38 protein-coding genes, 2 tRNA genes and 5 pseudogenes (1 of these 45 running past the window's edge) are annotated in these 57,671 nt (G+C 44.1%); 34 read left to right on the plus strand and 11 right to left on the minus strand.

Annotated features, from left to right (window positions below; all coding sequences use genetic code 11):
* The first annotated feature begins 53 nt into the window (after positions 1-53).
* Entirely contained in the window at positions 54-443 is a 390-nt protein-coding gene (locus L4D76_RS09495; RefSeq protein WP_428440772.1) for a transposase, read from the plus strand.
* 319 nt (positions 444-762) lie between these two features.
* On the opposite strand, the pseudogene L4D76_RS09500 reads toward L4D76_RS09495, so the two are convergent.
* Positions 763-1,270: pseudogene (locus L4D76_RS09500) on the minus strand (IS6 family transposase).
* A 463-nt stretch (positions 1,271-1,733) separates the two neighbouring features.
* Here L4D76_RS09500 and L4D76_RS09505 point away from each other — a divergent pair.
* The 3 genes and pseudogenes from L4D76_RS09505 to L4D76_RS09515 all read left to right on the plus strand — a co-directional run bounded on the left by L4D76_RS09505 (position 1,734) and on the right by L4D76_RS09515 (position 4,756).
* On the plus strand, positions 1,734-2,969 hold the full coding sequence (locus L4D76_RS09505) for a RidA family protein (RefSeq protein WP_428440671.1): 1,236 nt from the start codon (positions 1,734-1,736) through the stop codon (positions 2,967-2,969).
* A 165-nt stretch (positions 2,970-3,134) separates the two neighbouring features.
* Positions 3,135-3,501, plus strand: a pseudogene (locus L4D76_RS09510) (transposase domain-containing protein); the annotation flags it as partial.
* A gap of 403 nt (positions 3,502-3,904) precedes the next feature.
* Positions 3,905-4,756 (plus strand): hypothetical protein, encoded by an 852-nt coding sequence (locus L4D76_RS09515; RefSeq protein ID WP_428440672.1) that lies wholly within the window; start codon positions 3,905-3,907, stop codon positions 4,754-4,756.
* Between the two features lie 258 nt (positions 4,757-5,014).
* On the opposite strand, the gene L4D76_RS09520 is transcribed toward L4D76_RS09515, so the two are convergent.
* Complete coding sequence (locus tag L4D76_RS09520; RefSeq protein WP_428440673.1) at positions 5,015-5,944, minus strand: carbamate kinase; 930 nt, start codon at positions 5,942-5,944, stop codon at positions 5,015-5,017.
* 629 nt (positions 5,945-6,573) lie between these two features.
* Here L4D76_RS09520 and L4D76_RS09525 point away from each other — a divergent pair.
* A complete protein-coding gene (locus L4D76_RS09525; RefSeq protein WP_428440674.1) occupies positions 6,574-7,032 on the plus strand; it encodes a helix-turn-helix domain-containing protein in 459 nt (152 codons plus the stop codon).
* Between the two features lie 26 nt (positions 7,033-7,058).
* Positions 7,059-7,577: pseudogene (locus L4D76_RS09530) on the plus strand (IS630 family transposase); the annotation flags it as partial.
* A gap of 149 nt (positions 7,578-7,726) precedes the next feature.
* Here the strand turns inward: L4D76_RS09530 and L4D76_RS09535 are convergent.
* The 3 genes from L4D76_RS09535 to xylB form a co-directional block, all read right to left on the minus strand.
* Positions 7,727-8,506 carry a DeoR/GlpR family DNA-binding transcription regulator gene (locus tag L4D76_RS09535; RefSeq protein ID WP_428440675.1) on the minus strand — a complete coding sequence of 260 codons (780 nt, stop codon included), beginning with the start codon at positions 8,504-8,506 and terminating at the stop codon, positions 7,727-7,729.
* A gap of 290 nt (positions 8,507-8,796) precedes the next feature.
* Positions 8,797-10,074: a tagatose-bisphosphate aldolase subunit GatZ gene (gatZ, locus tag L4D76_RS09540; protein WP_428440676.1), complete on the minus strand. Its 1,278-nt coding sequence runs from the start codon at positions 10,072-10,074 to the stop codon at positions 8,797-8,799.
* A gap of 367 nt (positions 10,075-10,441) precedes the next feature.
* The gene (xylB, locus tag L4D76_RS09545) at positions 10,442-11,932 is read right to left on the minus strand and encodes a xylulokinase (protein WP_428440677.1); all 1,491 of its coding nucleotides are present in this window, start codon (positions 11,930-11,932) and stop codon (positions 10,442-10,444) included.
* A 187-nt stretch (positions 11,933-12,119) separates the two neighbouring features.
* On the opposite strand from xylB, the gene L4D76_RS09550 reads away from it, so the two are divergent.
* From L4D76_RS09550 to L4D76_RS09605, 12 genes and pseudogenes are all read left to right on the plus strand, one after another.
* The gene (locus tag L4D76_RS09550) at positions 12,120-13,175 is read left to right on the plus strand and encodes an alcohol dehydrogenase catalytic domain-containing protein (protein ID WP_428440678.1); all 1,056 of its coding nucleotides are present in this window, start codon (positions 12,120-12,122) and stop codon (positions 13,173-13,175) included.
* A gap of 2 nt (positions 13,176-13,177) precedes the next feature.
* A complete protein-coding gene (gatY, locus tag L4D76_RS09555; RefSeq protein WP_428440679.1) occupies positions 13,178-14,035 on the plus strand; it encodes a tagatose-bisphosphate aldolase subunit GatY in 858 nt (285 codons plus the stop codon).
* 66 nt (positions 14,036-14,101) lie between these two features.
* Positions 14,102-14,524 carry an L-fucose mutarotase gene (fucU, locus tag L4D76_RS09560; protein WP_428440680.1) on the plus strand — a complete coding sequence of 141 codons (423 nt, stop codon included), beginning with the start codon at positions 14,102-14,104 and terminating at the stop codon, positions 14,522-14,524.
* Positions 14,525-14,552: 28 nt separating this feature from the next.
* The gene (locus L4D76_RS09565; protein WP_428440681.1) at positions 14,553-16,076 is read left to right on the plus strand and encodes a sugar ABC transporter ATP-binding protein; all 1,524 of its coding nucleotides are present in this window, start codon (positions 14,553-14,555) and stop codon (positions 16,074-16,076) included.
* Positions 16,077-18,059 (plus strand): substrate-binding domain-containing protein, encoded by a 1,983-nt coding sequence (locus L4D76_RS09570; protein WP_428440682.1) that lies wholly within the window; start codon positions 16,077-16,079, stop codon positions 18,057-18,059.
* Between the two features lie 70 nt (positions 18,060-18,129).
* Complete coding sequence (locus L4D76_RS09575) at positions 18,130-19,155, plus strand: aldo/keto reductase (protein WP_428440683.1); 1,026 nt, start codon at positions 18,130-18,132, stop codon at positions 19,153-19,155.
* Positions 19,156-19,253: 98 nt separating this feature from the next.
* Positions 19,254-20,030, plus strand: a complete 777-nt coding sequence (locus tag L4D76_RS09580; protein WP_428440684.1) for a DeoR/GlpR family DNA-binding transcription regulator — start codon at positions 19,254-19,256, stop codon at positions 20,028-20,030.
* 89 nt (positions 20,031-20,119) lie between these two features.
* Complete coding sequence (locus tag L4D76_RS09585; protein ID WP_428440685.1) at positions 20,120-21,871, plus strand: methyl-accepting chemotaxis protein; 1,752 nt, start codon at positions 20,120-20,122, stop codon at positions 21,869-21,871.
* A gap of 200 nt (positions 21,872-22,071) precedes the next feature.
* Positions 22,072-22,305: pseudogene (locus L4D76_RS09590) on the plus strand (PadR family transcriptional regulator); the annotation flags it as partial.
* Positions 22,306-22,869: 564 nt separating this feature from the next.
* Positions 22,870-25,188, plus strand: a complete 2,319-nt coding sequence (locus L4D76_RS09595; protein ID WP_428440686.1) for a pyruvate formate lyase family protein — start codon at positions 22,870-22,872, stop codon at positions 25,186-25,188.
* Between the two features lie 85 nt (positions 25,189-25,273).
* Positions 25,274-26,251 (plus strand): glycyl-radical enzyme activating protein, encoded by a 978-nt coding sequence (locus tag L4D76_RS09600; RefSeq protein ID WP_428440687.1) that lies wholly within the window; start codon positions 25,274-25,276, stop codon positions 26,249-26,251.
* 63 nt (positions 26,252-26,314) lie between these two features.
* Complete coding sequence (locus L4D76_RS09605) at positions 26,315-27,745, plus strand: sugar porter family MFS transporter (protein ID WP_428440688.1); 1,431 nt, start codon at positions 26,315-26,317, stop codon at positions 27,743-27,745.
* A 115-nt stretch (positions 27,746-27,860) separates the two neighbouring features.
* Here the strand turns inward: L4D76_RS09605 and L4D76_RS09610 are convergent, their stop codons facing one another.
* Positions 27,861-28,667, minus strand: coding sequence for an AraC family transcriptional regulator (locus tag L4D76_RS09610; RefSeq protein ID WP_428440689.1), 807 nt, complete (start codon positions 28,665-28,667; stop codon positions 27,861-27,863).
* Between the two features lie 281 nt (positions 28,668-28,948).
* Between L4D76_RS09610 and L4D76_RS09615 the strand changes: the two genes are divergently transcribed.
* The 8 genes from L4D76_RS09615 (at position 28,949) to L4D76_RS09650 (ending at position 42,408) form a co-directional block, all read left to right on the plus strand.
* Positions 28,949-29,869 carry a DUF808 domain-containing protein gene (locus L4D76_RS09615; protein ID WP_428440690.1) on the plus strand — a complete coding sequence of 307 codons (921 nt, stop codon included), beginning with the start codon at positions 28,949-28,951 and terminating at the stop codon, positions 29,867-29,869.
* A 308-nt stretch (positions 29,870-30,177) separates the two neighbouring features.
* The gene (gene cscK / locus L4D76_RS09620; RefSeq protein ID WP_428440691.1) at positions 30,178-31,101 is read left to right on the plus strand and encodes a fructokinase; all 924 of its coding nucleotides are present in this window, start codon (positions 30,178-30,180) and stop codon (positions 31,099-31,101) included.
* A gap of 316 nt (positions 31,102-31,417) precedes the next feature.
* Positions 31,418-32,149 (plus strand): two-component system response regulator TorR, encoded by a 732-nt coding sequence (gene torR, locus L4D76_RS09625; protein WP_428440692.1) that lies wholly within the window; start codon positions 31,418-31,420, stop codon positions 32,147-32,149.
* A gap of 88 nt (positions 32,150-32,237) precedes the next feature.
* The gene (locus tag L4D76_RS09630) at positions 32,238-35,297 is read left to right on the plus strand and encodes a cache domain-containing protein (protein WP_428440693.1); all 3,060 of its coding nucleotides are present in this window, start codon (positions 32,238-32,240) and stop codon (positions 35,295-35,297) included.
* Between the two features lie 160 nt (positions 35,298-35,457).
* Positions 35,458-38,481, plus strand: coding sequence for a cache domain-containing protein (locus L4D76_RS09635; RefSeq protein ID WP_428440694.1), 3,024 nt, complete (start codon positions 35,458-35,460; stop codon positions 38,479-38,481).
* A 256-nt stretch (positions 38,482-38,737) separates the two neighbouring features.
* Positions 38,738-39,028: a hypothetical protein gene (locus L4D76_RS09640; RefSeq protein WP_428440695.1), complete on the plus strand. Its 291-nt coding sequence runs from the start codon at positions 38,738-38,740 to the stop codon at positions 39,026-39,028.
* 528 nt (positions 39,029-39,556) lie between these two features.
* Complete coding sequence (locus L4D76_RS09645) at positions 39,557-40,138, plus strand: PadR family transcriptional regulator (RefSeq protein WP_428440696.1); 582 nt, start codon at positions 39,557-39,559, stop codon at positions 40,136-40,138.
* Between the two features lie 194 nt (positions 40,139-40,332).
* The gene (locus L4D76_RS09650) at positions 40,333-42,408 is read left to right on the plus strand and encodes a methyl-accepting chemotaxis protein (protein WP_428440697.1); all 2,076 of its coding nucleotides are present in this window, start codon (positions 40,333-40,335) and stop codon (positions 42,406-42,408) included.
* Between the two features lie 164 nt (positions 42,409-42,572).
* Here L4D76_RS09650 and L4D76_RS09655 read toward each other — a convergent pair whose 3' ends face one another.
* Positions 42,573-43,901 carry a glycoside hydrolase family 32 protein gene (locus L4D76_RS09655; RefSeq protein ID WP_428440698.1) on the minus strand — a complete coding sequence of 443 codons (1,329 nt, stop codon included), beginning with the start codon at positions 43,899-43,901 and terminating at the stop codon, positions 42,573-42,575.
* A gap of 213 nt (positions 43,902-44,114) precedes the next feature.
* Here L4D76_RS09655 and L4D76_RS09660 point away from each other — a divergent pair, with 213 nt between their 5' ends.
* Together L4D76_RS09660 and L4D76_RS09665 are read left to right on the plus strand one after the other, a co-directional pair.
* The gene (locus L4D76_RS09660) at positions 44,115-45,164 is read left to right on the plus strand and encodes a LacI family DNA-binding transcriptional regulator (RefSeq protein WP_428440699.1); all 1,050 of its coding nucleotides are present in this window, start codon (positions 44,115-44,117) and stop codon (positions 45,162-45,164) included.
* Positions 45,165-45,227: 63 nt separating this feature from the next.
* Positions 45,228-46,625, plus strand: a pseudogene (locus L4D76_RS09665) (carbohydrate porin).
* Between the two features lie 57 nt (positions 46,626-46,682).
* Here the strand turns inward: L4D76_RS09665 and L4D76_RS09670 are convergent.
* Positions 46,683-47,405: a YebC/PmpR family DNA-binding transcriptional regulator gene (locus tag L4D76_RS09670; protein WP_428440700.1), complete on the minus strand. Its 723-nt coding sequence runs from the start codon at positions 47,403-47,405 to the stop codon at positions 46,683-46,685.
* 414 nt (positions 47,406-47,819) lie between these two features.
* On the opposite strand from L4D76_RS09670, the gene L4D76_RS09675 reads away from it, so the two are divergent.
* The 4 genes from L4D76_RS09675 to L4D76_RS09690 all read left to right on the plus strand — a co-directional run bounded on the left by L4D76_RS09675 (position 47,820) and on the right by L4D76_RS09690 (position 49,598).
* A tRNA-Ser gene (locus L4D76_RS09675) sits at positions 47,820-47,910 on the plus strand.
* Positions 47,911-47,958: 48 nt separating this feature from the next.
* A tRNA-Asp gene (locus tag L4D76_RS09680) sits at positions 47,959-48,035 on the plus strand.
* Positions 48,036-48,486: 451 nt separating this feature from the next.
* Positions 48,487-48,789, plus strand: a complete 303-nt coding sequence (locus L4D76_RS09685) for a PTS fructose transporter subunit IIB (RefSeq protein ID WP_075766716.1) — start codon at positions 48,487-48,489, stop codon at positions 48,787-48,789.
* A complete protein-coding gene (locus L4D76_RS09690) occupies positions 48,786-49,598 on the plus strand; it encodes a PTS sugar transporter subunit IIA (protein ID WP_428440701.1) in 813 nt (270 codons plus the stop codon). Before L4D76_RS09685 ends, L4D76_RS09690 begins: the two co-directional genes overlap by 4 nt.
* A gap of 30 nt (positions 49,599-49,628) precedes the next feature.
* Here the strand turns inward: L4D76_RS09690 and L4D76_RS09695 are convergent, their stop codons facing one another.
* Complete coding sequence (locus L4D76_RS09695) at positions 49,629-50,474, minus strand: helix-turn-helix domain-containing protein (protein ID WP_428440702.1); 846 nt, start codon at positions 50,472-50,474, stop codon at positions 49,629-49,631.
* Between the two features lie 440 nt (positions 50,475-50,914).
* Here L4D76_RS09695 and L4D76_RS09700 point away from each other — a divergent pair, with 440 nt between their 5' ends.
* Both L4D76_RS09700 and manA read left to right on the plus strand, forming a co-directional pair.
* Positions 50,915-52,816 (plus strand): PTS fructose transporter subunit IIABC, encoded by a 1,902-nt coding sequence (locus tag L4D76_RS09700; protein WP_428440703.1) that lies wholly within the window; start codon positions 50,915-50,917, stop codon positions 52,814-52,816.
* A 294-nt stretch (positions 52,817-53,110) separates the two neighbouring features.
* Complete coding sequence (manA, locus tag L4D76_RS09705) at positions 53,111-54,310, plus strand: mannose-6-phosphate isomerase, class I (protein WP_428440704.1); 1,200 nt, start codon at positions 53,111-53,113, stop codon at positions 54,308-54,310.
* Between the two features lie 121 nt (positions 54,311-54,431).
* Here the strand turns inward: manA and L4D76_RS09710 are convergent, their stop codons facing one another.
* On the minus strand, positions 54,432-57,578 hold the full coding sequence (locus L4D76_RS09710) for an efflux RND transporter permease subunit (RefSeq protein ID WP_428440705.1): 3,147 nt from the start codon (positions 57,576-57,578) through the stop codon (positions 54,432-54,434).
* Positions 57,578-57,671, minus strand: partial view of an efflux RND transporter periplasmic adaptor subunit gene (locus L4D76_RS09715; RefSeq protein WP_428440706.1) — the end only. It continues 1,220 nt past the right edge of the window; 94 of the gene's 1,314 nt are visible here — the last part of the coding sequence; its start codon lies beyond the right edge, outside the window; it ends in the stop codon at positions 57,578-57,580. Before L4D76_RS09715 ends, L4D76_RS09710 begins: the two co-directional genes overlap by 1 nt.

Below are 57,671 nucleotides of genomic sequence, written 5' to 3' on the forward strand. Positions count from 1 at the left end.
TAGGAAAAAAAGTACAACAGATCTGTAGGCAAAATGAAGACTGTCGCCGAATTATGAAAATACCCGGTGTTGGTGAATTAACAGCAACAGCAATGATCTCTGCGGTTCCAAATCCAGCAGTATTTAAGAATGGCAGGCACATGTCCGCATGGCTAGGCCTGGTACCAAGACAGCATTCTAGCGGAGACAAGCAGTTTTTGTTGGGTATCAGCAAACGAGGAGATAGATACTTGCGAACATTACTTATTCACGGTGCCAGAGCAGCCTTGTCGAAGTGTAAAAATCTGGACAACGAATATGGCCGCTGGTTAACACAGAAAAAATGTACGCTTAGCTTTAATAAAGCCGCTGTTGCACTGGCGAATAAGAATGCCAGGATCATATGGTCCATTCTGAGTACGGGAAATGAGTTTGACTTCAACAATCAAAAGGTGGCTGCCTAATACACAATATTGAGTAGCTTAACATCAACCTAACAGTAAGTATTTCAACAAGTTTGCGCGAATTAATTTTAGATGATGAAAGATAGGTCATACCTGCTCTTCTAAAACCTGTTTTGCGACACGGCCCTTAGAGGCCATGGTTCTGATGAGGTGGAAGAGTGCGGATTTACATCAGGGCACAAGTTTAACTTGGATGCCGAATATATGACTGCAACTTAGATCTATACCAACATCACTAAAAATTAACGTGCAAATAGGGATGGTTCATATATGTCGCAAAGTTATGTAGAAGTACAAGTGTACTAATTTTCAGATACAATTAGGCTGCAAGCGCGTAAAACTCATCCCAGACAGATAAACCATCAGGGTTGTCGAGCTGTCCATTTTTAATCATCGACCATAGTTCCACTCCTGCGAGGGTGGCTGTTGCGCCTTCATCAGATTTCCACCCCAGGCACTGATGCATTTTACCTTTCACTTTCCGGTGACTTTGCTCGACTATGTTGTTCAGATACTTAATTGAAAGGATCTCAATAAGGCTCAACATGCGTCCGTTATTCCAAAGCTCAACGTTGATATTGTGTAGCGCTAACGTGTTGGCCTATCGCCTTGTTGAAGAAGGCGCGAACTGCTTTCTCGTCACGATGCTTCTGTAAGGGAGCGTATTTGATGACCCACCGATTGATGGTTGAGTGATCAACATGGATACCTCGCTCAACCATGATCTCTTCGATTTCACGATAACTTAATTTGTAAGAGAGATAATACCGAACCAATTGAACGATGATGTCTGACGGAAAGTGACAGCCTGAAAAATTTATAGTCATTGTGCTAGAAGTTGTGAGTGGTGGTGGAGATCATAACTTACTGCTCCAGCTTGCGACAGAACCTACCTTTTCTGACGAAGAAGAGGAACTCCGTGAGACACTTCAGGGAATTTATGCATTTATAACGACATAAATGATGCATCAATGGAGCTTATGCTGGAATTTGAATGAGCTTATTGTGATCAACTTATCAGAATTGGATTAAATTAAGCTAATAGAGCATTTTAATTACTGAGATTATATTCATAATTAACGAATCATTCGTAAAAAAAATGACATAACAGCCAGATTACTCGCATACTCGCGGATAATTAATCGGATAATGACTATTCATTCTATCAATTAGCTATTTCTAGTGAAATGATATTTTGATACCTATCACATTTCCCCTAAATAATTTCACTTACCATGGCGCCACTTAGTTTATTCCTTCAAATAAAATTTATTAAAGAGAAGTATCTATATGTCTGGCGATATCATTAAGTTTTCAAGAAACACAGAAAATGCACCCCAAAGTTCTGTATCTACACAAACTGTAGCTTTTTCTCATTATAATAATATTTCAGCTCAATTACCTGTTGATCCTAAAACTGGTGAAATTGTTGTTGGTTGTGTAAAAGACCAGGCAACACAGTGCTTAAACAATATTAAAGCAATTGTAGAAAGTATCGGCCACGTAATGGACGATGTTGTTAAATTGAATATCTTCGTTAAGAATATCTCAGATATTGACGCTATCGACGAAGTTTATACAACTTTCTTCCAAAGTGCTCTTCCTACACGTACGACAGTTGCAGTTGCAGCTTTACCTATGAATGATGCTTTAGTACAAATTGATGCACTTATTTCAAATGGTGAAGGTACTACTCCACAAGCTCCTTGTGCTCTAATCAAAGTTTCTAGAGACACAGAAAACGCACCAAAAGGTCTATACTCACAAACTGTTGCATTTTCTCACTACAATAACCTTGCTTCTCAATTGCCGATTGACCCAAAAACAGGTGCGTTGGTAGCAGGTGGTGTTAAAGAGCAAACTGAACAGTGCTTAAATAACATTAAAGCAATCTTAGAAAGCATCGATCACGTAATGGACGATGTGGTTAAAACGACTATCTTCCTTAAAGATATCGCTGATGTTGAAGCGGTAAACGAAGTTTGTGCAAAATTTTACCCAAACTATGTCCCTGTACGCTCAATAGTTAACGCTTCAGCTTTACCTATGGGTGCTCTAGTTCAAATTGATACATCTGTATCACACGGTGATGGTACACCACCACAACTTCCTGAAGACACAAGCCTACTTGTAATCGAAGCAAGCAATACGGAAAATGCACCAAAAGCGACATACTCACACACTGTAGCTTTCTCTCACTACAACCATGTTTCTGGTCAATTACCTTTAGACCCGAAAACAAATGAATTAGTTGCTGGTGACGTAAAAGCGCAAGCAGAACAATGTCTAAACAATATTAAGGCAATTATTGAAAGTGTTGACCATGTGATGGACGATACAGTTAAAATCAATATCCAACTTAAAAATATTGAAGATATCGATGCTGTAAACGAAATTTACACGACTTTCTTCAAAGGCGATCTTCCTGCAAGAACAGTTGTGGGTGTTTCAGCTATCCCTATGGGTGCTTTAGTACAAATTGATGCTGTTGTTTCTAACTGTGAAGGTACACCTCCACAAGCATAACAGGCATTAAGTCGGGACATCCATAAAGTCGAGGTGCGCTTTGGTCTTTTGGATGTCCATTCCTGCTTATTAAAACAAATCGATTAACCATATGAATAACTCGGCTTTATCGCAAAGTCACTCAATGAGTTATGATCACGGCAGCTTTTCACTCATAGTAATCACATCACCATCCATTTTTCAGCCCGACACTTCCCTTCAGTGATCATTCTCCTGTCCGTTCGCTACTATCTTGCATATAAACTAAGTTATCGTGAAATCAAAGAGATCATGGTTGAGCGAGGTATCCATGTTGATCACTCAACCATCAATCGGTGGGTCATCAAATACGCTCCCTTACAGAAGCATCGTGACGAGAAAGCAGTTCGCGCCTTCTTCAACAAGGCGATAGGCCAACACGTTAGCGCTACACAATATCAACGTCCAACTCTGGTTGATGGGGAAGATGCTCAACCTGATTGAAGTGCTTCAAGTTAAGTATTTGAACAACATAGTCAAGCAAAGTCACCGGAAAGTGAAAGGTAAGGTGCATCAGTGTCTGGGATGGAAATCTGATGAAGGCGCAACAGCCACCCTCGCAGGAGTGGAACTGTGGCCGATGATTAAAAATGGACAGTTCGACAACCCTGATGGTTTATCTATCAGGGATGAATTTTACGCGCTTGCAGCCTAATTGCATCTAGAAATCAGTATGCTTGTACTTCGGCAAAACTTTGCGACAAAACCGTTAAATGTAACTATTTGAAAAAAATCATTTTAATTGTCATTTATTGCTTGAGGCGATAACTTTGGTGGCTTTCATCTCTACAACCCGTTTGATTTTTTAGCATAAAGCTGCTTTTCACTTCTTTTACGACGAAATTTCACCGGCCTTATATACTTAAAATTATTCTGCAGCGCCTTTATTCTGCAGAGATTTGGTAGGTAGGGGTTGCATGCATAATCACATCGCTTTTCGGTTTTCGTCAATGGTGTTTTTCATACTTCTTATCGCTAGCTGCAACTCAACACCTGATAACGTTAAAACGACCGAGTACCGCTTTTTCGACTCAACCAGAAGTTTTATAAAGCTGAACGATACCCGTCGCAATGGCGCGGTCATTGACAAAGGTTTCTTCTACCCCAAAAGTGCCTTCTCTTTCAGTTACCGTTACTGTGCTAAAAGCCCTTCCCATGCCAAGCAGGATATAATGGAGTTCCAGGCACTGGCCAAGCGTGTTTGTGATGCCAATACCGGCCAACTCATTCATCAGGAATCAGGAACATGGTGCGTTTCTAACGCGAATACCGTCGCGGAATACCCATTTTTTTCTGCCCGTATTTCCAGTACTGAACTCTGGGCCGATCTCTGTCTTGACGGTCCATTTGTCACGCTAAAGGTGATAGAAAACACCAATGCCCCCTACGGTAAATGGTATGACGCAGCACAAGTCCTGGGCTATCAGCCTTATACCCAATACCGAAAATTGATTTCTGTGAATACCGACCAAGGTGAATTATATCTAGTGACAAAAGAGCCCGTTTCTGCCGACTTGTGGAATGAAGAAAGTCGATATATCTATACCAATATCGGCCAGATTGTTTGCCTGTTCAATCAACCTGATGGTTCAGGCCTTGGCTACACTTTTCGGGGAACAGTCGAGAGTGTCAGTAATGGCAGAGTAAAAGTACTGGCTACAACGAAATTGAAAGGAGATATTCGTACTGCTCCTGCATTAGAACAGCTTGAGTGGCACCGGGAAGCCTATATTAACGCGGTGGCTAACGCTTGGTTTGTATGCGGATAAACCAGGAACAGGCATCACAATAAAGCTGGACGGTAGAATCGCATAGAAAAGCCAGCAACAAAATGCTGCTGGCTAGGGTCTGTTTTAGGATGACACTCCGCTTTCTAAGAAAGCGGATTTAAAGTTATAAGTTCAAAGCAAAATGTATTATTAATAACGACAACATCTTTAAACTTAAAATAATGCAATCACTGCTTGCCCTTCAATGAAAAGCAAACAGTAATCATTAATAATCATGCAGTAACAAGCTGACAGTGATTAATAGTAAACAATGCCTTCACCTTGGGTCACCAATGTACCGGCTTCGTTGGTAATAATTCTATCTAGGTCAAATAATGAACCAATTGCAGAGTTACCACGACCTGTCTCGACAAATTTACAAACCGCATCAATCTTCGGCCCCATTGAACCTGCAGGGAAATTAAATTCAGCTAAACCTGATGGTGTCGCTTGTTTCATTTCAGCCTGGTCTTCTTTGCCGTAATTACGATAAATAGAGCCGTCTGTCAGGATAATAAATAAATCAGCACCAATCTTCTCAGCCAGAAGCTCTGCCGTCAGATCTTTATCAATGACACATTCAACACCAGTACTTTGGTTATCCTCAAAACAAACTGGCACACCGCCGCCGCCACATGCAATAACCAAGTTACCTGCTTTCAACAATGTTTCTATTTGTGGCAGCTCCACAATATCTTTCGGCATTGGAGATGGCACAACACGACGATAATAATCACCATCAGCTTTAAACTTCAATGATGATTCGGCCATGATCTCTTCGGCACGTTCCGCTGTATACACCGGGCCAACAAACTTCGTTGGATTAGCAAAAGCGGGATCCTCTCTGCTGACTTCGGTTTGGGTAACTAACGTTGCAATAGCAAGAGACTGATCGATATTGCGCAGTTCCTGCTGCAGCATGTAACCCACCATACCGCAAGTTTGAGACCCTAAAACATCCATTGGATAAGGTGTCGTTTCTGGCGAATATTCTTGATAGGCTGCATTTTGTTCCATTAATAAACCAACTTGCGGTCCATTTCCATGTACAACCACTATCTCATGCTCTTTCGCAATTGCCGCAATGCTTGCTGCTGATTTTTTAATATTTTCGCGTTGGTTTTCAGCAGTTAAAGCCTGACCTCGAGCTAAAAGTGCATTACCACCTAATGCTAATACTATGCGCATATGATCGTATCTCCTATATTTATTAATGGAGTTATTATTTTATTTTTATAGGTTATCCCTATTAAAGTAACGGAAGTCGTTTAATAAAAGATGACCGAAGAAATTGTTTGTCTTTAATAAATCTTGTTTGAAAGAATGATTAAAGTGGCGCTATGGTAAGTGAAAAAATTTAGGGGAAATGTGATAAGTATCAAAATATCATTTCACTAGGAATCGCGAATTAATAGAATGAATAGTCATTATACGATTAATTATCCGCGATTATGCGAGTAATCTGGCTGTAATGTCATTTTTTTTGCGAATGATTCGTCAATAGTGAATATAATCTCAGCAATTAAAATGCTCTATCTATCGATTTTAATCCAATTATGCAAACTTGATCACAATATGTTCTATTAAATTCAAGCATAAGGTTCATTAGTGCATCATTTATGTCGTTATTAATGCATAAATTCCCTGAGGCGTCTCTCAGGGTTCCTCTTCTTCGTCAGAAAAGGTTTTCGATAGAGAAAAGTATGACTTTCAAATCAATGCACAAAGCTTATTAACTAAGTTAAGTGCCTAAGGAAAACCAAATTCATTAAGCTACACTTTTATTATCACCTGACACACGCCGATTGAACCGCACGATGCAATGTACTGTACAGCTAACTGAGTTTGAACGTCATACCCTACAGCAACTGTCGTTGAACCATATACACCGAGATATCCGCACTCGAGCCGCAGGAATATTATTATTAGCTCGTATGCTTACGCCTAAAGAGATCGGCGCTGAACTTTGTGTCACTCCTAGAGTGGTATATAACTGGTACCACGCATGGTATGAACTCGGCCTTTGTGGACTATTGAAGGGGCATACCGGAGGGCGACCTCGCGCTTTGTCACCAGAAATGGTGGCTACGGCTGTACAAGTTGCCTGTGCTGAGTCTTTGACAGTAGCCGAGATTGCTCAACGTGTGGAAGCTAAACACGGTACCATGCCCTGCACGCTCGAAACATTAGCTAGCGCTCTTAAAGAACAGGGATTATCCTACAAACGCTCTCGCTTTTCGCTTAAAAAAAACGCAACGAAGAAGAGTTTGCCGTAAAATCAGCAACTTTAGCCAAGCTAAAAGCTTACGCCCGTGCAGGCAAGTACCGACTGGTTTACTTTGATGAAGCTGGTTTTGCTGCATCGCCACCAGTTCAATATGGCTGGAGCCCCCGAGGGGAGCCACATCAGGTTGAACCAAAGCCACATTGCAGGCGATCCGTTCTTGGTGCTCTTGATTATGCGGCAAACACTTTCCAATATGAAATCACAGACAAGAGTGTAACCCGGACTACCGTGGTGAAATTTCTAGAGCAAGTTGCCGAACAAGGCGATGATCGTTTGACCTTTATTGTTCTTGATAATGCCCGCATGCACCATGGGATCGATCAGAAAACCCTAGAACACTGGCTGATGCAACATTACATGATATTGGTCTATCTTCCGGTATACAGTCCGGAATTGAATCTGATCGAAATCCTTTGGAAACAGGCCAAGTATTACAGACGCCGCTTTATTACTTGGAGTAAAGAAACACTGGAAGCAGAAATCGCTGCCTTGTTAGATGGCTATGGCAACTTATTTGAAATAAGTTTTTCTTAGTTACTTACCCTGTACCGGAAACTGAAAAAGTTGGGGTTCATATGACCCTTTGCCGGCTTTTAAAAGATCACCACCGGCTCCGGCAATCATGATTAGATGAGAGTAAATAGCCGGTGAAAAAACTTGAGCGGTCACATGCCCACTTCAAACTATGCAACGATCACTTCAACGCCTTTAGCCTTAAAGGCTTTTTCGTATTCTTTTGAAATGCCATTATCAGTGATTAATATATCAATTACGGAAGTGTCGAGTACCTTATTAAAACCAATGCGGCCAAATTTGGTTGAGTCAATAACTGCGATAATGGTTTTGGCACATTGTGCCATCACGCCACTAATTGCGTAACCGTCATTAAATGTTGTGATGCCTTTATCTGGCTCTATCCCGTCAGCCCCAATAAAGAGAATATCAGCAGAGACACCTTCCATGCACTGTTCAGCTTTACTGCCATGCAGTGACTTCGTTTTGCTTCGATATGTTCCTCCGCAGATCACCAGGGTGACGTCTTCAGCGTCAGCCAGAGCATCAGCGACCGGCAGGTTGTTGGTTATTGCAATGATATTACCTTGCCCGGCAATATGTTTTGCAACGAGATGAGTCGTGCTGCCGCTGTCAAAGATCACTGAAGAGCCTTCTTTGATAAATTGCACCGCTCGGGTGGCAATCCGCTCTTTAGCACTTGCATTAATGTCGTAGCGGTTTTCGAGTTTAGTCTCTTCTTCCGATTTCTTGATCATATTTGGCAAGGATTCTAACGATTGTGCTCCACCGTGAAACCGTTTCAGTTTATGCTCTTGTTCCAACGTTCTTAAATCAGCTCGAATGGTAACCTCTGAAGTACTAAAGGTCTCGAACAGTTGCTTAACTTCGACCCGTCCTTGATTGTGAAGGATCTCCAGGATTTTCTCTCTTCGTTCTAGTGCATTCATTATATTCCTCAAATACTGCTCGTTATCTTTTTGTTGTCTTTTATTTGCTTTCGATAGTGGAGATTATGCTGCTTCAAAGGGTGTTGTGTAAAGTATAATCTGTGACTACGGTCAAGGTAGGTGTCGTTTTGGAAGCAAAAAAAAGGCTATTCAAATTAATGGATAGCCTTTAATCGGTTACAGGTATGGAGGCAACTAAAATATGCGGCAAACGGTGATGCTAAATATACGCTAATAAAATCCTATCTCTCCCGAGGATGTAGCGTTTGCCTGCCTTGTTGCCATATTAATTATTGGTGTTTGCCACAGCCATATGAGTAGTCGGCCAGTACTTCCTGGATCTTGCTGATAACTAACTGCTTAGGCAGGCAAGGGATCTGGCTTGATACGACTTGCTTTAATTGCGTAGGCATATATTGGCTTAGCAGCCCTAATGGAATTTCAGTTAACTCCAGATTGGTGAAGAGCGTATCGATAGCACTGGTAATTCGGTTGTTTGGCCAGTAATAACGAATTCGGTCTGAAAGACTGTAATGCAGATCAACCATGGCCTTGGTGTGTTGAGGGTTGTAGTACTTTTTCCAGAACTGCTGATCATCAAGCATAACGTTATCAATCACTTCCTTCAGGTGACTTTGGTGTTCTGGTTTGACAACTTGTGTTTCGATGTCAGCTAACGCAAACAGGGCTTCCCGCAGTGCAAATGTTACCGCCGGGCCAACCTTCAGAATGGCGAAATGATCTTCTACCAGGGCTTTGAAAGACTCTTTGGTTTGGTAATCCGTTGAGTGGGCTTCAAAAACATAATTCGTGTTTTCAATGAAATGTGATAATTCTGTTGCTTGCTCCCGGTCATAGTGAATGACACTGGAGTGGTCAAATTCGACACCAGGTTGAACTACAACGCCAACAACTCTATCTAATGCACCTTCAATTCCATAATGTTTGAATGCTTCAGCATGAGTATCAATCGTTTGTTTTGCAGCTTGACATGTCGTGACGTGAATGGCTGAAATTGCTTCTGCTTCACCGCCCGGAACCGGCACTTCTGTGCCGATGACATAACAAAGCTGGTTTTTAATTTCTTCAGGGGCATTGTTTTCTGCGACCAGACATAATCTTGCAGCTCGATCTGCGACAACTTGGGGATCGAGTGGTACAGGATCATCTGCGCATGACATTGAAGCGTCTAAATGAATTTTAGTGAAACCGGCTTTTACATACTCTGCGATTAAAACTTCAGATTTTACCATGGCTTCTTCGGCACTTTCATTTTGCCAACAATTTGGGCCGAGATGATCACCGCCTAGAATGATACGGTCATGGGGAAAGCCGACAAGATCCGCAATTGAAAGAACAAATTCTTTGAACTCTTTCGGTTTCATCCCAGTGTAACCGCCAAATTGATTACACTGATTAGATGTTGCTTCGATAAGAACTTTGTTTTTAGTAAACAATTCGAAAGAAAGTGTCGATTCGATAACGAGCGGGTGAGCAGAGCATACAGAGTATATACCGACAGGCTTCTCTGCCTTGTGTTGTGAGATAATGTCTTTCATGTGATGCATTCCTATTTTGTTTCGTATGCTTGCGATCATAGCCAATCGAACGGAAATGTAAATAGTAAACTTATTATTTATTACATTTTCTTCCGTTTTCTTTTGTTTTGTTCGATTGGTTGATTAGCTCCGATAGACATCGTGATAGGGGACATGTCATGACAACAATACTGGAGGAGGGCTGTACCAGTATCATTACAGGAGAGTTTGAGATGGATTTCTGGATGGTTTTTGTGCGGCATGAATTGGCTGGCAAAGAAGGGTTTTCAGCCATGGGTGAATCTTATATATTGAATTTAAAGCGAAAAAAATTCAACAGTGGCACCTGCAAGGCGCCACTGTTGGGGTTTTTTATGGTTAGGCATCTGTTGCGAAATCAGCGGTACATTTTTATATAGTCGTTAACTTCACCATGGTATTCGGAAAAAAGTTGTTGATATGTTGCTACCGAAGCTGGGTTTGGTTCAGTACGCTTATCTTCATCAAGCACGATACTTCGTTGGCAGATATCTTCGATGCTTTCTCCTTTGTTGTAGTAAACGCTCTCGCACCACATTGCTTGCATGGCTGCACCCAGCGCACCGGCTTCTGCGGCTTGTGGGGCTTTTACCTCTAATCCGGTGACATCGGCGATAATTTGTCGCCAGGTTCGACTGTTCGATCCTCCTCCAATCACCAGTACATGTTCAAAACTGAGGCCAGAGTCTTTTAAAATCTCAACGCCTTTAGCGAGGTTATAGGTCACCCCTTCAACGGCACTTCTTAACAGATTTTGTTGGTTCATATTGTTGCCGGACAGGCCAAAAATTGCTGCCCTGGCCCTTGGTACATTTGGTAGTCTTGCTCCGTTTAAATACGGCATGATGCGTATCCCGTCGGCACCCACTGGCGAGCTTGCGATGTGCTCTTCAAAACAGTTTAAATCGAGTTCGAAAAGCTCTCGAAAAGCAGTTGTGGCGCTTGTTACATTCATGGTGCTGGCAAGGGGTAAGTAGCCGTTTGTTGATGAGCAAAACGCATTGATATCCGGATGGTTTTTACTGTCCACTTGTACTGAGCTATGGCTATATACGGTTCCTGATGTACCGAGACTCATGGTTAATAAGCCATCAGTTACATTACCGGTACCAATCGCTGCCATCATATTATCGCCGCCACCGCTTGAAACAATGACATTAGCGTCAAAGCCGAATAGCTTAGCGATTTCTGGTCTGACAAAACCGTGGGGCTCATGTGATTCAATCAGCTCGGGTAAAACAAAAGAACGCTGCTTATCAAATACATCTAAAATAGCATCGCTCCAACACCGTGTATGGGTATCTAAAAACCCCGATCCCGACGCATCACCACATTCAGTTTTGAATTCTCCGGTAAACCAATAATTCAGATAATCATGAGGCAACATCACTTTGTGAATCTTGCTATAGAGTTCAGGCTCATAGGTTTTTATCCAAAGTAATTTAGCAATCGTGAAGGCAACCGGAGTATGGATGCCCAGCTGATCTACTAATTGTGTTTGAGAAAAATGCTGCTCTTCGAACTGTTGAAATAACTCTGTCGGCTCGGTATCGCACCACAGCTTAACGTTTCGGAGCACCCTGTCGGTTTCATCTAACAAAACAAGGCCATGCTGCTGGCCTGAAATTCCGAGGCCTTTTATCTCTTTTGGATTTATTGCTGCTTGACTGAACGCCTGCTTGATGGCTTTGACCATGGCATCAATCCACCAGTTGGTCTTTTGTTCCTTTTTTCCGTAATCGTTGCTTATTAGATCATGTTGATAATAGCCGGTTCCGATAACTTTTGAATCGCTGTCACAAATAATCGCTTTTGTTCCCTGAGTACCGCAATCAATGCCTATATACACTTTCGTCCCCTTACGTTTTCTTCCCTTTAACCATAAAAAAGGTGACCTCCGTTGCAAAACCGAAACCCTGCATTGGTTGTCGTTTGCTTTCGTGTGTAAGCTTTATACCAGTTAAGCAATTCAAATGAAATGATGTGATAAGAAATAGTTGCTAATCATTCTGTTTTACATGTTTTGGGAGAGAAAAATGAAAAAAAGAATGCTGGGAGTTGTTGTCGAAAGCAACAATAACTTATCGGTAATCGAAACCGATTTGCCCACCGTCGGTGAAGATAGCGTTCTGGTGCAAGTGTGTTACTCGGGGCTATGCGGCTCAGACATTCCACGCATTTTCCACAATGGCGCACATTACTACCCTATAACACTGGGGCATGAGTTCTCCGGTCAGGTTATTGCCGTTGGTGACTCTGTTACCGATGTCAAGGTTGGCGATAAGGTTGCCTGTGCACCTCTTGCACCATGTTTCAAATGTGATGCCTGTGCCGATGGCCACTATTCATTATGTAAACACTATACCTTTGTCGGCTCACGTATTCCGGGTGGCAATGCACAGTATGTTTCGGTGCCGGTAAGAAGCTGTTTTGTTTTACCTGCAGGGGTTTCAACGAAACAAGGCGCATTTTTCGAACCCGTAACCGTAGGTATTCACCCAATTTTGCTGGCTGGTGGCTGCGAAGGTAAAAATGTTGTGATTGTCGGAGTCGGCACTATCGGTTTGCTCGCCGTCCAAACAGCAAAAGCAATGGGTGCGAAATCGGTTACAGCTATCGATATTGATAGCAATAAGCTTGAGAAAGCGAAAATGCTGGGCGCTGATTTTAGTTTTAATTCTGCGGATCAGGATTTTATACAGCAGTTCTCGGCAACACCTGATATTCATAATGACCAGCTCATTCTGGAAACGGCAGGCTCACCCATTACGGTTAAGCTAGCGATCCAGATGGCCGGACCGAAAGCGAGCATCGGTTTAGTGGGCACATTACACCAAGACTTAAACATGACGTTTAAAGAGTTCGAACAAATTTTACGAAAAGAACTCAATTTGTTCGGAAGCTGGATGAATTATTCAAAACCTTTCCCTGGTCGTGAATGGACAATTACGGCAGAGCTATTCAAAAACAATCAAATTGATGTTGATTCACTGACTGAAGGTTATTTCGGCCCGAATGACTACATCACAGCGGTCACTGCACTTGATGGCAAACCATCGAATGGAAAAATTTTGCTTAAGTGGGAGCAGTAAAAATGAATAACTTAATCAATAGTAATTATTTGCTTTTAGATGCACAAAAGAAAGGCTATGCGATCCCTGCATTTAATGTCCATAACCTTGAGACCGTCCATGTCGTATTAGATACAGCACGAGAGCTTGAATCTCCGGTCATTTTGGCAGGAACACCGGGAACATATTCTTACGCTGGTATCCAGGAAATGATCCAACTGGTGAATGCGGCGGCGAAAGAGCGTCATCAGCAAGTTGTCCTTCATTTAGATCACCATCACGACCTCAAAGATATCCAATATAAAGTGGAGTCGGGAATACGCTCTGCGATGATTGATGGAAGTGCATTGGCGCTGGACGAAAATATCGCTCTGACGCAAAAGGCAGTGAAGCTCTGCCATGCCTACGGCTGTAGTGTTGAAGCAGAAATCGGGCAACTGATCGGCCAGGAAGATGATCTGATCATCGAAGAGGTCAACGATCCTTACACTGTCCCTGAAGACGCAAAAAAATTGGTCGAGATGACCAATGTCGATTCACTTGCGATCGCGATTGGCACAGCCCATGGCATGTATAAAGAAACGCCTAAGCTCGACTTTGCTCGCTTGGAAAAAATTGCCTCTTTAATCGATATCCCATTGGTTTTACACGGCGCTTCTGGTGTTCCCCATGATGATGTTAAGCGCTGTATTTCGATGGGTATTTGTAAGGTCAATGTGGCGACAGAACTCAAAATTGCTTATGCAGACGCATTAAAAAGTCTGTTTGCAACTAACCCGTCAGTGAATGATCCCCGAGAATATAACGTTGCTGCGAAAGCAGCCATGGCCGAAGTTATCAAGCAGAAGATCACGGTTTGCAATAGCCAGGGTCGATTGTAATTCATATATTCAATAATTTAAGCGTATTCTATGCGCTAAGCGAATCCAAAGCGAAGGTATTTCTCTATGTTGAAGAATATTAGTCCAATAATTTCACCAGAACTGCTTAGCATGCTTCACAAGATGGGGCATGGGGATGAAATTGTGTTCAGCGATGCACATTTTCCCGCTTATTCGGTGAATGCAACTATTTACCGTGCTGATGGCAGCGACGTTACTGACCTGTTGAAAGCGGTCTTACCACTTTTCGAACTAGATCAGTATGTTGATGACAAAGTAGTGATGATGGCACCGGTTGCCGGGGACAGTCATCCCGAAGGGTTAGTGAGTGAATATCAATCGACATTGCCAGTTGAAACCTCAATTACTTTTATTGACCGTTTTGCATTCTATGATCGCGCCCAAAACGCCAGCTGCGTTGTTGTGACCGGAAGTACACGGAAATACGGCAACATCATTCTGAAAAAAGGCGTTACTCCGGTTAATTAGTGCGAGTCGTGAATACAAGGAGGCAAGTATGAACGAGACTATATTATCAATGCGTAACATTTCGAAAGCATTTCCTGGGGTGCAAGCGCTCAGTAATGTTCGATTAAATTTACGTAAAGGTGAGGTTCATGCCCTGATGGGTGAGAACGGGGCGGGCAAGTCGACATTAATGAAAGTCTTAATCGGTATTCATGAAGCGGATACTGGCGATATTACTTATAAAGGGAAACCCACTAAGTTTGAGTCTGTGCTTGAAGCACAGCATCACGGGATCAGTATGATCTTTCAGGAATTAAACCTGATCCCCCATCTTTCTGTTGCTGAAAATATCTTTTTTGCCAGAGAGCCCGTTGTCAATGGCATCATTAATCATAATAAAATGCACCATGATGCCGCAAAATTACTGGATATCTTCGATATCGATGTTCAGCCATCTGACCTTGTAAATACCTTATCGGTCGCTAAACAGCAGATGGTTGAAATTGCGAAGGCGCTGTCATTTGACGTTGAAGTGTTAATTATGGATGAACCAACATCCGCATTGACTGAACGTGAAATTGAAAAGCTTTTCAATTTAGTTGAAAAACTAAAATCGCAGGGGGTCTGTATTGTTTATATCTCCCACCGTATGGATGAGCTCAAGCGCATCTGCGATCACATCACTATTTTCCGTGATGGCACTTATGTCTCGGATCATCCGTTCAAGAGTCTGACCATGGATGACATCATTTCTAAAATGGTGGGTCGTTCACTTGATAATCATTTCCCCCATAAAACAGCGGTTGTCAGTGATGATTTAATTTTATCGGTGATAAATGCTGAGCGATATGGCGTCTTTGAGCCGCTGAACTTTGATTTGAGAAAAGGTGAAATTCTCGGAATTACAGGCTTGGTGGGTGCAAAGCGTACCGAGCTTGCGCGGGCAATATTTGGCGCGGATCCCTTGGATGATGGTGAAATTTTCATTCACGGCAAACAAGTTTTTATAAAAAATCCAGCAGACTCAATTAAAGCTGGTATCGCTTACCTGTCAGAAGACAGAAAACTGAATGGTGTCGCCGTAAAAATGTCGATTCGTGAAAATATCACGATGCCTTCGATGGACAAAGTCTCGAATCAAATGGGCTTTATATCGTCACAGGCTGAAAGCGACGCATCTAATAAATTTATCAAAAAGATGGAAATCAAAACCCCGAGCATCGAGCAGTTGGTTAATAACCTCAGCGGCGGTAACCAGCAGAAGGTGGTTATCGGCAAATGGTTATTCCGTGATGCCAAGGTGATGATCTTTGATGAACCAACTCGAGGGATAGATGTTGGCGCTAAATATGCCATTTACCAATTACTAGATGAACTTGCGAGCCAGGGAGTCGGCGTCATTATGATTTCATCTGAGCTACCTGAAGTATTGGGTATGTCAGACAGAGTCATCGTGATGAAAGAAGGAGTGATGACCGGCATGTTGGAAACGGAAAAAACAGACCAGGAAGAAATCATGCAGTATGCGACCGGTGTGAAAAATATGTTTGTTGCAAAATTGGAGGAAGCGTAAATGACTGATAAACAGAAATTGATGCTGCAAAAACTAGCAGCATTGGGAGGCTTGATTTGCTTGCTAATCGCCTTCACAGTGACCAATGAATACTTTTTCACATTAAACAATCTGATGACCATTGGCCTCCAAACATCAACGATTGCGTTTATTGGTATTGGTGTGACCTGCGTTATTTTGACTGGCGGTATTGACTTGAGTATCGGCTCGGTAGTCGCGCTAGCTGGTGTTGCCGCAGGTATGGCGGTGAAAGCGGGCGTCCCAATTCCATTAGCTTTTTTGTTGGGCATCATTGTGGGTGGGTGTTGTGGTTGTGTGAACGGATTGTTTGTTACCCGCCTTCGTATACCTCCGTTTATTGCGACACTTGGCATGATGATGATTGCACGAGGTATCGCATTGTATGTCACCAATGCAGCCCCTGTTTCGGGTATGCCTGAATCATTTGCTAGCTTAGGTAACGGTGCGTTATTCCGAATTGTCGATGTGGGTGCTAACGGCTTACCGGTTGTGAAGTTTCCAGGTATCCCTTACCCCGTCATTCTTATGGTGATACTGGCAATTATCTTCACTTTTGCACTTACTAAGCTGCGCGTTGGACGTTACCTCTATGCCATTGGGTCGAATGAAGAAGCCGCGCGCTTATCTGGTATTAATACTGACCGTATAAAACTTTATGCATACATCGTTAGCGGGATGCTGGCGGGTTTAACTGGCATCGTATTGGCTTCAAGACTTGTAACTGCTCAACCTAATGGTGGAGTGATGTATGAACTCGATGCTATTGCCAGTGCAGTAATTGGTGGTACGTCGTTGATGGGAGGAGTGGGAACAATCTCCGGCACAATGATTGGTGCATTTATTATGGGCGTACTCCGTAATGGCCTGAACATGAATGGTGTCTCCTTCTTCGTCCAGCAAATAATTATCGGCAGCGTAATTGTAATGACCGTTGCTTTTGACCAGTACCGACAGCATCAAGTTAAGAATAAAAAATCTGTACCCAAAAAAATGCCTACTAAAAAGGAGGGCGATATAATGAAAAAACTAGCCATGGTAGCAATGATTGGTCTGACAACGGTGCTCAGCACACCTGAAGTACTTGCAAAAAATAATGAGATTGCCGTGATTGTAAAAACGTCAAACTCGAATTTTTGGCAGAACGTTCGTGGTGGTGCCGAGGCTGCTAAATCAGAGCTTCCAAATTATACAGTGACGTTCCAGGGACCGGAAGCAGAAACACAAGTAGCAGAGCAGGTTAATATGGTTGATAACGCCATTAACCGCGGTGTTGCAGGTATTGTTCTGGCACCTTCAGATCCCGATGCTTTAGTACCCACAGTGAAAAAAGCCTGGGAGCACGGAATTCCGGTGGTATTGATTGACTCGAACTTAAACAGCGATGGCCAATACTACCAGTCATTCCTTGCAACAGACAACCGTTCTGCTGGCGCGTTAGCCGCACAAAAACTCCTTGATAAATTAGGTGGCAAGCCTGGTAAAATTTCCATGATGTCATATACGCCAGGTGCCGGAAGTGCAATCGAGCGTGATGGCGGCTTCATGGATGTTGTCAAGAAAAGTGGTGCTGAAATCAAGGGGCCATTTTATTCACAGGCAGATATGGTAACGGCACTGAATCAAACGATTGATGTGCTGGCTTCAACTCCAGATTTAACTGCAATCTTTGGCTCAAATGAACCAACAGCGGTAGGCATGGCTCGTGCGCTTAAGCAACAAGGTTATTCAGGCAAAGTAGTTGCGGTTGGCTTTGATGGTAACGAAGATCTGCAAGGCTTTGTTCGTGACGGCACCTTAGATGGCATTGTTGTGCAGTCTTCTTACCAGATGGGCTTTAAAGGTGTGAAATCGATTGATGACATCCTACAGGGTAAGAAAATTGAGAAGTTTATCGATACCGGTGTGGTTTATGTGACCAAACAAAATATTGATACAGCAGAAGCTAAAGCAGTGCTTTACTAAGTTTTGCATTAAGTAAGTAATGGATACCCTCCCTGCAAAGGGAGGGATAAAGACAGTCAAGGATACTATGATGAAGACATTTAAAATCGCTGAAAATGCAATTGACCAATCGATCATTCCAATGAAGACATTGGCCAATGGTTACAAAATGCCAGGTATTGGCATGGGGACTTTCGGTTCTGATCGCTTTGGCCCTGAAGAGGTATCAGATGCTGTGCTAGGTGCTGCATCAATTGGCTTTCGTTTCTTTGACTGTGCATCAGTTTACGGTAATGAAAAACTCATTGGCGATGTTTTTCAGACCATGATGAAGGGCGGTATTCCTCGTGAAGAACTCTATATCGACTCTAAAGTTTGGAACGATCAGCATGATGATGTGATTGGGGCATGCAAACAGACATTAAAAGATTTACAGCTCGATTATTTGGATCTTTATCTCGTTCACTGGCCTTTCCCTAATTTCCACCCGCCTGGTTGTACTGTTGACTCTCGTAGTCCGGATGCAACACCGTTTATTCATGAAGATTTCATGAAGACTTGGGCGCAAATGGAACAGCTTGTTGAAATGGGCCTAGTCAGAAGCATTGGTACGTCTAATATGACGATTCCAAAAATGGAATTGTTGCTTCGTGATGCCAAAATCAAACCCGTTGTTAACGAAATGGAATGCCATCCCCATTTCCAGCAAACGGAATTTTATGAATACCTGGTAAGCAACAATGTATTACCCGTAGGTTTTTGTCCTATCGGCTCTCCGACTCGTCCGGACCGTGATACAACAGAAAGCGATACGGTTGATATTGAAGATCCCGTCATTATTGCAGCAGCGAAACGTTTAGGGATTCATCCGGCGGTCGTCTGTATTAAGTGGGCAGTACAGCGTGGCCATGTCCCGATTCCTTTTTCCGTCAGAGAAAATGAATACTTTACCAACCTTGAGTGCACCATCAAAGATCCGTTGACAGATGAAGAGATGGAAGCGTTATCAAAAATTGATAAAAACTGTCGTCTTATTAAAGGTCAGGTATTTCTTTGGGAAGGTGCCAGTAGCTGGGAAGAACTCTGGGACTTAGATGGAAAAATAGCTAGCGTATAATCTGAATCGCTTTTAATTGCCCCCTCAAGATGTAAGTGACGGGGGCAATAACAGCGTTGAAAGACAGTAGTTAGCTTGTGAAAATTGAGGGGGGAAATATGAACGCATTAGAGCGCCGCGAACAGATATTGGATCTACTCAATATTCATGGGCGCGTTAAAGTAAAACAACTTGTTGAATTATTAGAGATATCTGAAGTGACTATTCGTGGTGACTTAAGAACGTTGGAACATCAGGGAAAGTTGCAACGTTACCACGGAGGTGCACAATCACTGGAATCGCTCCCGTTGATGACTGAGACCGGAACAGAAATTCGGGTCGATCGACGCTATAAGTTAAATCCAACAGCAAAAGAAAGAATAGCAATAAAGGCTGCCAGTTATATTGAAAGTGGCTCATCGGTGATCTTTGACAGTGGTAGTACGACTTATCTTGTGGCCAAAAAGGTTGCAGAAATTGGCGGGATTATTGCGATAACAAACAATTTACTTGTCGCTGATGTATTAAGTGACGTTGAGGATGTCACCCTAGTGATGAGTGGTGGCACCTATCGTAGTAAGACGAAGTCACTGCATGGAATAAAAGCGGAACAGTGCCTGGAAGGTGTTACTGCTGATATTCTTTTTATAGGGGCTGACGGTATCGATCCAGAAAAAGGTATAACAACATTTAATACGGGGTATGTGATCAGTGAGGTAATGGCACAATGTGCAAGAAAAGTCATCGCGGTTGCAGATTCAACAAAAATCACCCGTGTTGGTTATAATAAAGTATTAGACATATCAATTATTGATATTTTAATTACTGATGATGATATAGACGATGAATATATAGGTGCCTTTACACAAAAAGGGATAGAAGTGATTACGGTCTAATTATTATGTTGGGCGTTTAAGGTTTGTAAATCTAGTCTGGTTATTATAATAATATCAACTGTTATGTAGTAAGATTTTTGGGGTAAGTTATGAATCGGTTAACTTTTAAGGTTAAGATATTCTCGATCTTTTTTTTTGTTATTTTAGCGACTATTACAGCCTCATATTTTAGCGTGAATCATTATATTAGTGGTTATATTTATAAAAATGATACAGATAATATCAGTAAAGGAATAGATTTTGCTACAGAAAAGCTAACCGCTGAGTTTAATGATAAAATAATGCTGGCTAAATCATTAAACTCATTAATGTTTACCTTGGTTCAAATTAGAGATGTTTCCAAATATTCCGGTTTCAGTAAAGTCGTAAAAGTGATAGGTGATCTTGTTTTTACTGCAGATGGTATGCTGAAAGATAAAAATGAAGCCCAACACTATATTGAAATTATGAGAGAAAGTAATAATGATATAACTGTAAGTGATGTTTTCATTGAAGACAATAAACAGATGGTTTATATCACAGTCAATCGTGGTAAAAACATTGTAGATATTTTCTACTTAGAGATAGATAGCATTGTTAACTTTCTAGATAACATGGTGCTTGATGGATCGTTTATAGAGCTGGTGGATGGAAATAACACCACTATATTTTCAAATAAAATTGATTCTGACTTGATTGAAATTAAAAGACCGATTGATATTCAAGGGAAGCAGTGGCTGTTGACCGGATATATTGATAAGTCATATATAGAGTATAATACGAGAGAGTTGAACAACTCTATTACGATTGCTTTACTTATAACGGCTATAATTATTACCCCTCTTTGTTTGTTGATATTGGCTTTTGCGTATAAACCGATTATATCCCTCCGCAACGTAGTTGTAGAGTTAGCAAAAGGAAATGGTGACTTAACTCAACGTTTAGACGTCAAGAGCAATGATGACTTTGGTAAAATGTCTGATGGCATAAATCGTTTTATTATTAACCTCCAGGCAATGATGTCTGAAATTTCAGAATCCACCGATACTATAGGCAAAAAAATAATTCAGTTACATCAGCAGACTGATTCCAATCAATCGCTTTTAGCGTCGCACGCTCATGAAACAGAACAAATTGTTTCAGCGATCACAGAGATGAGTTCCAGTGCTAATTCAGTTACACAAAGTGCTGTCGAAGCGGCAAAATTCGCCCGTAGTGCTGATGCCGAAGCACAGAACTCCCGTCAAGTTGTACAAAATGCAGTGGACAGTGTTTCAGCTCTTGTAGATCGTGTTGAACGAATGACCCAATCAACAACGTCAATGAGTCTAGATGTTGATAAGGTGGGTGTTATTCTTAATGTCATCAGTGATATATCAAATCAAACAAACTTGTTAGCACTCAATGCTGCTATCGAAGCGGCCCGAGCCGGTGAGCAAGGGCGCGGTTTTTCAGTCGTGGCAGATGAAGTCAGATCTCTTGCAGCGAGAACTCAAAATAGTACCGAAGAAATCAAAGACATGTTGGATAAGCTAAAAAATGGTACAAAAAAGATGGTTGAATCAATGGAAGATACAAAAGAAAGCTGTCAATCGGCTGCGAACAATACCGGTTTGGTGACTTCTTCCCTTGATGTAATGGCCGAGAAAATTGTTCAGGTTGGTGAGCTTAACGATCATATTGCAACCGCGGCGGAAGAGCAGAATGCAGTAACCGATGAGATAACCCGCAATATCTTAACTATCCAAAATATGATAGGAAAACTAAACGAAAATGGAACGGCAACAACAGAAAGTACCCAGCAGTTAAATACCAGCAATGTTCAGCTGGAGGAGTTAGTAGGGAGGTTTCGGCTAAGCTAAGGCACGGTTGAAACATTCATCCAAGATTAATAATATTTTTGTACATTTTACTTAAGCGTTTCTAATTAATCAGGTTCGAACGTTAATGTTCTATTTGTTATCAATTCAAGGTGAAATCATTCCCTTTCAATGTGTTGCATCGAGATGTGATGTCACAATTAGGCTCGGATATTTGTTGTTTTTATATAACGGAGTAAGCAGTGTCATTACAACATATAATCTTAAATGTGCTGAGCTCTCGTGATGCCACAGGTTACGATATTAAAAAAGAGCTTTCTAACAAACTTGGTTTTTACTGGAAAGCCATTCACCAGCAGATCTACTAGGAGCTGTGTAAAATGACGGGTAAAAATCTAGTAACTTATCAAGTTTCCTTCCTTGAGAGTAAACCTGATCGTAAGGTTTACTCTATTACCGATCTGGGTCGTCAGGCACGGACTTTGCGTCGTAATATTCACATCCGTCAGGCGGGCATCAACTGGGCTGTAGAAGTACTTGCTGAGTTGAAAGAGATCGATCCCCCTGAAAGTTGTAACGTGATAGCGATATAGGAAGTCAAAATAATGCCACTGGCGGTTCTGCGGAATTATTTATTCCGAGAAAAACATAAAAATATAGCAATTGAGATGCCCATCGCATAATCTGAATTTATTTTGAATTGATCTGATAGTCACAATTATTCACAGAAGGTGAGTGTCAGAATAACTTAAACATGGATTCCCCCCTTTCTTACCTAAATACCATGAAGTAATATTTTTCCTCTGATCTCATTTATTTTAATTTTTGGCGAAATGTCATATTTTATGTTGATCTCTGACTTCAGAAATATGTTGTCTTTATAAGTTTTGTTTCAACCTGTGTAGTTTATCTAACAAAATACAACAGAATTACATGCCAATATCTTTTTCGTTCATGGAGAACGCTTTAAATACCCCTGTATTATATGTGTGTAATGATTAATTACCTCTCCAGTATAAGAAGCTAAGGGATGATAAGATATGCTTGATTACGATATTGATGAGACTGCAACGAGAGCCTATTCAGCCGATCTTTGTAATGGCCAGTTTAAGCCGGATAGCCGTCTTAAGCATTTAATTGACCGTCGCGACTGGCTTCACAAAAATCATAAACGTGATGTTTATTGCGATAATGCGGAGTTTCTTGTCTATCACTGGTCGGGTGAAGCAGAAGCATTTTCACCAGCGACGGGTGAGCAGTCAAAAGCGGTGGATGACCGAATTAATATTGGCGATCACAATTGCCGTGTCGACAATGGCAAACCGTTTCCATACGCAGATAAAATGCCGTCAAAGGTAAATGGTTTCGAGTATAGCTGGGATAATTGGGCGACGGATTATGCATTCTTCTTAGATCACAGCCCGGCTGAGATTTATCCCTTCGAGAAAGTTGTCGGTGAATTTCACTGGCAGCTTGATGAAGCCCGCCTTTATCGTTATCCGGATAAAGTACGAGAAATTGGTTTTGAAGGACGTGAACTTGGTGCCGGTGGATTCAGTTTTACCCATACCTGTCCGGATCTTTCTATTGGATTGACGTTGGGCTTGCAGGGCTTGCTTGATAAGGCAAGACAATATAGGGCTGAGTACGAAGAACAACGCAACGATAAAAGTGCAGAATATCTGGCTGCTTCAGAAAAAGTTATTCAGGGTGTGATGCGCTACTTCAAAAAACATGCGGATAAGGCACTGCAGCTAGCCCAGCGCGAGAAGGATCCTGAAAAGAGAGCCTGCTATCTGGAAGTGTACGAAAATACGAAAAATATTTGGAAAGAGGCACCGGCAACCTTTAAAGAAGCCGTTCAGTGGATCCAGCTCTATCAGATCTGTGAGCGAATGTACGGACATGGAAACGGCTACGGTCGACTTGATCTGTATTTAAACGATTTCTACCAGGCAGATCTGAAAGCCGGGCGTATTACAAAAGCCGAAGCACGTGAATATATTGCCGAACTTTATCTGAAATACGGCGGTAATTATTTCTCTTTCGGGGGCCGGAATGAAGCACTGAAAGATGCCACTTGTGAGATGAGTTGGATTGGTGTCGAAGCTTACGATCTGGTTGGCGGTTATAACCAGTTGGGTGTTATGTGGCACTCTGAGATCGATCAAAGTTTCTGGAATTATGCTTGCGATGTCGTAGCTCGTCATGGCTGCGGCTCGCCGACATTGATCAATTATGATGTGATCCGCGCCAGTAACCTTCGCTCTGGCTACGCCCCTGAGGACTGCTGGAATATTTCTTACAGTGGCTGCCAGTGGTATTGCTCGGTAGGCAATGAGTACAGTGATCACGATCTGAATTCCTTTGTCATCATTCAGCCGATGCAGCGAGCCCTGCAAATGGCCGCAGACCGTAATATCAGTGATTTCGAAGACTTCTGGAAAATTTATGACGGTGAAATAGAAAAGACCGCAGATGCGTTGGTGAAGTTCAAGAACGCAACCTACGAGTGGCATAACCGCGTCTGGCCCGAAATGCTGACCTCGTTCTGTATGCACGGTCCAATTGAAAATGGTCGCGACGTGACCGATATACGGGCTGTCAAAAATAACTATACCTCAGTCAATGTTCTCGGTATGCCCAATGTAATTGATTCGCTCTATGCGGTTAATAAGTTGGTTTTTACCGAAGGGAAATACTCGCTGCAAGCGGTACTGGATGCTGTTAACCATGACTGGGAGGGCCAGGAGGTAATGCGCCAGCACTTCCTTAACTGTGACAAATTCGGTAACGACTCCGATGAAGTAGATAGTTTTGGTGTTCGCCTGTGTGAGCATATTCGCGAAGTGCTTGAGAGCAAACGTAATATCAAAGGATTTAACTTCCGCCCTTCACTTTTCCAGTATATGGGACACACTTATGCCGGCCAGCTCCTGGGAGCAACACCGGACGGACGTAAGAGGGAAGAATTTATAGCCCATGGAATGAATCCCCAGCATGGACGAAATACCGAAGGTATTAGCGCCACGATTAATTCTATCTGTAAAATTGACTTCGTTAAATATCAGGGGGGCTCGTTGCAGATTGAATTGGAACCTTCTTGTTTTGCCGAGGGAGTGAAGCGGGGGGATCTTGTACAAATGTTCTCTGATACTTATTTCGATAAGGGCGGGGTGCAGATTAACCTCAATGTTATCGATCTTGAGAAACTGAAGGAAGCTTATGAGAATCCCGACAAGGAGGAGTTTCAGGATATTGTCGTTAAAGTAACCGGTTATTCGGCACACTTTGTTGTCATGGATAAGCAATTTCAAAAAGAGTTTATAGAAAGGGTTAATTACAAAGATTTCAATTAATCCAATTCAGGCCGGTCAGACTTTTGAACGGCCTGACAAATTGTTTTTGAAACGATCAACCTGTTTTTTTGATTGGTAATAAAATATGGTCTCTGATTATTTTCCGTCTTCAACCATTAGGGCATGTGTTTTTGATACACACCGTATGGTCTCTGATGACGGACCCGGGATGCGAACCACCCTTTTTTTGAAAGGCTGTCCACTGAACTGTTTCTGGTGTCATAACCCTGAAAGTATTTCAGTTAAACCGGAAGTTTGGAATGTGGCAAAAAAATGCATTGGCTGTAACGAGTGCCTGAAAGTTTGTTCAATGAAGGCAGTTCGTCGAACCAATAGCGGTCTTTCTATTAACCGGCAATTATGCAATGCATGTGGTGAATGCGTTGAGCACTGTCCGGCAAACTCAATGCAGCTTGTAGGCACTGAATGGTCGGTTGAGGAAGCATTTAATTATTTAATCAGGGATAAGGCATTTTATGAACGCAGTGGCGGTGGGGTGACGATTTCTGGCGGTGAGCCGACGATGCATTCCCGTTTTGTTGGTTTGCTTTTCGAACGCTTAAAGCACGCAGGAATACATACTGCTCTCGATACGTGCGGACTCGCGAAGCAAAGCGCTTACGAGCAGCTGCTACCCTACACCGATTTGCTGCTCTGGGATATTAAAACCATCGATGATGGCGATCATAAAAAATATACCAGTCGTTCAAATAAAAAAATAATCGAGAACCTGTTTTTTGTGGCCGAATATATCCGCTCAAATCCGAATACTCGGTTATGGATCCGTACTCCGCTGGTCCCCGGCGCAACGGCCACCAATAACAATCTGTTGTCGATTGCCAAATTTATTAATGAAAACTTGTCAGATGTGGTCTCTCGCTGGGATCTTTGTCTCTTCAATAATACGTGCGAGCCTAAATACAGCAGGCTCAATATTGACTGGCAATTGGCTGGCCACTCCCTGATTTCTGATCAACAGCTTCATAAATTTAAACGACTTATTGAGCAGATCCCCTCTTTAAGTGGGAAAACACACTTTTCTGGCTTGCTCAGGAAAGGATAAGAAAGATTATCTTGCACTATTACAAAAATTAACAAAAACTTCTGAAAACTAAAGGTGAAAATTATGTCTATGCCCAATGAGGCTCAGTCTGTAGCCTATACAACAGACCAGGATGTGTCTAAAGGTTCAGTCTTCTATTTATGGTTTATTTGTCTGGTCGCTGCCTGCGGAGGCCTGTTGTTTGGGTACGATGCTGTGGTTGTTTCCGGTACTAACTCTCAGGTGCTTAAACAGTTTCAGTTTACTCCTGCAGAGTTGGGCTTTTATGTGAGCTGTGTTCTCTGGGGATGTGCGATCGGCTCAGGTGTTGCTGGTTTTATTTCTGATGCGCTGGGGCGAAAGAAGTTACTTATTCTGGCATCCATATTGATCTTTATTTCCGCAACATGGAGTGGCCTGGCCGCTTCGCCGCTACAGCTTATACTAGCCCGCTTATTGGGTGGTTTTGGCATTGGTGTTTCGACGATGGTTTGTCCTCTTTATATATCTGAGGTTTCCCCCGAAAAGTTTCGTGGGCGTATGGTAACCCTGTTTCAGTTCACCATTACAATTGGTATTGTCATGTGTGTATTCGCAAACTGGGGTATTTTCTCTTTTGCTGAATCCCATGCTGAATCTGAAAATATGTCTACGTTTTGGCGATGGTTTGCCGTTGATGAGAACTGGCGGGCAATGTTTTTCTCTGAAGCGATCCCGGGAATTTTGTTTTTAGTTTGCGCATTTTTTATTCCCGAAAGCCCACGCTGGCTTGTTAACCAGGGCCGCTCAAAAGAGGCTTTATCCATACTGACTAAGATCAATGGTTACGAAAAAGCCGAAGCAGTTTGTAAAGATATTGAAGAAGCGGTTAAAAAAGAGAGCAATGTGATATTTGGCGATCTCTTTACCCAGAGGCTTCGTAAGCCACTGATCTTATGTGTTCTTATCTGTGTATTGACCGAAGCCTCTGGTGTGTCTGTGATTTTCTATTACGGTCCGCAAATTTTCGAAGCTGCCGGTTTTGGTCTGGGTGGCTCTCTGGGGGGCTTTGCAACAATTGCGCTGGTTAATATGATCGCCACTATATTTGCGCTGAAATATGTCGACTCGGCCGGACGTAGAAAGCTACTGGGTGTGGGTACTGTTGGTTCCATTGTTTCTCATTTCGTTATTGGCTACCTGTTCCTGAATGGGATCAACGGCTGGCCAATCGTTATTGCGATCAATGCATTTGTCGCCTTCTTTGCCTGTGCTCTGGGGCCTGTAAAATTTGTTGTTCTTTCTGAAGTTTTCCCTAATCGTATTCGAGGCAAAGCCATTGCCATTGCCACTACCTGCATCTGGCTGACCAGTGCTGGTGTTGCGCAGATCTTCCCAATTATGCAGGCAAGCATGAATACAGGGTTTATTTTCTTCTGCTTTGCCATTGAATTGTTCTTCTTGCTGGCAGTGGTTAAATATATGATGCCTGAAACGAAAGGCAGAACCATTGAAGAGATTGAACGATCTTGGTAAGTGGATTCAACTGGCTATGTGAGATTAGCCTGCTTTAAACAAATGAAACTAACTTCCACCGCGGCTTTCCAGTGAAAGCCGCGGTGTCATACCTATCCCATTCCGGCCTTTACCATTAAGGCGATTTTATATTCTTAATACTCTTGAATGCCTTCGGACACATGCCGACGATTTCCTTGAATTTTTTTGAAAGGTGAAATGCATCCGAAAAACCCAACTCATAGGCGATCACCTCAAGTTTATCTTCCGTGAATTGCAATTTGTACTGGGCCTTGTTGATCCTTTTTTGCATGATGTACTGTTTCGGTGATAACCCGAACAGCTGTTTAAAAACAACAGAGAAATAAGTCCGTTCAAAACCGGCTATTTCAGCCAGTTTTTGCATTGATAGTTTTTTATCTAAATTATTATTAATGTACTCCATCACAGGTTGGAAACGGGTGATTTTATTTTGATATTTGGATATCTCTGATTGTTCCCGAACAAACATTGGTGCCATTAACTGAAGCATCAGTCCGCTGTTCATCAGGTAATTTTTTAACAACCCATCATTATACGAGGATAATAGCTTATTAAATAAATGGGTTGTTTCTTCTATGCCATCTGTTTTAAGTTCATGGAAAAAAGGCATAAAATCAAAAATGTCGATGTTTGAAATAATATTGGCGTTGAAGTGAGCCCAATAGATTTCAATATTACTTTCGCATTTTACGCTCAGTTGGCTGTAAGCGGGGATCAGGTAAAGATGCCCGGGTTTAAACTGGTAGGTTTTATTTTTTAGGAAAAGTTGCGCTTCACCACTATTAACGTAGTAAAACCGCGAGTATGGCTTCATGTGTACATCATCTTCCCATGAGGAATCAAGGTGACTGTGTGCGACGGTGATCACATCAAGCTTAAGTGATTTTATTAATTCACTCATAAATCAATCCATTTGACTTTAAAAACAGATGGTTATTCACGTTGGCGCTACGTTAACAATAAATTGCTCAATAAATCAATATGTATAAGTTCAGGTTTGATTTGATACCTGACGAGAAAAATGGGAGACAGGTTTGTTCATTAATACAAATTCAATCTTGTTTTTTATGATCAACTCAAGATCTGAATGACTAGATACAAGTTTGCGATTAGATTATATCTTAATGTGTTTATTACTATTCTTTAGGGAACACGGTTCCTTCACGTTAAGGGAGTCTCTTTGTGGCAGGTGCAAGTTTATTAACGTTACTTGATGATATAGCGACAGTGTTAGATGACGTTGCTTTGATGACAAAAGTCGCTGCGCGTAAAACCGCCGGTGTCTTAGGCGATGATCTGGCATTAAATGCCCAGCAAGTGTCGGGGGTGCGGGCAGACCGTGAGCTACCGGTTGTCTGGGCGGTGGCTAAAGGTTCATTTAAGAATAAGCTGATCCTGGTGCCTGCGGCTCTGCTGATCAGTGCCGTTGCACCATGGTTAATTACTCCGATGTTGTTGTTGGGTGGTTTGTTCCTTTGTTTTGAGGGTTTCGAGAAGGTTGCCCATAAGTTTTTGCACGGCAATGAAACAGAAAAACACGATCAGAGTGATCAACTGGCACACGTTGATATTAATATTGAAGAGTTTGAAAAAGAGAAGATTAAAGGGGCGGTCTGTACTGACTTTATTCTCTCTGCCGAGATCATTGTGATTGCGTTGGGAACCGTACAAAACCAATCTTTGACGACTCAGGTTCTGGTTGTCATCTTGATCGCCGTTGTCATGACTATTGGGGTGTATGGCCTGGTGGCAGGCATCGTGAAACTTGACGATGCGGGGTTGTATTTGGTACAGAAAAGTGAAGAAAACACCCTGAAACGGAGCGTTGGCAACGGGCTGGTCGGTGTTGCTCCTTATCTGATGAAGTCACTGGCAGTGATCGGCACTATTGCTATGTTCCTGGTCGGCGGGGGCATTGTGGTTCACAGTATTCCGAACTCTCACATCATGATCCACCACCTGACTGAATCCGTGGCAAATGTGTCGGGAGCCTCCTCCATTATTTCCGGAGCACTCAATGCGATTGTCGGTTTGGTCGCTGGTGCTTTAGTGCTCGCTGGCGTGTCGCTGGTAAAAGGAGTCATGGGGAAATTTAAACGCTGAGTTTATATTTAGAACTCGTGCTTATTTTTATGGCAGTTTACTGGCCCGTTTAAAACGGGTTCTGTCGTTTATTGATAAAGCACGCCCTTAGGTGCTAATGCCAGTCAGCTATGCTGACTGGCATTTTTTAGCGACTCACTTTCTTGCAAGCTAAGATAATTAATGGAATTGGTATAACCCAAATCCTGATAACAGTATTGCTGTTTTGATCACACATCATCTCAGACAATGCTAATTTTTTATTGCTCAGCTAAACCGTTTTAGCAATAATGTTCAGCAGTTAATAATGATTTGTCTGGAGACATAAAATGGCTCGTGTGTGGGTAACTGGTGATGCAGTGGTAGATCTTATTCCTGATGGAGAGACACATTACCAAAAATGTCCTGGCGGGGCGCCAGCGAACGTGGCGGTTGCGATCTCTCGTCTTGGTGGCGACAGTGCTTTCTTTGGTCGTGTCGGTGGTGATCCGTTGGGCCACTTTATGAAGCGAGTGCTGGCTGATGAAGGTGTTGATACCGAATGCATGTTGTTAGATGAAACGCAGCGCACGTCAACCGTTATTGTGGACTTAGACGATCAGGGGGAACGCAGCTTTACTTTTATGGTGAAGCCGAGTGCGGATCAGTTCCTTCAGCCACAAGATGTACCGAGCTTCAGCAAAGGTGAATGGCTGCATGCTTGTTCAATTGCACTGGCGAATGAGCCATCTCGTTCCACGACGTTAGCTGCGATGGCTGCGATTAAAGCTGCGGGTGGTTTTGTTTCATTTGACCCTAACCTTCGTGAAGAAGTATGGACGGATCCTGCAGAGCTCAAACCTGTTGTATTGGAAGCGGTTGCGTTGGCCGATGTAGTGAAATTCTCTGATGATGAGTTGTTATTCTTGAGTGAACAAGACGACTTACCCGCAGCTCTGATCTGGCTGAAAGATAAATACGCGTTGCCTTTGGTGATTGTGACTCAGGGTAAAAAAGGGGCGTTAGTTGTTCAGGGGCAGCAACAGCAACTGATCACCGGTAAAGCGGTCAGCCCGGTAGATACAACAGGGGCCGGAGATGCCTTTGTCGGCGGCTTGTTAGCGGGTTTAGTAACGAGTGATGACTGGCAACTACCTGAAAACTTACTGGCAGTGATTCAACAAGCCAATGCGTGTGGTGCACTGGCAACCACCGCCAAAGGTGCGATGACGGCATTACCGACAGCAGAGCAGTTAGCCGACTATTTGACGTAGCTGTTTGTCGTTATCCCGATTGGTATTACCAGGTATAGAAAGGCAAGCGAAGCTTGCCTTTTTTATGCCTGTATAAAATGTACCTGCCTCTGATAAAGGATCATTTGATGTGCAATAAATAGAACGTTCGGAATCCCCCTATAAATCACACTAAAACTGTCACAATCTCTCAATTCAGCGTGTAGAAATAGGAATAGTTTGCGAAAGGTTTATTATGTATCAGCATAATAATAAACAGACGCCGTACGGCAAGCGAAAGACAACGCATTCTGGGAAGATAATCCGGCAACAAAGCATGGCTGAATACTGAGAACCTATGACTTACAAAATTTTGATTGTTGAAGACGATCCTATTATTAGGATGAAGATTAAGGGCCACTTCGCCCAAGCGGGTTACACCGTCTTCGAGGCTGATAACGGCATTAGGATGAAAGAGATCCTGAACCGCGAGAAAATTGATTTGATCCTGCTGGATATTAACTTACCAGGAGAAGACGGAATACAGCTTGCCCGCGAGGTGAGGAACATATCTGACATTGCTATCATCATGGTCACAGGCCGAACTGACCCTATCGACCGGATTTTAGGCCTTGAAATGGGTGCAGATGACTATGTAACCAAACCTGTAGAACCACGAGAGCTGCTGGTACGTGCAAAAAACTTGTTATGGCGTATCCAGCTCACGCGTGACGCTTTAGAACAGGCAGAGGCTGCCTGGTCGCAACTGGAAAAGGATGATAGTACATTCCGGTTCCTGGACTTTGAATTTGATGTTGCTCAGCGTCAGCTGTCAAAGGGTAACGATATGGTAAAGCTAACCAAAGCTGAATATGAGTTGCTGGTAGCTTTCATCACACACCCCTGCCGGGTATTAGGTCGAGACCGGCTCCTAAACCTGATCTCTCATCGGGTTGATACACCGAGCGATCGTACCATTGACGTTTTGATCCGCCGGCTGAGAAACAAGATGGAAGAAAGCATCAAAAACCCCAAGATTTTTATCACCGTACACGGTGAGGGTTACCTCTTTGCGCCAGAGGTCGCTTAGACCCGTGAATATAACAATAAGAGCCAAGCTTTCACTCATTATGTGCGTATCATTGCTTACAATGAGTGGTTTTTTTATCACAAGCCTTATGAATACGGAAAAAACTGTTCTTGAGGCGGAACAAAGCAATGTGAGTGTTAAGGTTGCTAAATTATTGAATGATAATTTAAAGGGGCAAGTCGATACCGTTACCCGCTCCCTTTCCTATTATTATGAGAATTCGAAACTAGAAAATATCAAGGCAGAATTAGCGACTGATATCACTACGTTTAGAGACGCCATAGAAAATATTTATAACAACAGTGCTTCTGTTGTTGATGCAGAAAACAGCATTTATGCTTTTATCAATGAATACCGCTGGGATGGTGGCCGATATATCTTCGCCTATGATGCCGCGTCGGGTGTTGTCAAGGCTAATGGGAGAAAGGCCAGTGATATTGGAAGCAACCAATACAATGCTAAAGATAGCAAAGGTAACTATTATACAAGAGAAATTATCCGCGCGGCCAAAGCCAATGCTATTGGGTTTAGCCGTTATCACTTCTCAAACCCGGTAACCCAAAAAGTCGAAGAAAAACTAACGGCATCGGTTTACTTCAAACCTTTAGACTTGGTTATAGCGACGGGCGAGTACATCAGTACACTAAGGAAAGATGAACTGGAGGCGGCTCTTGATACCATCAGTTCATCTAAATACGGCCAAAATGGCTACTTTTGGGTACAGGACGAGAACGGCATGATCCTGGCTCATCCCAATTCGTCTATTGTTGGCACGATCATTTCTTCAACGACCCAAAAAGTCGCGAACAGTATAAAAGGTCGACCCGAAGCTTTTGTTAAAACATTTCACAAAAATCCAACCACCAAACTAGCAGAAAACAAATTTGTCTATGCCAGGAATATTTTCCCTGAATGGGGATGGACCATTGCTACGGGTACGTATGATAGCGACATCACTAGCATTCAAGACGGGCTGACTCGCGCTACGGCAGAAATTTTTGATGATAAAGTGTACATGAACATTGCTACTGCCGCTGTACTGCTGATTATTGCTCTGCTGGTCGCAACATGGTCGATTAATAAGATTGTTAGAGGCTTAGTGATCCTCAAAGAGCGCATTGATACCTTATCGACCGGCGAAGCCGACTTAACCTCGCGGATTGATATCACGTCACATGATGAGTTGGGCGATATTGGCAAGTCGGTAAACAACTTCATTATTTATCTGCAATCCATGACCCTGGAAATTTCGCAAGCCTCTGCCCATATCACTGACGGTATCAAGCACGCCTCCGAGACGGTCGTAAATACCCCAAAAGCCAATGACCAAGCACCGTTGGCAAAAGATGATGTTCTTGAGACACCTGGAAGTATGACAGCCGTAATAAGAAAACTGGCGGCGGGTGATCTCTCCGTCGATATTCCGCAGGGGGAGAGTGACGAGATTGGTCACCTCGCGGATGCGATATCGGTATTTAAGAAAAATGCTGTAGCCCTGCGAGAGCACCAGAATGAACTGCAAAAACTGGTAGATGAACGTACTACGCAGCTTACAGAGGCCAATAATGCACTAAACAGTGAAGTCGCGAAGCATGCAAAAGCACGTGAACAAGCGGAACAGGCCAACAAAGCCAAATCGACTTTCCTTGCCCATATGAGCCATGAGATCCGCACCCCGATGAACGGGATAATGGGGACGCTACACCTCCTTGATGATACAACCTTAAACAACGCACAAAAACACTACACTAAAACCATCCTTTCATCAGGCGAAATTCTGATGGGGGTACTCAATAATGTTCTGGATTATTCTAAAATCGAAGCCGGATATTTCGATATTAATGAAACCAATTTCCGCACCAACGCGATGGTGGGTAATGTTGTCAATATGCTTAAAGCCAGAGCCAAAGAAAAGAACATCAAACTAACCTATGCAGTCGCAAGCGATGTCCCAATTTGTTTGCATGGTGACGCCAACAAGATCATCCAAATTCTCACCAATTTAGTGGGTAACGCCATTAAATTTACGAAACAGGGAAGCGTTATAATCCGTGTGTTGATCAAGGAGCAACTGGCGGAAGAACGATTTTTGCTCATGTTTGAGGTACTAGATACTGGTAAAGGTATTCATGAAGAAAAACAGGCGGTTATCTTTGAGCCTTTTGAGCAGGCGACTCAATCAGAACGTGGTACCGGATTAGGTTTGCCTATTAGTAAGCGGTTCGCTGAGATGCTTGGCGGGGAGTTAATGGTGTGCAGTGAGCCGGATATCGGTAGCCGGTTTATTCTCACACTGCCGTTGAGTGCTGCCGAGGAGTGCGATCCAATTTCCACAGACGAGCCTGTTTCCCTTACTGTYCCGCCATTGAATATTTTGCTGGTAGAAGATAATGAAACGAATGTCCTGGTCGCTAAAGGMTTYCTGGACAAGCTTGGWCACAAGGTTGTTGTAGCCATGACAGGAGAAATGGCACAACGYGCKRTAGAGRATCATGATGTCGACATCATYTTAATGGAYATTMATCTACCAGATACTGACGGTGTTACGCTGACGGGTAAATTGAGAGAGAAAGCGAATCGCCATATACCAACTATCGCCTTTTCTGCCCATGTTTTCCGGCAAGAAATTGAATCATATCTTGAGGCCGGCCTCGATGGTTTCTTAGGAAAACCGGTACAGTTTAAGCGGATGCAGACTGTCATCGCTAATATCTATAACGGCCAATCCAGCAAGTTCGATACAGTTAGGGACATAGATCGGGACGTGGATAAGGAACCGGCAGTCACTCTTTTTGACCACTCGGTGTTGGAGGAGGACAGACAGATCCTCGGAGATGGGCTGGTACACGAGATGGTGGCTATGTTTTACGAACGCTCGGCCACCTTGATCAACGAAATAAAAATTCATAGCTCTGCAAAAGCCCTTGAGCTGCCAGTCCACAGCCTTAAAAGCTCCGCCGGAGCCATTGGCCTGATCGCCCTGAGTAAAGCCTGTGAGGAACTGGAAATAGCTTGTAAGCAAGGTGTTGATGAACTGGAGTTAACGACATTGTCAGCGGCCTTACTTGCTATCTATCCCCCTTCTRTCGACAGACTGAAAGAAGAATTTCAGGTAAAAAACAAGATAGAACGCCGAGCCTTCAGTTAACTCATAGTGTGTTTCTGATAAGCCTCATAAGAACAACGTATTTCAAATGACATGAGTACAACCAAGGTTTAGCCCCGTGAATATAACAATAAGAGCCAAGCTTTCATTCATTATGTGCGCCTCATTGCTGACAATGAGTGGTTTTTTTATCACAAGCCTTATGAATACGGAAAAATCTGTTCTTGAGGCGGAACAAAGTAATGTGAGTGTTAAGGTTGCTAAGTTATTGAATGATAATTTAAAGGGCCAGGTTGATACCGTTACCCGCTCCCTTTCCTATTATTATGAGAATTCGAAGCTAGAAAATATCAAGGCAGAATTAGCGACTGATATCACTACGTTTAGAGATGCCATAGACAATATTTATAACAACAGTGCTTCTGCTGCCGATGCAGAAACCAGTATTCATGCTTTTATTAATGAATACCGCTGGGACAATGGCCGGTATATCTTTGCCTATGATGCCGCCTCAATAGTGAACAAGGCTAACGGAGCCAACGCCAGTATTATCGGCACCAGTGCTTATGATAAAAAAGACACCAATGGCAACTATTACGCACGAAATATTGTCAGTGCAACCAAAGCCAATGCTTTTGGCTTTACCAGTTATCACTTCTTAAACCCGGTAACCCAAAAAGTCGAAGAAAAACTGACGGCATCGTTTTATTTTGAACCGTTAAACATGGTTGTTGCGACGGGCGAATACATCAGTACATTAAGGCGAGATGAACTAGAGGCGGCTCTTAATACTATCAGTTCATCTAAATATGGCCAAAATGGCTACTTTTGGGTACAGGACAAGAGCGGCAAGGTCCTGGCTCATCCCAAGGCAGAAATTATCGGTACTATCGTTCCGTCAACAACATCAAGAATTGCCGACAGAATAAAAGGCCAATCCGAAGCCTTTGTTAAAATTGCTTACGAAAATCCGACCACCAAACAAACAGAGAACAAAATTGCCTATGCCAGGAATATTTTTCCTGAATGGGGCTGGACGATTGCTACCGGCACTTATGAGAGCGACATCACTAGCATTCAAGATGGGCTGACTCGCGCTACGGCAGAAATTTTTAATGACAAAGTGTACATGAACATTGCTACTGCCGCTGTACTGCTGATTATTGCTCTGCTGGTCGCAACCTGGTCGATCAATAAGATTGTTAGAGGCTTAGTGATCCTCAAAGAGCGCATTGATACTTTATCGACCGGCGAAGCCGACTTAACCTCACGGATTGATATCACGTCACATGATGAGTTGGGCGATATTGGCAAGTCGGTAAACAACTTCATTATTTATCTGCAATCCATGACTCTGGAAATTTCGCAAGCCTCTGCTCATATCACTGACGGTATCAAGCACGCCTCCGAGACGACCGCAAACACCCACAAAGCCAATGACCAAGCACTGTTGTTAAAATATGATGTGCCTGAGGCTCCTGGCAGTATGACAGCGGTAATAAGAAAACTGGCGGCCGGTGATCTTTCTGTCGATATTCCGCGGGGGGAGAGTGACGAGATAGGCCACCTTGCGGATGCAATATCGGTATTTAAGAAAAATGCTTTAGCCTTGCGAGAGCACCAGAATGAACTGCAAAAACTGGTAGATGAACGTACGACGCAGCTTACAGAGGCCAATAACGCACTAAACAGTGAAGTCACAAAGCATGCAAAAGCACGAGAGCAAGCGGAACAGGCTAACAAAGCCAAATCGACTTTTCTTGCTCACATGAGCCATGAGATCCGCACCCCGATGAACGGGATTATGGGAACACTGCACCTCCTTGATGATACAGCCTTAGACAGCGCGCAAAAACGCTACACTAAAACCATCACGTCATCAGGCGAAATTTTGATGGGGGTACTCAATAATGTCCTGGATTATTCTAAAATCGAAGCCGGGTATTTCGACATTAATGAAACAAATTTCCATACCGAGTCGATTGTGGGCAATGTTGTCAACATGCTTAAAGCCAGAGCCAAAGAAAAGAACATCAAACTAACCTACGCAGTCGCAAACGATGTTCCCAACTATTTGTATGGCGACTCCAACAAGATCATTCAAATTCTCACTAATTTAGTGGGTAACGCGATTAAATTTACCAATACGGGAAGCGTTACAATTCGAGTGCAGCTCAGGGAGCAACTGGCGGYAGAGCGTTTTTTGCTCAATTTTGAGGTGTTAGATACTGGCAAAGGTATTCCGGAAGGAAAACAGGCCGTTATTTTTGAGCCATTTGAACAGGCGGCTCAATCAGAACGCGGTACCGGATTAGGTTTGCCTATMAGYAAGCGGTTCGCTGAGATGCTTGGCGGGGAGTTAACAGTGTACAGTGAGCCTGATATCGGTAGCCGATTTATTCTCACTCTGCCRTTGAATGCTGGYRAGGAAGGWGAACTGATTTCCACWGAYGARMCKGTTTCCCTTACTGTYCCGCCATTGAATATTTTGCTGGTAGAAGATAATGAAACGAATGTSCTGGTCGCTAAAGGMTTYCTGGACAWGCTTGGWCAYAAGGTYGTTGTRGCCATGACAGGAGAAATGGCACAACGCGCKRTAGAGRATCATGATGTYGACATCATYTTAATGGATATTAATCTACCGGATACTGATGGTGTTACGCTGACGGGTAGATTGMGAGAGAAAGCAAATCGCCATATACCAACTATCGCCTTCTCAGCYCATGTTTTCCGGCAAGAAATTGAATCATATCTTGAGGCCGGCCTTGATGGTTTCTTAGGTAAACCAGTACAGTTTAAGCAGATGCAGACTGTCATCGCTAATGTCTATAACGGCCAACCCGGCAAGCTCGATGCAGTTAGGGACATAGATCGGGACGTGGATAAGGAACCTGCCGTCACTCTTTTTGACCACTCGGTGTTGGAGGGGGACAGACAGATCCTCGGAGATGGGCTGGTACACGAGATGGTGGCTATGTTTTACGAACGATCGGCCACCTTGATCAACGAAATAAACATGCATAGCTCAGCAAAAGCCCTTGAGCTGCCAGTTCACAGCCTTAAAAGCTCCGCCGGAGCTATTGGCCTCATCGCGTTGAGTAAAGCCTGTGAGGAGCTGGAAATAGCTTGTAAGCAAGGTGCTGATGAGCTGGAGTTAACTACATTGTCAGCGGCCTTACTTGCTATCTATGCTCCTTCTATCGACCGGCTGAAAGAAGAATTTTAACGAAAAAAAACAAGGGTGAATGCCAAAGTATTTTACTGTTTAATGGCATGCCCTTGTTTTTTGGTTATCGCTTAACGATAAGAGATATTCGTTAAGCAATAAGCCTATTTATATAACACAGTAAAGCGACCCCCAATGAAATTGCCTTTCGTTACTAACCAGAAAGGGAAGCTCGTTCATATTCTTACATTTTTTTGTAATACTTGTTCAAAAAAACAATGCATTATGAATATAAACTGATCATAAATCTAATTATATGTACGCAGAAATCAGAATCGATACAACCAATGAGATCTCACTGGTTCACAATGGCAACCAGAGCAATTTCATTATTGTTAGAATTGATGGCCAGAACGAAGGTGATATACGACAGAATTCCGTGGATTTACTCTACAGCTTAAAGTTCAGGGCGACTCTCGTTAAAGCAAGTGTCATTTATGCCTTTATTCAAGCTGTCACTCTGTCTGTTCGTAGTATTCATAGTCAACAGCCGCTTGTTGAGCTTGACGAGATAATTCAATTGCGATGGGAACTGTTCAGAGAATAGATCCGCTATAAAAAGGCCTTGCAGAAGGTTCTGTTGCAAACTGCGCCATGGCTATCAATTTCCAGCAAACACTGTTTTTCAGATGCAATTAGGCTGTAGGTACATAGAACTGTTCACTACATGTCATACCTTCAGTATCGATCTTCTATGAAATCAGATGTACCTCAAAATTGTCGCTCAGGCAGCAGACTTAAGGGTTTGTTTATTCCCTCTTTGACATGCTGCACTTACTGTTAGTTTGTCCTGATTTTTTCTGTATTATCAAAGCACCTCTCATAATTAAACATCTCTTACGCCTCGACAAAACGAACTGATTTACATCTAACTAACTGATGTTTATGCAACAAAGCTGGTGTGCAATAGCGGGAAGGGCAATCTGTTCATATTTTTACGCATTTCTTTAATACTTGTTCCTAAAAAAAATGCATGATTTGTATATCAACTGATTGCACGTAAGTTGTTGCATAAGCTGAAAGGAACTTCTGAGACAAGAAGTACTTCTGTTGTATTTTTAGAAGGATAGAAGAGATGTCACTACCACATGTAATTTTAACTGTGCTGAGCAATCGCGAAGCAACCGGTTACGATATCACCAAAGAATTCTCACGCAGCATCGGTTATTTCTGGAAAGCGAGCCACCAACAGGTGTATCGCGAATTGAATAAAATGGCCGACAATAACTTGGCGACCTCCCGACTTGAACCGCAAAATGGCAAACCGGACCGTAAGGTTTATACCATTACCGATCTGGGACGGCAGGCTCTGTTTGAATGGTTCCAGGAACCTGCTAGCAATCCAAAGATCCGCGATGAGTTCTTGGCCAAACTACTGGTTTGTGGTGTTCATAATTCAGAACCATTGCAAGAACAGCTTGAGGCACTTATTCAGGAGTCACACTCGCTAATGAACAACTATGATGAACTGGAAAAAATCCACTTTGCGAATTACAAAGAGATGGATCGCCAGTCTCGTCTTGACCGCCTGACCCTGCGCCGCGGCATGCATAATCGCCAGGCATGGATTAACTGGGCAGAAGAAGTCCTCATTGAACTTAAAGCAATCGAAAGTTCTGAAAACAGCTGCGCGGGAGAAGTCCGTCTTTGTGGATAGATTGCCTGAAGTGGATGTGTTTGGTTGCTTCTTATAGCACGAGAGTTTAAAAGGTTGTTGATTATATATTGAATAATAAAAATGTATATATCGACAACCTTCATGAATATATTTTCATTAGTGACATAACTTAAATCTAAATATAAAAATAATATTTTTTCAAATGTTGTGTGTACAACAAAAGGTTTAGCCCCATGAATTTAACAATAAAAGCCAAGCTGGCCGCATTGCTATGCGTTCCATTGCTTGTAATGAGTGGTTTTTTTATCACAAGTCTTATGAATACGGAAAATTCTGTTCTTGAGGCGGAAAGTAGCAATGTCAGTGTGAAGGTAGCTAAGTTACTGAATGATAACTTAAAGGGGCAGGTCGATACCGTTACCCGCTCCATTTCTTATTATTATGAAAATTCGAAGCTGGAAAATATCAAGATAGAGCTAGCGACTGAGATAGTGACGTTTAGAGACACAATAAACAGTATTTATAACAACAGCGCTTCTGCGGCCGATGCACAAACCAGTATTAACGCTTTTATTAACCAATATCGCTGGGACAATGGCCGCTATATCTTTGCGTATGATGCCGCTACGGTTATTAACAAGGCTAATGGCGCCAACGCCAGTATTATCGGCACCAGTGCTTATGATAAAAAAGACACCAATGGCAAATATTATGCTCAGGATATTGTCAGTTCCGCCAAAGCCAATAAGGTTGGTTTCACCAGTTATTATTTCTTAAACCCGGTCAGCAATAAAGTCGAAGAAAAACTGACAGCATCGGTTTACTTTGAACCGTTGAACCTGGTTATTGCAACGGGTGAGTACATCAGTACCCTGAGGCAAGATGAACTTGAGGCGGCTCTTAAGACCATCAGTTCATCTAAATACGGCCAAAATGGCTACTTTTGGGTACAAGATAAGAACGGCAAGATCCTGGCACACCCCAAGGCAGAAATTATCGGTACTGTCATTCCATCAACAACAATAAAAATTGCCAACAGCATCAAAGGCCAATCCGAAGCTTTTGTTACAACAGTTCACGAAAACCCGGCCACCAAACAGGCAGAAAGCAAATTTAACTATGCCCGAAATATTTTCCCGGAATGGGGCTGGACCATTGCCACCGGCACTTATGATAGCGACGTCACCAGTATTCAGGAAGGCTTAACGAGCGCCACGGCAGACATTTTTGATGATAAAGTGTACACGTGTATTGTGCTTGCAGTTGCACTGTTGATTGTTGCATTAATGGTTGCGGCCTGGTCGATCAATAAGATTGTTAAAGGTTTAGTGATGCTCAAAGAGCGCATTGATACCTTGTCGACCGGCGAAGCCGATTTAACCTCACGAATTGATATTACGTCGCATGATGAGCTGGGCGATATTGGCAATTCGGTAAACAATTTCATTATTTATCTGCAATCCATGATCCTGGAAATTTCGCAAGCCTCTGCTCATATCACTGAGGGTATCAAGCAGCTTGATGTGCAGTCAGAACAAAATAACCAGGCGTTAATCCAGCACGCGTCAGAGACGGATCAAGTCGTCGCGGCTATTACTGAAATGAGCGCAACGGCTGAAACCGTCGCACAGAATGCTACCGAGACAGCCGCGAACACCCAAAAAGCCAATGATGATGCGCTGTTGGCAAAAGATAATGTGCTTGAGGCGTCTGGCAGTATGATTGTTTTGGTGGATGAAGTGGGTGCAGCATCATCGAGCATTAACACCATGAACGAGAATACTCAGCAGATTGTCAGTGTGCTAGGTGTGATTGGTGAAATTGCCGATCAGACTAACTTGTTGGCGCTCAATGCCGCCATCGAAGCAGCACGCGCCGGGGAGCAAGGACGAGGCTTCGCAGTGGTTGCCGATGAAGTACGATCGCTTGCCGCGCGTACCCAGACAAGCACTGCAGAAATCAATGAGATCTTAACGACACTGCGTCAGGATGCCTCTAGTGCGGTAGCTGCAATGGAAGTGACGAAAACAAGCTGCGAACGTACAGCTGAAAATGCTGAGCGGGTATCAAACAGTCTGGATGCGGTGACAGGATCCATTGTCGAAATCAATGATCTCAGCACCCAAATTGCAACTGCTTCTGAGGAGCAGAGTTCGGTAACCGAAGAAGTAAGCCGTAATATGAATAACATCCGCGAGATGGTTCAGGAGTTGACCCAAAACGGACAAGCTACGGTAGACAGTACTCAAAGCCTGGCAGCTGCCAACACCCAACTGAGCACTCTGGTCAGTAAGTTTAAATTGCAATAGGCTTTTCAAACACAGTAATAAAGACAATTTAGCTTAAACAATCCGCTTATAAAGGCTTCTAAATCTAGAAGCCTTTTTTTATGCCGCTATTTCAAGTCATTGTTATCAAGCAAGAATAATTAACAACAATATCAATTAATAGGGTACTCCACTGCAGAGCGGCATTATTGTGCAAGCGACCAGGCAGTGACGGGTTGCCAATCAGTATCGGTATCTGCCAGTAACTGCAGGGTTGTCACGTTGTTGTGAGTAAACAAGCGCGAACTCATTACATATTCACCGTCATTAAGGAAGATCTCGAGTGATGACAGATCAGCTAAAATCTGCAGTTTAATATCGGTCTGCTCAGGCATTTTTATTTCGCGGATCAACTCACCATCGGTTTTCATTGCATGACTGCGATCAAGCACAATACGCTGGTTATCACTGTCAATAATTAAATCGCAGTAGTGTTCGCCATCATCCATCAAGCGCAGTGTTTTACTCCCCGATGCCGGCCAGTTCAACGTCGTTTGCAGTTCAACACTTTTGGTCTTCAGATCCAGTGTTTCGTGTTGAGTTGCCTGATCAAAAGTGAATAGTTGCTGCTGGCTTCGCAGTGTTTGCAATTCACGTGTTGGCCGTTGATACAACTTGCCATTTTCCCAGCTCAGTTCACGCAGACAGGTCAATTGATGTAACCAGCCATCAGTAACGCTTGGTTGGTTGATTTCATCAGGCAGCCCCATCCAGCCAACTAACAAACGACGACCGTCGGCTGCTTCAGCTGTCTGGGGGGCATAGAAATCAAAGCCATAATCTAGCGTTGTGAAATCACTGAGAGTCAGTGCATCTTGTTCGCTAAGTGCCGCCTTTACGTAGCCGTTATGGTGGGGGACTTTGTAATGATCGCTGTTTGATTCGATACCTTGCGGGCAGAGAATTCCCAACAGCTGACCGTTTAGTTCGAACAGGTCCGGACACTCCCACATGTAACCGAAACCGCCAAATTCCTCCCCGAACAAGCCGACATAATCCCATTTATGCAGATCATTCGAACGGTAAATGGCTAATCGGCCAGTTTCACTCTCATGCTGAGCGCCAAGCAACATGATCCAGTGATCACCGTAGCGTACCACTTTCGGATCGCGACAGTGTGGCGTGACTTCCGGCGGTAATTCCGGAATAACCGGCCCATGCTTGGTGAAATGAATACCATCTGTTGAAGTTGCAAGGCACTGGGTAGTGATGCGGTCACGCTGCTCACCGATACGGACATTGCCGGTATAGAACAGCATCAGCTCCTCTCCTTGGCTGACGGCATGGCCAGAGAAGACCCCGTGACTGTCGAACCAGTCTGACGGGCATAACGCAACATGTTGCGAAGTCCAGTTGATTAAATCTGTACTGGTGACATGCGCCCAGTATTTGTCTTTATGAACACAACCGTGAGGGTACAGCTGATAGAACAAGTGGTATTCACCGTTGTGATAGATGAATCCATTCCTTCGCACATTTTCCTTGAATTGAACTGGCTGGCATCACTCTGAATCCTGCATATTGAGGTAACTTGGGTATATATAAGCCGGCATCATGCCGGCTTTGTTGTTTTGTGTTTTCTTTTCGGCATGAGTGATTAGGCAAACGCAAATTTAATCAATCACTTGTCAATAACTCGATTTATCTGTTTACTATGTATGGTTTTTGCAGCTAAATCGGGTTAGTACGTGGAAAAAAGAAAAAGAACAACCATTGCAGATATCGCCAAACTGGCAGGCGTGTCAAAAACGACGGCTAGTATGGTATTAAATGGCCGTGCATCCACTTTTCGTATTAAGGAAGAGACCCGACTGCGTGTGTTAGAGGTTGCGCGGGAAAATCACTATTCCCCGAACGTGCATGCGAAATCACTACAAGCCTCTCGCTCAGATGCGATCGGTTTGGTGATCCCTGATTTAACCAACTTTGGTTTTGCTTCAATTGCCCGTGAGTTAGAACGTTTATGCCGGGAATCGGGATTACAGTTGTTGATTGCCTGTTCTGAAGACGATCCAGCTGTCGAAAAAAAAGCGGTAGAAGGCCTGGTTCGCCGTCAGGTTGATGCTTTAATTGTAGCGTCCAGCGAAACAGATGATGCGTATTATCAGTCGCTTACAAAGCAGTTGCCAGTCATTCAGTTAGACCGCCATATTGGCCAGTCTGTGTTGCCATTGGTGCTGACCGATGCAGCACGTGCCACTGCGGATTTAATTGAAAGTATTGCCAAAGAAGGGCTGTCAGAATTCTATTATTTCGGCGGTCAACTTGAGCTGTCACCAAGCCGTCACCGCCTGGCTGGTTTTGAACTCGGTCTTAAGCGTGCGGGGATCGAAACGAAACCAGAGTGGCTCCGTCATCGTGATTACCAGGCTGAATCGGGTTATCTGATGATGCAATCACTGCATCAGGAGCTTGGTCGTTTGCCTCAAGCGTTATTTACGGCTTCTTATACGTTGTTAGAAGGCGTGTTGCGGTATTTAAAAGATCACGAATGTCTTAATGCACTGGTTGATAAAGAAATGCGGCTGGCCACATTTGATAATCATGACTTACTTGATTGCCTGCCATTGAATATCGACTCGATAGCCCAGAACAATCAACAGCTAGCCAAAACCAGTTTTGAGCTTACGTTATCCCTCATTAATAATGAAAAACCATCGGCAATATCTTCAGTTGTCCTTGATGCTGATATTTTCTGGCGCAGTAAAAAAAGTGATACAAATATGACCAATATCTGATGAGCCACTCCACGAGATTTTTCTGCCTGGTATAAGTTAAGAATTAAATTTCCCTTTCTTCTTTTGGAAAGCAGAGTTGAGTTATCACTTGCCGTGTCTTTTGCCGTGACTTGTTCTGGTGCCGCCTGGGCACAAGGCGATACGACAGACTTAGAGCAGAGAATAGCTAACTTAGAGCAGCGTTTGGAAAAAGCGGAACAAGTGGCAGGCGATGCCGAAAACAAAGCCTCCGCTTTTGAATTTCATGGATATGCCCGTGCAGGCTTGTTGATTGATGACAACCTGAACGGTGCGACCGGCACCGGGCCATACATGACTGCAGCCAGTGCGCTGGGTGGGGCTGTCGGTCGTCTGGGTATCGAAGATGATAACTATGTTGAGGTCGTGCTTGATCATAATATCAATCAGGAAGACGGTTCGTGGTCGAAATATCGCATCATGCTGGCAGACAGTGTCGAAACCAATAATGAATGGACTGCCGCAGATTCACAGCTGAATGTGCGACAAGCGTATGCGGAACTTGGTGGCTTGGAATCATTCGGTGGGGCATTTACTTCTGCTTCCATCTGGGCGGGTAAGCGTTTTGATCGGGATAACTTTGATATTCACTTTATGGATACCGATATCGTTTTCCTTTCGGGGGCGGGTGCCGGTATTTATGACATTCAGTTCAGCGATGACTGGCAGACGAATTTCTCTCTATATGGACGTGATTTCGGCGCAATTGACAGCGAAAATCTGGAAGTTGAAAACTATATTGTGACCATGAATAACTACATTGGTCAGTGGCAGTTGATGTTGAACGGTATGACAGCTGCTGATAACGAAGGAAGAGATCCAAACGGCAATGGTACAACACCAAGCAAACGTGCAGAAAGCGGCTTTCATGGCATGCTGGCTTATCATGCAGACAACTTCTACGGTGTGAGTGAAGGTTTTTCTAAATCCGGTGTGTTATTCGGTCAGGGTTTAGGGGCCTAGCTGAAAGGCATTGGTTCTAATGGTGATCTTAATGAAGATGCTAAAGCGACCCGTTTGTTCAGTTATGGCGTAACCCGCTTTGCGGATAACTGGCGAATTGCGCCTGCATTTTTGGCAGAATACAGCCAAGATCGAGTAAAAGACGGTGATGAGTTCATGTGGGCTACGGTCAATGTACGTATGGCACAAGAACTGACCAAAAACTTCGAAATGGTCTACGAAGGTTCATACCAGTATATGGATCTGGATAACGGTACAGAGCAAGCTGACGGTAGTTTTTACAAAGCCACCATTGCGCCGACCTTTAAGTTAGATACTTCTGGCGGTTTTTTCCAGCGTCCTGAAATTCGTTTTGCGGCTTCGTATGTTGATTGGAGTGAAGATCTGAATGACTACTCAGTGAGCCTGGCAACTGACGCGAACACCATGGGCGAGGGGGGAGAGTTTATCTTCGCGATGCAGATGGAAACCTGGTTCTAATCGAAAAACTAAAAAGCCGAGCAATGCTCGGCTTTTTTATGCAACGATAACTGCAGATTACTCTGCGATTTCTGCGTTGTGGTAAACGTTCTGTACGTCGTCACAATCGTTCAGTGCATCAAGGAACTTCTCGAATGCTGCTACGTCATCACCTGACACTTCTGTCATGGTCTGAGGGACGAAAGCGATTTCCTCTACGTCGACAGCTATGTCAGGCATTGTTGATGCAAGTGCATTTTTCACTTTGAAGAATTCAGTATGAGGCGCATAAACAGTAATAACGCCGTCTTCGCATTCGATGTCGCTAACATCGACATCTTCCATCATCAGGTTTTCTAGAACCGCTTCTTCGTCGTCACCTTTAAACTGGAAAACAGCTTGGTGCTCGAACATGTGACCAACAGTACCAGGACCGCCGATTTTCGCATTGTTTTTTACAAAGCACTGACGAATGTCCATAAAGGTACGGTTGTTATTGTCAGTCAGGCAGTCAACGATAACCATACAGTTACCCGGACCGAAACCTTCGTAGCGCGCAGTAGCAAAATCTTCACCGCCACCGCCTTTGGCCTTGTCGATAGCTTTCTCGATGACATGGCTTGGCACCTGATCTTTTTTTGCTTTTTCGATCAGACGCTTAAGTGAAAGGTTGCTGTCTGGGTCAATGCTACCGTTCTTAGCACAGACGTAGATCTCTTTACCGTATTTTGAGTAAACCTTGATCTTTGCGCCTGCCGTTTTTGCCATAGACAATTTGCGTACTTCGAACTTTCTTCCCATGAGGAATAACTCTCTTTTATCAGTTTTTGGGACTTTGTTGTCTCGAATTTTAACAGTTACCAGCCCGTTTAGGCTAGTAAGATTTGACGGGCTATTGTCTGATTTCCAGACATCTGTCAATTTCTGGTGTTTTCTGTAACATTTATGAAAATAATCAGGACTCTATCTTTAAATGTCAGCAACACTTTTCGATTACACAATATTCACCTGACATCATAATGGTTGTCACTATTCTTAATAGAAGGCAAGGGGGATGTGCATGCTGAGTCATTATTTTAAAGCCAAAAATCTGGGCTTTGCTCTTTTGTGCTATAGATTTTCGCTTAACTTTCCTTTAATGCTTAAAAATTAGCCACTTAAACTATTCCCCCCTTTACAGTCTCAAAAGAGGTGCGTATTATCCACCGCACTTACGGAGAGATGGCTGAGTGGTTGAAAGCACCGGTCTTGAAAACCGGCATACGTTTATAGCGTATCTAGGGTTCAAATCCCTATCTCTCCGCCACATTCTGGAAGTTGGATTCTTTTATAGAATCGGGCTTCATAAAGAATTGGAGCGGTAGTTCAGTTGGTTAGAATACCGGCCTGTCACGCCGGGGGTCGCGGGTTCGAGTCCCGTCCGCTCCGCCAACACAACAAAGCCTCAGCAGAAATGCTGGGGCTTTTTTGTGTCAGGTGAAAAGAGTTAGTTGATGGTGCCCAAAAGCGGTAGTTCAGTTGGTTGCTTTTGATTTAAGAGCTGGCCGGCCTGTCACGCCGGGGGGCGCGCTGATTTCAAGGAATGGCAAGTCCCGTCCGCTCCGCCAACACAACGAAGCCTCAGCAGAAATGCTGGGGCTTTTTTGTGCCTGTAGTTTGGCGAAAGTAACCACTTACAAACTTCATCGTTTAAAACCTTCTCTATTCGCACTAAAAATACGCTGTGACCAAAATGTGACCATCTGGTGACGATAATCTAAGCTTTATCTGCTTAACTAACGCCTTGTAACCTAACCTAGATCAGTTTTACCGATCTCATATCTTGACTATTAACAGCGGATCGAGACAATCATTGAAAACAACACCTATAGATAGAGAAATTATGAGAATTGTTGCGGTTACTGCCTGCCCGACCGGGATTGCACACACTTACATGGCGGCGGCGGAGCTAAAAAAAGCGGCACAGCCCTTGGGTATTCAGATCATGGTGGAAACTCAAGGTGCGATGGGGATAGAAAATCAACTCAGCTTTCAGGATATTGGCCGGGCTGATGTGGTACTGATAGCCTCGGATATTGAAATTGAGCATCGTGCCCGCTTTACCGGTAGCAAGATCCATTGCGTCACTATCGAAGAAGTGCTGACGGATCCTGCTAGCGTGCTGCGTCGTTGCCAAGAACTATGATTGAACGTCGTATTACCTTTATCATTGGTGATGAAGGTATACCTGCCTGGAAATTAAACCAGCTGAAAACCTTGGCGGGTTACTTCCGTGCTGTGGTGGTGATGCAAAATGTAACCCGCTTGCGTCAGGCGAATGCTGAGCAACCGGTTCGTATTATGAGTCTCGGATGCATGCCGGGTGATCTCTGCCAGTTGCTGGTTGAAGGTTCTGATGCCGAGTTGGCCTGTATGGTGCTGACCGACTTTTTGGCCGAACAATTTACGCTGGTGAAAACAAGCGGTAAGAAAAAAAATCGCAATGCCTGCTGTGTTGAGAGTACCGATCCGGAAAATCATACTTTCTATCTGCCTTTTGAATTTCAGTTCACTACCGAGGTACTGGATCAAACCGATATGGAATGGGATAAAGGCGCGGACAAAGAAAAATGTCTGGCTCAGTTATGCCGCATGCTTTCCCCTCAAAAATCGACACGGTTGTTAGAATTGATGCTCAAGCGGGAGGTCGTTTCTTCGACGTGTATGGGTCATGGTATCGCGCTGCCCCATGTGATGACTGCGGAAATCGAGCAGCCTGCGATGGCCGTGATCCAGCTTCCGAAGCCAGTAGAGTGGGGCTCAAACCGAGGTCCGGTAACTCTGTTGGTGGCAATGATTTTGCCTGCCCCTGCCCAACGGCCGCATATTCAAGCCTTTGTTCATTTCTCGCAAGCGTTGCTTGAGCCGGAATTTTGCCGCCTGTTAACGGAAAATACCGAGCCTGAGGCCCTCACAGCAGTGATCCTCCATTGTTTATCTCGCCCGTTTCACTAGAGCGTATTGACGCTTCAATTCCGAATTGCCCTAAAGTGAGCTGCGATACTCCGAAGGCGTTAATCCGGTCTTATTTTTAAAGACCCGGTAGAAATAGTTCACATCCTGAAAGCCGCAACGGGTTGCGACTTCATTGAGGCGAAAAGTGTATTTTTTCAGCATGAACTTGGCACGCTCGATCCTTACCCAGGTAATGTAATCAGCTAGCCGCATATGTCCTTGTTGGCGGAAAAGGCGAGAGAGGTGGTTGGGGCTGATATTGAACCGCTTGGCAATGGTGTCCCGATTAATTGCCCGGTGAAAATTTTCCTGAATGTATATACAGATCCCCTGATAGAGATCTTCGCTGCGATTTTTGGCCGAGCTTGTCGGTACTGATAACATACTTTGGCAATAGCTCATCAGTGCCAGAAGCAGATGTTCGTCCATCGGCTGCTGCAGTGGTTCTTTAGACAGGGCATTGAGCGCCGATAATATATGGTCAATGGCATGGCCGGTACGAGTCTGGATACTGTGCTTTTGGATATCGTGAAAATTGGCTTGATCTTTTGTCTTGCTGACCAGGCTAAAGCCAAGTTGGCGGCGGCCAAACAACAGGCTCAGTACCGAACAATCTGTATCCCAGTTGGGTTTGTTCCAGCTATTAGGCGGAATATATATTGCGTCACCCGCCATGATCTTTACTTCGGTGATCCCGTGATCCGGATCTTCCAGCTCATTAATGTACTCGCCGCTGATCACCAGCTCCAGACGGGGAAAGTTGACCTGATAGCTAAATGGCGGTGGTGTTACCTGATCCCCGGCAAACCAAATGCGGTTGAAGTGCTGCCGCTCTGTAAGTAGGGTATCAATAAGATCATGGAAAACCTTGCCCATGCTGTTGCCACCTCAGTTTATATCTGTCCAGTAAATATCATCACTATTATTCATTGCCCTGTATTGAGTTGCTAGCCAGCAAACGAATTTGGATATTTATCCGTGAACTGGGTCACGTTAATTTGCCGATAACGCCTCCACTATTGTTACTCCTGTCTAGTTTGTGAATATTTTATAGCTTGAGAAATAAGGGCTAAAAGCACAGGGATACACAGTGAATTCTAATTTAATCGTCTGATTTATATCAAAAAGTGTTTATTTTGTGATTTTGTCCAGGCTAAACAACCCTGATGAGGCTTGGATCACAAAAAGGTGTAGGTGTTACAAATATCCAGTAAATGCCTCTCTGGTACACTATAAGAGTGAAGCCGGATCGCTGAAAATATCCCCAACGGCAACGCAAATGCTGAACTTAAAAAAATAATCCAGGGGGAACACTCATGATCACCAATTTGATTAATGAGAAACTGATATGCCTGAACCTTCAGGCGACGACCAAAGATGAGGTATTTGTTGAGATGATCGACGTACTGCACCAGCAGGGTCGAATTCATGACAAAGCACAATTTTTAGCGGATATCCATACCCGTGAAGAACTCGGCAACACCGGCTTTGAAGACGGTGTCGCATTGCCGCATGCGAAAAGTGGCGCGGTGGCAGAGCCTGCCGTCGCGATTGGTATCTGCCGAGGCGGTATCGAATACGGTGCGGAAGATGGCTTGCCATCAAAACTCTTTTTCATGATTGCCTCACCAGACGGCGGTGCAAACCACCATATCGAAGTGTTGGCTGAACTTTCCTCTAAGCTGATTGAAGATGGTTTCATTGATGCCTTTATGGCCGCGAAAACCGAACAAGAAGCGCTAGGTTTACTGCTGGAAAAAACAGAGCCGAATCAAGCGGTACCAGCGGCAGATAAAGGCCTGCTAATCGGTGTTACTGGCTGTCCGGCAGGTGTGGCGCATACTTACCTTGCTGCTGAAGCACTGGAAAAAGCAGCAGCAGAGTTAGGTTATGAAATCAAAGTTGAAACCAACGGTTCTATCGGGGTGAAGAACAGCCCGACAGCTGAAGAAATTGAACGTGCCGAAGCGATTATCGTCAGCTGTGACAAGCAAGTCGACATGGTACGCTTTGCGGGTAAAAAACTGGTCAAAACCGGTGTGAAAGCACCTATCAAAGATGGCAAAGGCTTGATTAACCAAGCACTTCAAGCAGCCACTTACCAAACTTCCGGCGATGATGCCCCGGCGCAAACAGAAAGCAAAGTGTCTCAGGCGCGTTCCGACCTGTACCGCTTCCTGATGAATGGCGTTTCACACATGATCCCATTCGTGGTAACCGGTGGTCTGTTGATTGCGCTGGCTCTGGCACTAGGTGGTCAGCCTTCGGAAGCGGGAATGGCTATCCCAGAAGGCAGTATGTGGCAGAAAGTGCTCGATGTCGGTGTGGTTGCCTTTACCCTGATGATCCCGATCCTGGCCGGTTATATTGCCTATGCGATTGCTGACCGTCCTGCACTGGCGCCGGGTCTGATTGGCGGCTGGATTGCTAACAATGGTTCGTTCTATGGCGCGGAAGCGGGTACTGGTTTCATCGGTGCGATTATCGCTGGCCTGCTAGTGGGTTACTTCGTTAAGTGGATTGTTAACCAGAACTACCACAAGTTCATCCAACCATTGGTGCCAATCATGATTGCACCAATTACCGGTAGTCTGTTTATCTCAAGCCTGTTTATCTTTGTTATCGGAGCACCGATTGCTAGCCTGATGGATGGTCTGACTGCAATGCTTACCAGCATGAGCACCGGTAACGTGGTTCTGCTAGGTATCGTATTGGGTGGTATGGCCGGCTTCGATATGGGTGGTCCATTTAATAAGGTTGCTTTCCTGTTCTCAGTCGGCATGATTGCCAGCGGCCAGACGCAGTTCATGGGTGCAATGGCGTGTGCCATCCCGGTTGCGCCGCTAGGTATGGGTTTAGCCACCATTGTAGGCCGCAAACTAAATATCTTTGAAGAATCAGAGCTTGAAGCCGGTAAAGCAGCTAGTGCGATGGGGCTGGTGGGTATCTCTGAAGGTGCAATTCCATTCGCGGCTCAAGACCCAATGTCAGTAATTCCTGCCAACGTACTTGGCTCGATGGTTGCCGCAGTAATGGCATTCTCATTCGGTATCACCAACAGCGTGGCTCATGGTGGTCCGGTAGTTGCCCTACTTGGTGCAATGAACAAACCATTGATGGCCATCGTATGTATGATTGCAGGTTCCTTAGTAACCGCACTGGTTGCGATTTCTCTGAAGAAAATGCGTCAGGCAAAAGCACAGGCAGCATTGGCATAAGCCGCAGCTGAAAACCTAACTGTAAATCAGTAATGAATAACGCTGCCAGTGTCCAGAGTGAAGATCACTGACCCCCATGCTGGCACGTTTGCTCCCTCCTTCTCCTTTCTAAGGGTAAGGAGGGCGCTTTCTATCTGCTTGATAATTAGTCAATTGACATACAAATGTCATTTCAGAGCATTTATTCTGCTACAATCCTGCGCTGTTTTAAGAACATCGAAAATTAGCAATGGATACTGATCCCATGAGTAATCAATATTGATGAAATCAGTATTAATAACGAAAGGTAAAACAATGTCCGTTTCCACTCCTCCTTGTTTCTTCCGCATGCACAATGTTATTCAGGACTACGCATGGGGCAGTACTACGTCGATTAATTCACTGTTTGGTATCGCTAACCCTGAAGGCAAGCCACAGGCAGAAATTTGGATGGGTGCGCACGTGAACGGTTGTTCGCAGATAGACGTTGCTGGCAAGGCAACTCGTCTGATTGAATTTATTGAGACGGATAAAGCAACGATCATTGGCGAGGAGACTGACAAACAGTTTGGCGAGCTTCCTTACCTATTTAAAGTCTTGGCCGCAGAAAAAGCTCTGTCTATTCAGGTTCACCCGAGCAAGGCACAGGCTGAAATCGGTTTTGCCAAAGAGCAGGAAGCGGGTATTGCGCTAAGTGCAGGCCACCGTAACTACAAAGATCCTAACCACAAACCTGAGTTGGTTTATGCTTTGACGCCCTATCAGGCAATGAACGGCTTTCGTGAGTTTGTCCAAATCGTCACTCTTTTCCGTTGTTTGGAAATTGCTGAGTTACATGAGTTGGTCGTTGCGCTGGAAGATAACCAGAATGAAGATGGTCTGCGCCAGTTCTTCGAAGCGATACTTTCATTGCAGGGAGAAGCGAAAGATACTGCTGTTAAAGGGCTATTGGCTTATGCCGAACACCATAAAGACGATACCTTGTTTGCGCTAATTTTGGATCTTGCTGAACAGTATCCTGGCGATATAGGCCTGTTCTCACCATTAATGCTGAATGTGCTGACACTGCAGCCGGGTGAAGCTATGTTCCTCGATGCCTGTACGCCGCATGCCTATATCCTAGGGACAGGCCTTGAGATCATGGCGAACTCCGACAATGTTCTTCGCGCAGGTCTGACACCGAAGCATATGGATATCACCGAGCTGGTTGCCAGCACACGTTTTGTGCCGATGGCTGCGGACTCGCTACTGCTCGCACCGGAGCAATCGGAAGGCGGCCTGCATTACCCAATACCGGTACCTGATTTCAAATTCAGCGTCTACCAGAACCAGCAAGATGCAGCACTTAAGACAACCAGTGCCGAAATTCTGCTGGCGATTGATGCACCGCTGACTGTAACTCGCAGCAATGGCGAAACCCTGACAATTGAAAAGGGTGAGTCGGTGTTTATTCCGACTTACGCAGGTAGTTATACAGCCAGTTCGACTGGACGGTTTGCGCGAGCTTATAACTGATTTAGCGGTCACTTCCGGTGATTAAATAGCGTGCCCAGATGGTAGCCATCAGCGTATAGTAAAAAGCCAGTCTTCTGACTGGCTTTTTTCTTTTGGATCTAAGCTAAACGTCTCTCTTTAGTTACTGGGTTTCTGTGCTTGAAGGCAAGCTTGTTACCGGAGTGGTGTCTGGTGCATCAACTGGGTGATTAAATAGTTCCTTAATATCTTCGAGTGCGGCATACAGACAGGGCAGCAGCACAAGTGTAATGAAGGTGGCGAATAAAATGCCAAAACCCAGAGAAATAGCCATTGGCACCATCATTTGAGCTTGATTCGATGTTTCTAGGATCATCGGCGCCAGCCCCCCGAAGGTTGTCAGTGTGGTCAGGATTATTGGACGGAATCGACGTGAGCTGCCGGTGATAATGGCAGGGATCACGTCCATTCCTTTACTGCGGTTACGATTTACCTCGGTAACCAATAGAAGACTGTCATTAATCACGACACCACTTAATGCGAGTACGCCGAGTAGGCTGACGACACTCAATGTGTAATCGAGGACTGCGTGACCTATTACTGCACCAATTAAACCAAACGGAATGATGGTCATAATGATAAGCGGCTGTGTGTAACTCCGAAATGGAATGGCAAGTAGGCAGTATAGCGCCAGCATGACTAAAGCCCCGTTTGTGGCCAGGCTGGACAAGCTTTCTTTTTGCTCTGCTTGATCGCCAAGAAAACCGATTTCAAGCCCGGGGTAAGCCTGTTCAAGAGTGGGAAACATCTCTTCGCGCAGGGTTTGTGATAGCGTCATCGCTTCGGATGAAGGGGTAACATCGGCACTGACCATAACGCGGCGGCGACCTTCTCGTCGCTGTATAGTTGAAGCCGATTCACTCCGTTCTACGCTGGCGACTTGTGATAGTGGTAAGTACCGATCGCCGACCTTTATGCGCAGTTGTTCCAGATAGTATTCACTTGAGCGTTGACTATCAGGAAGCATGACTTTTATATCGACTTCATCACTACCACGCTGCTGGCGAATGGCTCTCACTCCGTTGAACGCGTCTCGAACCTGTCGAATCAGTGTTCGCTCGTTCAATCCCATACTCTTGCCCGCGGGGAGTAATGATAGCTTGATCTGCTGGCTGCCTGACGCAAAACTATTTTCAATATCTACCACACCCGCATAGTTGGCGAGGCGTTCGCTGAGCTCTTCGCTGGCGTGCTGCAAGAGTTCGTTGTTACGGTGGGTCAGTTCGAGAGTGATACCGGCTACATCAGCCCCTGGCCCTTTTCCGGCGGCGGAGAAGCGTAGAGCAGCAACTTCAGGGATCTCACCTGTATAATTACGCCAAGCCTTCGATACTTCACGAGTACTAAGCGTTCGGGATTCTGCCGGTTGTAAAAAGATCCGTGAAATAATGATGTATTCGCCGTCGCGGCTTCTCATAATCGTCGAGATACCACGGGTGAGATCATTACCGCCATTTTCCTCTATTACTTGCTTGGCGGAGTTCTCCAAGCGATGTCGTACCCGGCTTGCTTCTTCAAGGGAACTACCGAGTGGCAACACTGCGCGGGCGCGAGAAAACTCAGCTTCGATTCGAGGCATTGTGGTAAAACCGAGGTGTCCGCCAGAGACATAGCCGATCGATATCATCAGTATTGCAATGCCCGTTGCAATCACGGTGTAGCGAAGTGCCAGCAAGTGTTTAAGCGCTGGCTGATAAAGGTTCGTGATAAAAAATTTCAGTCCTCTGTCCATACGCACTTGCAGGTAATGAAATGGTCGTACCCAAGCTGGATAACGTTGTTTATCTATATGGGCGAGGTGCGTCGGCAGGATGAACAGTGCCTCTGCCCAAGAGATGAGAAACACGGTTGCAACAACCAGCGGGATGACTTGAAACATCAGCCCGAGCGTGCCGGGCAGGAACCAGATTGGAATAAAGGCAACAATATTGGTCAGGATACTGAAGGAGAGCGGCGTCGCGATGTCTTTGGCTCCTTCAATTGCAGCGTTGGCAAATGACATGCCCTGACTCATTTTTTCGTGAATACTTTCACCCGCAATAATCGCATCGTCAACCACGATACCCAGTGCAATAATAAAGGCGAACATGGATATCATATTGATCGACACGTTCATGGCGGGAAGAAAAAGCAGAGAACCAAGAAAAGCGGTGGGAATGCCCATGGTTACCCAAAAAGCGAGCCTTACATCTAAAAAGAGTGCCAGAACCAGTAACACAAGAAGCAAGCCATAGAATGCGTTCTTAAGTAGCAGGTGCATGCGTTGGTTAAAAATAATGGCATCATCGCTGACGATTTCGAGTGTCATCCCCGGTTGTAATACGGCTTCCATCGCAGGAAGTAACTGATATACCGTATCGGATATTGCGACGGGGGTTTGTTCTCCGACGCGATAAACCATGATGCTGGAAGAGGGTAAACTGTTGTAGTAAAAGTTATTATGCCTATTCGCAAACCCGTCGCGAACGGTAGCAATATCGTCAAGATACAGTTGGCTGCCATTAGCGTTCTGCATCACAACAATGTCAGCAAACTCGCTGGCCCAATTTCGACTTTCATCAATTTGCAATAAAATATCACCGCCAGCGGTCTCAAGTTTACCGCCGGATTGAGTGACTGCATGATTGCTAATACTGCGTGCGACTTGATCGAGAGTGAGATCATACTGTTCAAGCGTGGCACTCTCGACCTGTACTTGAACTTCGTATTTAGGTTGTGCGCCGAGCTCAACCTGCGTCAGATAGGACGATTGTAGCAATATACTACGCAGTTCTGTGCTGGTTTCACGTAGAGCAATGGGATCAACATCGCCATAGATAATCAGCTCCATTGATTCTTCTCTGGTTTCACTGCGAAATATACGTGGCTTTTCAGCGCCATCAGGCAAGTTTGCGCGATTAACGGCACTTTCAATCTCACGCATTACTTGATCAGCGTCGACATTATTAAGCAATTCGGCCGTAATATTGGCACCCGCAGAATTGGCCCATGAATGGATCTCTTTTATGCCTTCAATACCGCTAATGGCATTTTCAACGGGCAGGGCAACACCTTGTTCCATCTCGGTGGGGGTCGAGCCGGGGTAATAGACCCAGATCTTGATAGTGTTGTGTTGGTAGTTTGGATAGACCTCTTTTTTTATGCTCCACGCCATCAGCAGGCCGCCAATAACGAAAAATAACATCAGCAGGTTAGGCGTAACACGGTTGTGTGTCATCCAGGCTATTGCACCTTTGCGCTGTTCACTCATCAGCCTTGCTCCTTGCTGGCTTTTAACTCGGCATTGGGCTCAGTCGTCATAGCAATGTCATCTACCGTGTTGGTTTTCGTTGCATGTTGGCTT

The organism is Photobacterium sagamiensis (genome assembly GCF_050337085.1).
Lineage (GTDB): Bacteria > Pseudomonadota > Gammaproteobacteria > Enterobacterales > Vibrionaceae > Photobacterium > Photobacterium sagamiensis.

What these genes read in the sequence shown, in the direction of transcription:
- L4D76_RS09495 (WP_428440772.1), top strand. Translation starts at nt 54, where the DNA reads ATGAAAATACCCGGTGTTGGTGAATTAACAGCAACAGCAATGATCTCT.
- L4D76_RS09525 (WP_428440674.1), top strand. Translation starts at nt 6,574, where the DNA reads ATGCAATGTACTGTACAGCTAACTGAGTTTGAACGTCATACCCTACAG.
- L4D76_RS09535 (WP_428440675.1), bottom strand. Translation starts at nt 8,506, where the DNA reads ATGAATGCACTAGAACGAAGAGAGAAAATCCTGGAGATCCTTCACAAT.
- L4D76_RS09685 (WP_075766716.1), top strand. Translation starts at nt 48,487, where the DNA reads ATGAGAATTGTTGCGGTTACTGCCTGCCCGACCGGGATTGCACACACT.
- L4D76_RS09690 (WP_428440701.1), top strand. Translation starts at nt 48,786, where the DNA reads ATGATTGAACGTCGTATTACCTTTATCATTGGTGATGAAGGTATACCT.
- manA (WP_428440704.1), top strand. Translation starts at nt 53,111, where the DNA reads ATGTCCGTTTCCACTCCTCCTTGTTTCTTCCGCATGCACAATGTTATT.
- gatZ (WP_428440676.1), bottom strand. Translation starts at nt 10,074, where the DNA reads ATGCATCACATGAAAGACATTATCTCACAACACAAGGCAGAGAAGCCT.
- L4D76_RS09575 (WP_428440683.1), top strand. Translation starts at nt 18,130, where the DNA reads ATGAAGACATTTAAAATCGCTGAAAATGCAATTGACCAATCGATCATT.
- L4D76_RS09710 (WP_428440705.1), bottom strand. Translation starts at nt 57,578, where the DNA reads ATGAGTGAACAGCGCAAAGGTGCAATAGCCTGGATGACACACAACCGT.
- L4D76_RS09550 (WP_428440678.1), top strand. Translation starts at nt 12,120, where the DNA reads ATGAAAAAAAGAATGCTGGGAGTTGTTGTCGAAAGCAACAATAACTTA.
- L4D76_RS09695 (WP_428440702.1), bottom strand. Translation starts at nt 50,474, where the DNA reads ATGGGCAAGGTTTTCCATGATCTTATTGATACCCTACTTACAGAGCGG.
- L4D76_RS09670 (WP_428440700.1), bottom strand. Translation starts at nt 47,405, where the DNA reads ATGGGAAGAAAGTTCGAAGTACGCAAATTGTCTATGGCAAAAACGGCA.
- L4D76_RS09645 (WP_428440696.1), top strand. Translation starts at nt 39,557, where the DNA reads ATGTCACTACCACATGTAATTTTAACTGTGCTGAGCAATCGCGAAGCA.
- L4D76_RS09585 (WP_428440685.1), top strand. Translation starts at nt 20,120, where the DNA reads ATGAATCGGTTAACTTTTAAGGTTAAGATATTCTCGATCTTTTTTTTT.
- fucU (WP_428440680.1), top strand. Translation starts at nt 14,102, where the DNA reads ATGTTGAAGAATATTAGTCCAATAATTTCACCAGAACTGCTTAGCATG.
- L4D76_RS09515 (WP_428440672.1), top strand. Translation starts at nt 3,905, where the DNA reads ATGCATAATCACATCGCTTTTCGGTTTTCGTCAATGGTGTTTTTCATA.
- L4D76_RS09640 (WP_428440695.1), top strand. Translation starts at nt 38,738, where the DNA reads ATGTACGCAGAAATCAGAATCGATACAACCAATGAGATCTCACTGGTT.
- L4D76_RS09570 (WP_428440682.1), top strand. Translation starts at nt 16,077, where the DNA reads ATGACTGATAAACAGAAATTGATGCTGCAAAAACTAGCAGCATTGGGA.
- L4D76_RS09600 (WP_428440687.1), top strand. Translation starts at nt 25,274, where the DNA reads ATGGTCTCTGATTATTTTCCGTCTTCAACCATTAGGGCATGTGTTTTT.
- torR (WP_428440692.1), top strand. Translation starts at nt 31,418, where the DNA reads ATGACTTACAAAATTTTGATTGTTGAAGACGATCCTATTATTAGGATG.
- L4D76_RS09565 (WP_428440681.1), top strand. Translation starts at nt 14,553, where the DNA reads ATGAACGAGACTATATTATCAATGCGTAACATTTCGAAAGCATTTCCT.
- L4D76_RS09505 (WP_428440671.1), top strand. Translation starts at nt 1,734, where the DNA reads ATGTCTGGCGATATCATTAAGTTTTCAAGAAACACAGAAAATGCACCC.
- L4D76_RS09580 (WP_428440684.1), top strand. Translation starts at nt 19,254, where the DNA reads ATGAACGCATTAGAGCGCCGCGAACAGATATTGGATCTACTCAATATT.
- cscK (WP_428440691.1), top strand. Translation starts at nt 30,178, where the DNA reads ATGGCTCGTGTGTGGGTAACTGGTGATGCAGTGGTAGATCTTATTCCT.
- L4D76_RS09520 (WP_428440673.1), bottom strand. Translation starts at nt 5,944, where the DNA reads ATGCGCATAGTATTAGCATTAGGTGGTAATGCACTTTTAGCTCGAGGT.
- L4D76_RS09595 (WP_428440686.1), top strand. Translation starts at nt 22,870, where the DNA reads ATGCTTGATTACGATATTGATGAGACTGCAACGAGAGCCTATTCAGCC.
- L4D76_RS09650 (WP_428440697.1), top strand. Translation starts at nt 40,333, where the DNA reads ATGAATTTAACAATAAAAGCCAAGCTGGCCGCATTGCTATGCGTTCCA.
- gatY (WP_428440679.1), top strand. Translation starts at nt 13,178, where the DNA reads ATGAATAACTTAATCAATAGTAATTATTTGCTTTTAGATGCACAAAAG.
- L4D76_RS09605 (WP_428440688.1), top strand. Translation starts at nt 26,315, where the DNA reads ATGTCTATGCCCAATGAGGCTCAGTCTGTAGCCTATACAACAGACCAG.
- L4D76_RS09700 (WP_428440703.1), top strand. Translation starts at nt 50,915, where the DNA reads ATGATCACCAATTTGATTAATGAGAAACTGATATGCCTGAACCTTCAG.
- L4D76_RS09610 (WP_428440689.1), bottom strand. Translation starts at nt 28,667, where the DNA reads ATGAGTGAATTAATAAAATCACTTAAGCTTGATGTGATCACCGTCGCA.